The sequence below is a fragment of the Streptomyces sp. CA189 genome (assembly GCF_056428985.1).
Map to the genome: position 1 here is coordinate 1 of NZ_JBWJVM010000068.1, position 49,356 is coordinate 49,356.

General features: G+C 72.3%; 44 protein-coding genes. 31 read left to right on the forward strand and 13 right to left on the reverse strand.

Annotation, left to right across the window (positions count from 1 at the left end; all coding sequences use genetic code 11):
* The first annotated feature begins 332 nt into the window (after nt 1-332).
* The 4 genes from AC061S_RS34245 to AC061S_RS34260 all read left to right on the forward strand — a co-directional run bounded on the left by AC061S_RS34245 (nt 333) and on the right by AC061S_RS34260 (nt 3,420).
* The gene (locus tag AC061S_RS34245; protein ID WP_422521985.1) at nt 333-698 is read left to right on the forward strand and encodes an Rv2175c family DNA-binding protein; all 366 of its coding nucleotides are present in this window, start codon (nt 333-335) and stop codon (nt 696-698) included.
* Nucleotides 699-786: 88 nt separating this feature from the next.
* Complete coding sequence (gene thiE, locus AC061S_RS34250; RefSeq protein WP_478689779.1) at nt 787-1,437, forward strand: thiamine phosphate synthase; 651 nt, start codon at nt 787-789, stop codon at nt 1,435-1,437.
* A 112-nt stretch (nt 1,438-1,549) separates the two neighbouring features.
* Nucleotides 1,550-2,464 (forward strand): methylenetetrahydrofolate reductase [NAD(P)H], encoded by a 915-nt coding sequence (gene metF, locus AC061S_RS34255; RefSeq protein WP_478689780.1) that lies wholly within the window; start codon nt 1,550-1,552, stop codon nt 2,462-2,464.
* A gap of 50 nt (nt 2,465-2,514) precedes the next feature.
* Complete coding sequence (locus tag AC061S_RS34260) at nt 2,515-3,420, forward strand: hypothetical protein (RefSeq protein ID WP_478689781.1); 906 nt, start codon at nt 2,515-2,517, stop codon at nt 3,418-3,420.
* Between the two features lie 5 nt (nt 3,421-3,425).
* On the opposite strand, the gene AC061S_RS34265 is transcribed toward AC061S_RS34260, so the two are convergent.
* From AC061S_RS34265 to AC061S_RS34285, 5 genes are all read right to left on the reverse strand, one after another.
* Nucleotides 3,426-4,826: a phytoene desaturase family protein gene (locus AC061S_RS34265; RefSeq protein ID WP_478689782.1), complete on the reverse strand. Its 1,401-nt coding sequence runs from the start codon at nt 4,824-4,826 to the stop codon at nt 3,426-3,428.
* A gap of 10 nt (nt 4,827-4,836) precedes the next feature.
* Nucleotides 4,837-5,451 (reverse strand): DUF4126 domain-containing protein, encoded by a 615-nt coding sequence (locus AC061S_RS34270; protein ID WP_478689783.1) that lies wholly within the window; start codon nt 5,449-5,451, stop codon nt 4,837-4,839.
* Nucleotides 5,452-5,550: 99 nt separating this feature from the next.
* The gene (locus tag AC061S_RS34275) at nt 5,551-5,952 is read right to left on the reverse strand and encodes a DUF3040 domain-containing protein (protein ID WP_478689784.1); all 402 of its coding nucleotides are present in this window, start codon (nt 5,950-5,952) and stop codon (nt 5,551-5,553) included.
* 286 nt (nt 5,953-6,238) lie between these two features.
* Nucleotides 6,239-6,997, reverse strand: a complete 759-nt coding sequence (locus AC061S_RS34280) for a class I SAM-dependent methyltransferase (protein ID WP_478689785.1) — start codon at nt 6,995-6,997, stop codon at nt 6,239-6,241.
* 69 nt (nt 6,998-7,066) lie between these two features.
* Nucleotides 7,067-7,564, reverse strand: coding sequence for an SAV_6107 family HEPN domain-containing protein (locus AC061S_RS34285; RefSeq protein ID WP_478689786.1), 498 nt, complete (start codon nt 7,562-7,564; stop codon nt 7,067-7,069).
* Nucleotides 7,565-7,825: 261 nt separating this feature from the next.
* On the opposite strand from AC061S_RS34285, the gene AC061S_RS34290 reads away from it, so the two are divergent.
* Genes AC061S_RS34290 through AC061S_RS34300 form a run of 3 tightly spaced genes read left to right on the forward strand, consistent with a single transcriptional unit; the run spans nt 7,826 to nt 11,636 of the window.
* On the forward strand, nt 7,826-8,908 hold the full coding sequence (locus AC061S_RS34290) for an ATP-binding cassette domain-containing protein (RefSeq protein WP_478689787.1): 1,083 nt from the start codon (nt 7,826-7,828) through the stop codon (nt 8,906-8,908).
* Entirely contained in the window at nt 8,880-10,964 is a 2,085-nt protein-coding gene (locus AC061S_RS34295; RefSeq protein WP_478689788.1) for a YhgE/Pip family protein, read from the forward strand. The genes AC061S_RS34290 and AC061S_RS34295 overlap by 29 nt, the downstream gene beginning before the upstream one ends.
* 36 nt (nt 10,965-11,000) lie before the next feature.
* Nucleotides 11,001-11,636, forward strand: coding sequence for a TetR/AcrR family transcriptional regulator (locus AC061S_RS34300; RefSeq protein WP_478689789.1), 636 nt, complete (start codon nt 11,001-11,003; stop codon nt 11,634-11,636).
* A 523-nt stretch (nt 11,637-12,159) separates the two neighbouring features.
* Here the strand turns inward: AC061S_RS34300 and AC061S_RS34305 are convergent.
* From AC061S_RS34305 to AC061S_RS34320, 4 genes are all read right to left on the reverse strand, one after another.
* Nucleotides 12,160-14,595, reverse strand: a complete 2,436-nt coding sequence (locus AC061S_RS34305; protein ID WP_478689790.1) for a transglutaminase TgpA family protein — start codon at nt 14,593-14,595, stop codon at nt 12,160-12,162.
* The gene (locus AC061S_RS34310; RefSeq protein ID WP_478689791.1) at nt 14,592-16,001 is read right to left on the reverse strand and encodes a DUF58 domain-containing protein; all 1,410 of its coding nucleotides are present in this window, start codon (nt 15,999-16,001) and stop codon (nt 14,592-14,594) included. Before AC061S_RS34310 ends, AC061S_RS34305 begins: the two co-directional genes overlap by 4 nt.
* Complete coding sequence (locus AC061S_RS34315; RefSeq protein ID WP_478689792.1) at nt 16,001-17,011, reverse strand: AAA family ATPase; 1,011 nt, start codon at nt 17,009-17,011, stop codon at nt 16,001-16,003. Before AC061S_RS34315 ends, AC061S_RS34310 begins: the two co-directional genes overlap by 1 nt.
* 174 nt (nt 17,012-17,185) lie before the next feature.
* The gene (locus tag AC061S_RS34320; protein WP_327307164.1) at nt 17,186-17,737 is read right to left on the reverse strand and encodes a beta-class carbonic anhydrase; all 552 of its coding nucleotides are present in this window, start codon (nt 17,735-17,737) and stop codon (nt 17,186-17,188) included.
* A gap of 342 nt (nt 17,738-18,079) precedes the next feature.
* Between AC061S_RS34320 and rsmH the strand changes: the two genes are divergently transcribed.
* From rsmH to AC061S_RS34400, 16 genes are all read left to right on the forward strand, one after another.
* Nucleotides 18,080-19,009 carry a 16S rRNA (cytosine(1402)-N(4))-methyltransferase RsmH gene (gene rsmH / locus AC061S_RS34325; protein ID WP_478689816.1) on the forward strand — a complete coding sequence of 310 codons (930 nt, stop codon included), beginning with the start codon at nt 18,080-18,082 and terminating at the stop codon, nt 19,007-19,009.
* Entirely contained in the window at nt 19,006-19,521 is a 516-nt protein-coding gene (gene ftsL, locus AC061S_RS34330; RefSeq protein ID WP_478689793.1) for a cell division protein FtsL, read from the forward strand. The genes rsmH and ftsL overlap by 4 nt, the downstream gene beginning before the upstream one ends.
* 309 nt (nt 19,522-19,830) lie before the next feature.
* A complete protein-coding gene (locus tag AC061S_RS34335; RefSeq protein ID WP_478689794.1) occupies nt 19,831-21,843 on the forward strand; it encodes a peptidoglycan D,D-transpeptidase FtsI family protein in 2,013 nt (670 codons plus the stop codon).
* Between the two features lie 46 nt (nt 21,844-21,889).
* Nucleotides 21,890-23,590: a UDP-N-acetylmuramoyl-L-alanyl-D-glutamate--2,6-diaminopimelate ligase gene (locus AC061S_RS34340; RefSeq protein WP_478689795.1), complete on the forward strand. Its 1,701-nt coding sequence runs from the start codon at nt 21,890-21,892 to the stop codon at nt 23,588-23,590.
* Nucleotides 23,587-25,005: a UDP-N-acetylmuramoyl-tripeptide--D-alanyl-D-alanine ligase gene (locus AC061S_RS34345; protein ID WP_478689796.1), complete on the forward strand. Its 1,419-nt coding sequence runs from the start codon at nt 23,587-23,589 to the stop codon at nt 25,003-25,005. The genes AC061S_RS34340 and AC061S_RS34345 overlap by 4 nt, the downstream gene beginning before the upstream one ends.
* Nucleotides 25,002-26,072, forward strand: coding sequence for a phospho-N-acetylmuramoyl-pentapeptide-transferase (mraY, locus tag AC061S_RS34350; protein ID WP_478689797.1), 1,071 nt, complete (start codon nt 25,002-25,004; stop codon nt 26,070-26,072). The genes AC061S_RS34345 and mraY overlap by 4 nt, the downstream gene beginning before the upstream one ends.
* Nucleotides 26,054-27,544, forward strand: a complete 1,491-nt coding sequence (gene murD / locus AC061S_RS34355; protein WP_478689798.1) for a UDP-N-acetylmuramoyl-L-alanine--D-glutamate ligase — start codon at nt 26,054-26,056, stop codon at nt 27,542-27,544. Before mraY ends, murD begins: the two co-directional genes overlap by 19 nt.
* 90 nt (nt 27,545-27,634) lie before the next feature.
* Nucleotides 27,635-29,074, forward strand: a complete 1,440-nt coding sequence (gene ftsW / locus AC061S_RS34360) for a putative lipid II flippase FtsW (protein WP_478689799.1) — start codon at nt 27,635-27,637, stop codon at nt 29,072-29,074.
* A 6-nt stretch (nt 29,075-29,080) separates the two neighbouring features.
* On the forward strand, nt 29,081-30,175 hold the full coding sequence (gene murG, locus AC061S_RS34365; RefSeq protein WP_478689800.1) for an undecaprenyldiphospho-muramoylpentapeptide beta-N-acetylglucosaminyltransferase: 1,095 nt from the start codon (nt 29,081-29,083) through the stop codon (nt 30,173-30,175).
* Between the two features lie 31 nt (nt 30,176-30,206).
* Entirely contained in the window at nt 30,207-31,073 is an 867-nt protein-coding gene (locus tag AC061S_RS34370; protein WP_478689801.1) for a cell division protein FtsQ/DivIB, read from the forward strand.
* 280 nt (nt 31,074-31,353) lie between these two features.
* Complete coding sequence (gene ftsZ, locus AC061S_RS34375) at nt 31,354-32,553, forward strand: cell division protein FtsZ (protein WP_243330151.1); 1,200 nt, start codon at nt 31,354-31,356, stop codon at nt 32,551-32,553.
* Nucleotides 32,550-33,281: a peptidoglycan editing factor PgeF gene (gene pgeF, locus AC061S_RS34380; RefSeq protein WP_478689802.1), complete on the forward strand. Its 732-nt coding sequence runs from the start codon at nt 32,550-32,552 to the stop codon at nt 33,279-33,281. The genes ftsZ and pgeF overlap by 4 nt, the downstream gene beginning before the upstream one ends.
* A 3-nt stretch (nt 33,282-33,284) precedes the next feature.
* Nucleotides 33,285-34,004, forward strand: a complete 720-nt coding sequence (locus tag AC061S_RS34385; RefSeq protein ID WP_478689803.1) for a YggS family pyridoxal phosphate-dependent enzyme — start codon at nt 33,285-33,287, stop codon at nt 34,002-34,004.
* A gap of 151 nt (nt 34,005-34,155) precedes the next feature.
* Nucleotides 34,156-34,776: a cell division protein SepF gene (locus AC061S_RS34390; RefSeq protein ID WP_243330182.1), complete on the forward strand. Its 621-nt coding sequence runs from the start codon at nt 34,156-34,158 to the stop codon at nt 34,774-34,776.
* Nucleotides 34,777-34,836: 60 nt separating this feature from the next.
* Complete coding sequence (locus tag AC061S_RS34395) at nt 34,837-35,133, forward strand: YggT family protein (RefSeq protein ID WP_112450285.1); 297 nt, start codon at nt 34,837-34,839, stop codon at nt 35,131-35,133.
* Between the two features lie 82 nt (nt 35,134-35,215).
* Nucleotides 35,216-36,484 carry a DivIVA domain-containing protein gene (locus AC061S_RS34400; RefSeq protein WP_478689804.1) on the forward strand — a complete coding sequence of 423 codons (1,269 nt, stop codon included), beginning with the start codon at nt 35,216-35,218 and terminating at the stop codon, nt 36,482-36,484.
* Between the two features lie 321 nt (nt 36,485-36,805).
* Here the strand turns inward: AC061S_RS34400 and ileS are convergent, their stop codons facing one another.
* Nucleotides 36,806-39,952, reverse strand: coding sequence for an isoleucine--tRNA ligase (gene ileS, locus AC061S_RS34405; RefSeq protein ID WP_478689805.1), 3,147 nt, complete (start codon nt 39,950-39,952; stop codon nt 36,806-36,808).
* A gap of 597 nt (nt 39,953-40,549) precedes the next feature.
* On the opposite strand from ileS, the gene AC061S_RS34410 reads away from it, so the two are divergent.
* The 5 genes from AC061S_RS34410 (at nt 40,550) to AC061S_RS34430 (ending at nt 45,388) form a co-directional block, all read left to right on the forward strand.
* Nucleotides 40,550-41,320 carry a TraR/DksA family transcriptional regulator gene (locus AC061S_RS34410; RefSeq protein ID WP_478689806.1) on the forward strand — a complete coding sequence of 257 codons (771 nt, stop codon included), beginning with the start codon at nt 40,550-40,552 and terminating at the stop codon, nt 41,318-41,320.
* Between the two features lie 219 nt (nt 41,321-41,539).
* Nucleotides 41,540-42,103, forward strand: coding sequence for a signal peptidase II (gene lspA / locus AC061S_RS34415; protein WP_478689807.1), 564 nt, complete (start codon nt 41,540-41,542; stop codon nt 42,101-42,103).
* Between the two features lie 65 nt (nt 42,104-42,168).
* Nucleotides 42,169-43,110 (forward strand): RluA family pseudouridine synthase, encoded by a 942-nt coding sequence (locus AC061S_RS34420; RefSeq protein ID WP_478689808.1) that lies wholly within the window; start codon nt 42,169-42,171, stop codon nt 43,108-43,110.
* Nucleotides 43,107-43,580 (forward strand): GNAT family N-acetyltransferase, encoded by a 474-nt coding sequence (locus AC061S_RS34425; protein WP_478689809.1) that lies wholly within the window; start codon nt 43,107-43,109, stop codon nt 43,578-43,580. Before AC061S_RS34420 ends, AC061S_RS34425 begins: the two co-directional genes overlap by 4 nt.
* A gap of 215 nt (nt 43,581-43,795) precedes the next feature.
* Nucleotides 43,796-45,388: a Na+/H+ antiporter gene (locus tag AC061S_RS34430; protein ID WP_478689810.1), complete on the forward strand. Its 1,593-nt coding sequence runs from the start codon at nt 43,796-43,798 to the stop codon at nt 45,386-45,388.
* Nucleotides 45,389-45,530: 142 nt separating this feature from the next.
* Here the strand turns inward: AC061S_RS34430 and AC061S_RS34435 are convergent, their stop codons facing one another.
* Entirely contained in the window at nt 45,531-45,977 is a 447-nt protein-coding gene (locus tag AC061S_RS34435) for a hypothetical protein (RefSeq protein WP_478689811.1), read from the reverse strand.
* Nucleotides 45,978-45,983: 6 nt separating this feature from the next.
* Between AC061S_RS34435 and AC061S_RS34440 the strand changes: the two genes are divergently transcribed.
* Nucleotides 45,984-46,130 (forward strand): hypothetical protein, encoded by a 147-nt coding sequence (locus AC061S_RS34440; protein ID WP_478689812.1) that lies wholly within the window; start codon nt 45,984-45,986, stop codon nt 46,128-46,130.
* A gap of 49 nt (nt 46,131-46,179) precedes the next feature.
* On the opposite strand, the gene AC061S_RS34445 is transcribed toward AC061S_RS34440, so the two are convergent.
* Both AC061S_RS34445 and AC061S_RS34450 read right to left on the reverse strand, forming a co-directional pair.
* Nucleotides 46,180-47,220, reverse strand: a complete 1,041-nt coding sequence (locus AC061S_RS34445) for an SDR family NAD(P)-dependent oxidoreductase (RefSeq protein ID WP_478689813.1) — start codon at nt 47,218-47,220, stop codon at nt 46,180-46,182.
* Entirely contained in the window at nt 47,217-48,419 is a 1,203-nt protein-coding gene (locus tag AC061S_RS34450) for a UDP-N-acetylglucosamine--N-acetylmuramyl-(pentapeptide) pyrophosphoryl-undecaprenol N-acetylglucosamine transferase (protein ID WP_478689814.1), read from the reverse strand. The genes AC061S_RS34445 and AC061S_RS34450 overlap by 4 nt, the downstream gene beginning before the upstream one ends.
* Before the next feature lie 72 nt (nt 48,420-48,491).
* Here AC061S_RS34450 and AC061S_RS34455 point away from each other — a divergent pair, with 72 nt between their 5' ends.
* Together AC061S_RS34455 and AC061S_RS34460 are read left to right on the forward strand one after the other, a co-directional pair.
* Nucleotides 48,492-49,175, forward strand: coding sequence for a response regulator transcription factor (locus AC061S_RS34455; protein WP_243330199.1), 684 nt, complete (start codon nt 48,492-48,494; stop codon nt 49,173-49,175).
* Nucleotides 49,172-49,356: ATP-binding protein (locus AC061S_RS34460; RefSeq protein ID WP_478689815.1), on the forward strand; the 185-nt coding region annotated here is incomplete at its 3' end. The genes AC061S_RS34455 and AC061S_RS34460, both read left to right, overlap by 4 nt.

Here is a 49,356-nt window from a genome sequence, read left to right on the forward strand (position 1 = left end):
GGGCTGCGCCCCGGACCTCGCCCGGGGCTGCGCCCCGGACCTCGCCCGGGGCTGCGCCCCGGACCTCGCCCGGGGCTGCGCCCCGGACCTCGCCCGGGGCTGCGCCCCGGACCTCGCCCGGGGCTGCGCCCCGGACCTCGTTTGCCCGGCCTTCGGTCTGGGTCTGTCCTGGGGCTTCGCCCCGGACCCCGCGCCCAGGCCGAAGGCCGGCCGATACCGGGCTCGTTTGGGCCCCGCCCGCCCCCGTCTCCGGCCCCGCCTACGGGGCCCCCGCGCCCCGGACGGGGCCGCTCGGGTACCGGCAGTCAGTCCGAGATGGCAGGCTTGTGCTCGTGACCGAGATTGACGCAAAGATCGATGCCCTTGTTCCCGCCTGGCTGTACCTCCCCGACATCGCGGAGATGCTCGACATCGAAGTGACCAAGGTTCGCCAGTTGGTCAAGGAGGGTCAGCTGCTCGCGGTGCGCCGCGGCGAGAACCGCTCCCTCCAGGTCCCCGCGGCCTTCATCGACGGGGACAAGATCGTCAAGGGGCTGGTCGGCCTGCTGACCGTGCTCCGCGACGACCGCTTCACCGACGTGGAGATCCTGGAGTGGCTCTTCACCGCCGACGAGACCCTGCCCGGCACCCCCGTGCAGGCGCTGAGCGAGAATCGCGGCACGGAGGTGAAGCGCCGCGCTCAGGCGCTCGCCCTCTGACCTGACTCCGCCTCACGCGCGGTGTGCGGGCCCCGGCCGGGGCCCGCGCACCGCGTACGTACGTACGACACACCACCCGGGGGTACCCATGTCCGCCATCGCCGCCCAGCTGTCCGATGCCCGGCTCTACCTGTGCACGGACGCCCGCAAGCGGCAGGGCGACCTCCCCGAGTTCCTGGACTCCGTCCTCGCCAACGGGGTGGACATCGTCCAGCTCCGCGACAAGGGCATGGAGGCGGGCGAGGAGCTGGAGCACCTCCAGGTCTTCGCCGAAGCGGCCCGCCGCCACGGCAAGCTGCTCGCCGTCAACGACCGGGCCGACGTCGCGCACGCCATCGGCTCGGACGTGCTGCACCTCGGGCAGGGCGACATCCCGGTGCCCGCCGCCCGCGCCATCCTCGGCCGGGAGGTCCTCATCGGCCGCTCCTGCCACTCCGAGGCGGAGGTCGACGCGGCCGTCGCCGAGCCCGGCGTGGACTACTTCTGCACCGGCCCCTGCTGGCCCACTCCCACCAAGCCCGGCCGGTTCGCCCCCGGGCTCGGCCTCGTCCGGCACGCGGCCTCGCTCGCCCAGGACCGGCCGTGGTTCGCCATCGGCGGGATCGACGCGGCGAATCTGGACGAAGTGCTGGACGCCGGCGCCTCCCGCGTCGTGGTCGTACGGGCCCTCACCGAGGCCTCCGACCCCGGCGCCGCCGCGGCTGACCTGGCCAAGCGGGTCCGCGCCCGGCTCGGCTAGAGCATCTCGGCCGGCCCCGGCCGCCCGCACCGCACCCAACCGCCGTCTCATTTCCGCGTCCAATCCGTGGACACCGCTTCGATGTCCACCGGACCACGTCTAACCTCCCGGTATGGCCCTTGGTACCTCTTCCACCTGGTCGGACCGTGCACATACGGTCCGCGACCTCCTCGCGTCCGGGCACTCGTACTCCTTCGAGTTCTGGGCGCCCAAGAGCGAGAAGGGCGAGCGCAACCTCTGGAACGCGCTGCGCCGGGTCGAGGCCGTGGCCCCGAGCTTCGTCTCCGTCACCTACGGGGCCGGCGGCTCCACCCGCGGCGGCACCGTACGGGCCACCGAGCAGATCGCCGCGAACACCACGCTGACCCCGGTCGCGCACCTCACCGCGGTCGACCACTCGATCGCCGAGCTGCGCAATGTGATCGGCCAGTTCGCCGACGCCGGCATCCGCAACATGCTCGCCCTGCGCGGCGACCCGCCGGGCGACCCGATGGGCCCGTGGGTGGCCCACCCCGAGGGCGTGCACTTCGCCGCGGACCTGGTCCGGCTACTCAAGGAGTCCGGCGACTTCTGCGTCGGCGTCGCCGCCTTCCCCGAGATGCACCCGCGCTCGGACGACTGGGACTCGGACATCCGGTACTTCGTGGACAAGTGCCGCGCGGGCGCCGACTACGCGATCACGCAGATGTTCTTCGATCCGGAGCACTACCTCCGGCTGCGCGACAGCGTCGAGAAGGCGGGCTGCGACACCCCGATCATCCCCGAGGTCATGCCTGTTGTGGGCATCAAGCAGCTCGACCGGCTTCCGCAACTCAGCAACGCAATCTTCCCCGCGGCCGTGAAAGAGCGCATGCTCGCGGTCAAGGACGACGCAGCCGCTGTACGCTCCATTGGCATCGAGTTCGCCACGGAGTTCTGCGCGCGGCTGCTGTCCGAGGGTGTCCCGGGGCTGCACTTCATCACGCTGAACAATTCCACGGCGACGCTGGAGATCTACGAGAACTTGGGCCTGCACCAGCGGGCCTGATCGGCCGGCCCCGTTCCCCGGGCGGGCGGCCGTACCGAGAGGTGCCCCGCATGGGAATGACGGTCCTCTACATCGCGTTCGGCTTCGTCGCGCTGTGGCTGCTTGCCGAGGTCCTGATGCAGTACAAGGCCCGGTTGCGCTGGCGCCTGCTCGCCTTCGCCGGTTTCGTCGGCGTGGTCGCCGGTGTCGTGCTGCCGTCGGTGCTCGTCATCGGGGCCGGAGCCGTCGCGTTCGCGATCGGCCAGACGCTGGTGACCCTCTCCTTCCGCAAGGGCTTCGTGTCCGGCTGGGCGCTGCGCCGCGGCAAGGACCCCGAGCCCGAGATCCCGCAGAGCCGGCGCCGCCGGGCCGCGGGCGGACCGCGCCCGGAGCCGGCCCTGGAGGTGACGGCCCTGGAGTACGGGTCCGGCCCGGCCGGCGGCGAGAACTTCGACGAGGAGCCCGGCGCGTTCACCGCGGGGGCCGCGCGCGAACAGGGCCGGGAGTTCCACCCCCCGCAGCCGGCGACCGGTGCGGCCGCTCCGTACGGGGTCCCCGGCGAGACCGGCGCCTTCGCCTCGCCGTTCGCCTCGCCCGTCGCTCCGGCCGCGCAGGACGCCCACCAGTACGCGGCGTACTACGACCCGCAGACCCAGGGCGGCTACGACTACACCACCGGCTATCCGGCCCCCGGCGAGCAGCAGGTCTACGCCGCCTACTCGGACCCGTACATCGGCACCGGCGGCGCCGTCGCCCCGCAGCAGCCGTTCGGCTACGAGAGCCAGTACGGCGGCGGGTACGCCCAGGACCCGTACGCGACCGGGCAGCACGGGCAGTACTCCATGGACACCCCGCCCGGCGGGGTCTGGGTCCCGCAGCAGCGCGACGCGAACCAGTCCTACCCGGCGGAGGACCAGCAGCCGCCGCAGCCGTACCCGTACCAGGGCACGGGCGAGTACGAGCAGTACCGCTACTAGTTCGGCTAGCGGGAGCCGCGGAAGTCCGCGCCCTCGACGATCAGCCCGGCCACCAGGGCCCCCGTCATCCCCGCGTGCGCCAGCCCGCCGCCCGGGTGCGCCCAGCCGCCGGCCAGGTACAGCCCGGGTACGCCGGTGGTGTTCGCCGGGTGCAGCATCCGGCCCCCGGCACCGGCCAGCGAGGGCGCGGGCACCCGGCCGTCCACGGAGCACGTGGCCGAGCGGACATCGGCCGGGGTGCGCAGCTCGTGCCACAGCAGTCGCTCCCGCAGCCCGGGGACGACGCGGGCGGCCGCCGTCAGCAGGTCCTCGGCGGACGGAGCGGCCGCCGTCCCCGCCGTCACCACGGCGTGCACGGTGACCGCCTCGTGCTCCGCGTCCGGCCGGGTGGCGGGGTCGTCGGGGCGCAGCACGGTGACGTGGCCGGCCAGCGTGCGGTGCGCGGCCCCGTCCTCGCGGGCCCCGCGCAGCGCGGCGAACAGGGTGTACCACTGCGCGGGTTCCGTACGGGCGGGCGCGGAGTCCAGGGCGGGCGGCATCTTCACCAGCTGCGGGTCGGCCGCGCAGACCACGTGGTCGGCCGTCACCTCGGTGCCGTCGGCCAGACGCAGCCCGGCAGCCCGGCCGCTCCGCACGAGCACCTCCCGCACCGCCACGCCGAACTCGAAGGCGACCTTCCGCTCCAGGCACCGCTCGTACACGGCGGTGGCCAGCTCCCGGACCCCGCCGCGCACGTACCAGCTGCCGAAGGTCTGCTCCATGTAGGGCAGCACCGCCGCCGAGGCGGGTGCGGTCGCGGGATCGACCCCGTACGCCCGTACGCGCGCGGTGAGCAGCTCGTCGAAGCCGCTGCCGCCGAGCTCGCGGGCGGCGACCTCGGCCAGGGTCGGCGGCCGGCGGCGCAGCAGTCCGCTCCCGCGCAGCGCGGGGTACGGATCGCGGCCCAGCGCCTCCCGGTCCGGGTGCAGCGGCTCCTCCAGGAGCGGCCGGCGGGTGGCGTCCCAGGCGTCCCGGGCGCGGCCCAGGACCGCGCTCCAGCGATCCCCGGAGCCGGGCCCGAAGGCCGCGTCGACCGCGGCGGCGGCGCCACCGTGCGAGCCGCCCGGGAAGGTGACGGTGCGGCCGTCCGGGAGGACGTAGCGGACGGCGGGGTCGATCTGGACCAGCTCCGCGCACTCCTCCAGCGGGCGCTTGCCGGTCTTGACGAACAGATCGCGGTAGACGGCGGGCAGGTGCACCAGCCCGGGGCCGGTGTCGAAGGCGAAGCCGTCGCGGGCGTACCGGCCGACGGCTCCGCCGTAGGTCGTCCCGCGCTCGTACACCGTCACTTGATGTCCGGCCACGGCCAGCCGTGCTGCCGTCGCCATCGCGCCCATCCCGGCGCCGATCACCGCAATTCGTGCCATGCCGCTGAGCCTATCGAGCGACGCGGGCGATCTCGGCGGCGAGTCTCTTCTCCTCGCGGCGCTGGGCCCGGCGGCGCAGGAAGCGGCGGATCCGGGCCCAGAGGTAGATCAGCAGGGCGAGTCCGATGATCAGCAGGACGGCGCAGATGATCGCCGCGGCCTCCGGATTGAACATCGCGAAGGTGACGATCCCGCCCACGCCGAGGTCCTCGGCGGTGCTCACGATGACGTTGCTGAACGGCTCGGGCGAGGTGTTGATCGCCATGCGCGTGCCGGCCTTGACGAAATGGCTGGCCAGGGCGGTGGTGCCGCCGACCGCGCCGGCGGTGATGTCGGAGAGCGAGCCGCTCTGCCCGGCCAGGAGTGCGCCGACCACCGCACCGGACACCGGGCGGATCACGGTGTGGACGGTGTCCCAGAGGGAGTCCACGTACGGGATCTTGTCGGCGACCGCCTCGCAGAGGAAGAGGGCTGCCGCCACGATCAGCACGTCGGTGCGTTGCAGGGACGCGGGGACCTCGTCGGTCAGGCCGGTCCTGCCGAAGATGCCGAGCAGCAGGACCACGGCGTATGCGTTGATCCCACTGGCCCAGCCGCTGGTGAAGACCAGGGGGAGCACACTCATCTGATCATCATGTCCCAGATGTCGTGATCCGGCGCGGAATCAGCGAAGGGACGGCCGCCTTCCGGCGGCCGTCCCTTCACCCGAGTCTGTCGGTGGGGCCTACTGCCCCTGTTCGTCACGGCGGCGCTGCCACCGATCCTCGATACGGCCCATCATCGACCGACGCTGCCGGTTCTGCCCTTGGGGCGAACCGCCTGCACTACCGGAGGCGGGCTGCTCACCAGGCTTGGGTGCCTTGCGCCAACCGGTGACCACGAGCACCGTACAGCCCAGCATGACGAGGAATCCCACCACGCTGATCCACAGTACGTTCGGCACGATCACACCGGTCATGAGGAGCGCGATACCCACCACAATGCCTGCGACTGCCTGGTAGACCCGTCGCCGGGTGTACGTGCGCAGTCCGCTTCCCTCAAGCGCTGTAGCGAATTTGGGATCTTCGGCGTACAGCGCTCGCTCCATCTGCTCGAGCATTCGCTGCTCGTGCTCCGAGAGCGGCACGGGAGTCCTCCTCATCCGTCGGTCGCGGGGGGTAGCGACCAGGGGTCCCCTTCAGGATAGGCGGGGAATCGCCCCCGTGATACCCGCCCTCTACGCCACGTTCTAAAAAAACACTGCCCGTAAAAAGTACCGGTTGGGGAATGCTCAGCGCCGTCTTGAACGGCCCACTGAGGGCGTTATTCCCCAGAGGTCCGCTCGGCATGCCGGGCGCTGACCCCGATCATACGGGTCACGACGCCGGTTCGGAGGGTGAGTGGCGCACCGCGTTCCCGTCAAGCTCCGCAGATCAGGCGGGCTTCTCGCCGAGGACGTGGAGCTGCGTGGCGACCGCGTGGAACGCGGGGAGCTCGGCGACGGCCTCCTCCAGCCGCAGCAGGGCCTCGGCGGCGCCCGGCTCGGTGTCGACCAGAACGCCCGGGACGAGGTCGGCGAACACCCGGACCCCGTGCACGGCGCCCACGGCCAGACCGGCCTCGGAAACCAGGGCGGAGAGCTGCTCGGCGGTGAAGCGCCGCGGTACCGGATCGCCCGCGCCCCAGCGGCCGGCCGGGTCGGTCAGGGCCGTACGGGCCTCCGTGAAGTGCCCGGCCAGGGCGCGGGCCAGGACGGCCCCGCCGAGTCCGGCGCCGAGCAGGCTGAGGATGCCGCCGGGGCGCAGGGCGGCCACGGCGTTGGCCACGCCCTCGGCCGGGTCGTCCACGTACTCCAGCACGCCGTGGCAGATCACCACGTCATAGGAATCGCGCTCGACGACGTCGAGCAGGCCCTGGGCGTCGCCCTGTACTCCGCGGACCAGGTCGGCCACGCCGGCTTCGGCGACCCGACGCTCCAGGCCGAACAGCGCGTTGGGGCTCGGGTCGACCACCGTGACCCGGTGGCCGAGGTGGGCCACCGGCACGGCGAACTTGCCCGTACCGCCACCCGTGTCGAGCACGTCCAGCACGTCCCGCCCGGTCGCCTTCACCCGGCGGTCGAGCGCCTCCTTGAGGACCTCCCACACCACGGCGGTGCGGAGGGAGGTGCGGGGGCGGGAAGTGTCCGACACGGCTGATGGCTCCTCGGCACGTTGGTGAGCGGTCGTTGCCCACCCTATGGCCTCTCGCTGCCGGGCAGGTCATCCCACGTCCGGACGCTCCGCACGCGGCAGCGGCAGGCCCTGCGCCGGGACGGCCGGCGCCGGCGGGCGGAGCGAGAGCATCCGCTCCACCAGGCGCAGGAACATCGCGACGGCACGCACCAGATCGTCCGCGTCCCGGCCGGTGGCCGCGCCCGCTATGCCCGCCTCCGCCCGCGCCCGGCGGGCCGCGCCGGAGGCGAAGAGCGCGCTCCACTCGGCCAGTTCGGGCGCTATCTCCGGGAGCACCTCCCACGCGCTGCGGATCCGCGGCCTGCGCCGGGGGTGCACCGGCTCGGGCCGCCCGCGCGCGGCGAGCACGGCCGCGGCGGCGCGCAGCGCGGCGAGGTGGGCGGTGGCGTACCGCTCGTTGGGCCGGGTCAGCCGGGCGGCTTCGGCCAGGCCCTCGTGGGCCTTGGCGAGCAGGTCGAGGGCGGCGGGGGGTGCCGCCGACTTCCGGGGGACGGGGTGGACAGGGGACGGGGACGGTGTGGCCATGACGAACCTCCTGTCGATGCGCGCGGTGCTCGTCGCGTGCGCTGCGCGCTTCCTGTTGTCGCTCTGGTCTCACTTCTTGCGGATTGCGCTGTTCTTGTCTGTCGTCATGGTGACGGCCCCCACTGACAATCGTGCTGACCTGCGGTTTCGTCCCCGAGCCCGAGCTTGGTACCGGGCAACTGCCGCCCGGCGGGCAGCGGATGCCGACGAGGAGGTGCTAGTTTTTGAACTGACCAGTCAGTTCAAAAGAAGGGGGAGGGCGTGGACAGCCCGCACGGCGCGGCCGTCAAAGCCGAGGACTTCGGAGTCAAGGGCCCGCGCGGCTGGGTGTTCCGGGGTATCGGGATCGACGCGGCGCCCGGCTCACTCATCGCGGTCGAAGGCCCCTCCGGCAGCGGGCGGACCTGCCTGCTCCTCGCCCTCACCGGGCGGATGAAGCCCACCGAGGGCCACGCCGAGATCGGCCGCCACCGGCTGCCGAAGAAGATGGCCGCCGTCCGCCGCATCGCCGCCCTCGGCCCGGTACCCGGCGTCAACGACCTCGACCAGGCCCTCACCGTCGCCGAGCAACTGCGCGAGGGCGCCCTCCTCCAGCGCCGCTACGACGGCCCCGTCCGCGCCCTGCTCCGCCCGCGCGACGAGCGGCGCGCCGCCACCGCGGCCCGGATCGACGCGGCGCTGGCCGCCGCCGGACTGGACGTCGAGGCCCTGCCGAAGGGGCTGCGCACCTCCGTACGCGACCTGGAACGGCTGGAATCCGTACGCCTGTCGGTGGCCATCGCGCTGCTCGGCTCGCCTCGCCTGCTGGCCCTGGACGACCTGGACATCAAACTGTCGGCCGCCGAGCGCGCCGAGGCCTGGGACCTGCTCCGCTCCCTCGCCGCCCGCGGGACCACGGTCCTCGCGGTGTGCAGCGAGGCCCCGGCCGACGCGACGGTCCTGCGCACCGGCCCGGCCGTGGAACCCGCCGCGGACCCGGCGGGCGAACCGGCCGGGGATCCGGCCGTGGAACAGGCCGTGGAACAGGCCGTGGAACAGGCCGTGGAACAGGCCGGGGAACAGGCCGGGGAACCGGCCGAGGATTCCGCCGCCACCGGCCGGGCAACGGAACCGACCCCGGACTCCGCCGCCGGCCCGGCCGCGGCACCGGCCGCGGGATCCGCCGTGCTGCCCCGGCCCATGGACTCCAAGGTCACCTGGGGCGTCCGGGCCACCGCCCCGCACGGCTCCGACGGCACCGCCGACGCCGACATCACGGCCACCGCGCACGACACGGACGCCGCGCACGCCGCTCACGACACGAAGGGGGACGACGATGCGCTCGCCGAAGCTGGCCGCGCTTGAGCTGAAGCGGTTCGGGCGGGGGAAGCTGCCCCGGGCCGCCCTCGTCTCACTGCTCCTGCTGCCGCTGCTCTACGGAGCCCTGTACCTGTGGTCCTTCTGGGACCCGTACAGCCGCCTCGACAAGGTGCCGGTCGCCCTCGTCAACTCCGACCGGGGCGCCACCGTCGACGGGAAGCAGATCGACGCCGGCGGGGAGATCACCCGCAAACTGCACGACAGCAAGACCTTCGACTGGCGCGAGGTGAGCGCCGAGGAGGCGGCCGAGGGGCTGGAGAACGGCACGTACTACCTCTCCCTCACCATGCCCGCCGACTTCAGCGCGAAGATCGCCTCCAGCTCGGGCGAGGACCCCGCCACCGGAGCCCTCCAGGTCCGCACCAACGACGCGAACAACTACATCGTCGGCTCGATCTCGCGCACCGTCTTCTCCGAGGTCCGCTCGGCGGCGTCCACCAACGCCTCCCGCGGCTTCCTCGACAAGATCTTCGTGAACTTCTCCGACCTCCACGGCAAGACCGCCGAGGCCGCCGACGGGGCCGACAAGCTCACGGACGGTGCGGGCAAGGCACAGAAGGGCGCCAAGGACCTCGCCGACGGCCTGGACACGGCGAAGGAGAAGAACGGCGAGCTCACCGGCGGACTGAAGAAGCTGAACGGCGCCGCCGGACAGCTGGAAACGGGTACGAAGGACATCGCGGCCGGCACGCAGAAGCTCGCCGACAAGGTCGGCGGCGCCGCGGACAAGGCCCGTCCCTTCCTCAAGGACCCCAAGAGCCTCGCGGACAGCGCCGAACTCGTCGCCGACACCGCCCAGGTCGTCAACAAGCACCTCGAAGCCTTCGCCAAGGCGGCCCCGGCCGCCGCCACCGTCACCCAGCGCGTCTCCACCGGAGCCGCCGAGGTCTACGCGAAGACCTGCACCACCGGCGCCAAGCCGCTCCCCGACACCTGCCCGCAGCTGAAGAAGCTCAAGGACGACGCCGCCGAAGCCGCCGAACTCGCCGGTGACGTGGACACCCTCATCAAGAACGCCAACGGTGACCTCGGCACGCTCCGCAAGCAGCTCACCGACCTGGAGCGGGAAGCCCGCCTCCTCGTCACGAAGGCCCCCGGCCTCTCCGCAGACCTCGAAGCGGCGGTCACCCAGGTGAACGCCCTCAACGACGGCGCCCACAAGGTCTCCGACGGCATGGCCCGGCTGCACACCGGCATCGGCTCCGCCACCGCGGGCTCCGGCGAACTCGGCGCGGGCGTCGGCAAGCTCGGCGCCGGCGCGCACGACCTCGACGGCGGCCTGGTCAAGCTCGTCGACGGCAACGGCGAACTGGCCGGCGGCCTGCACGACGGCGCGGGCAAGATCCCCGCCTACGACCAGCAGCAGCGCGACGCCCGCACCGAGGTCATGGCCGACCCGGTACGGCTCGCCAACGAGTCCTTGCACAAGGCGCCCAACTACGGCACCGGCTTCGCCCCGTACTTCATCCCGCTGTCCCTCTGGGTCGGCGCGATGGTCGCCTACATGCTGATCGCCCCGCTGAACCGGCGGGCGCTCGCGGCCGGCGCCTCGCCCTGGCGGATCGCCCTCGCGGGCTGGCTGCCCGTGGCCGGGATCGGCGCGGCCCAGGTGGGCGCACTGATGTCCGTACTGCACTGGGGACTCGGCCTGGAGATGGCCCGGCCGGCGCTCACCGTCGGCTTCCTGATGCTGGTCACCGGCTGCTTCGCCGCGATCGTCCAGTGGCTCAACGCCAAGTTCGGCGCCGCCGGCCGGATCCTGGTCCTGGCCGTCCTGATGCTCCAGCTCACCTCGGCGGGCGGCACCTACCCCGTCCAGACCAGCCCGGGCTTCTTCAACGCCGTCCACCCCTACCTGCCGATGTCCTACGTGGTCGAGAGCCTGCGCCGGCTCATCACCGGCGGCGACCTCGCCCCGGTCTGGGAGGGCTGCCTGGTCCTCACCGCCTTCACGGCGGGCGCCCTCGCCCTGACCGCCCTCGCCGCCCGCGGCAAGCAGGTGTGGACGATGGACCGGCTGCGCCCGGAACTGAGCCTGTAGCCCGAAGGGACAGGTTGACCTGTGAGAATCATCGCCATGGAAAGCAGCAGCACCGGTACGGCCGCGGGCGGCGGCAGCCGCCGCCAGGCCACACGGCAGAAGCTCTACGAAGCGGCCGTCACCCTCATAGCGGAGCAGGGATTCTCCGCGACGACGGTCGACGAGATCGCCGAGCGGGCGGGCGTGGCGAAGGGCACCGTCTACTACAACTTCGCCAGCAAGAACGACCTCTTCGAGGAGCTGCTGCGGCACGGGGTCGGACTCCTGACCGAGTCCCTGCGGACGGCGGCGGAATCGACCGAGGCCAGGGGCGGGACCCGGGTCGAGGCGCTCGACGAGATGATCCGGGCCGGCCTGGTCTTCATCGACCGGTACCCCGCCTTCACCCAGCTCTACGTCGCCGAGCTGTGGCGCACCAACCGGACCTGGCAGTCCACGCTGATGGTCGTCCGGCGGGAGGCCGTCGCCGTCGTCGAGACGGTGCTCCGGGAAGGCGTGGACCGGGGTGAGCTCAGCGCGGAGATCGACGTGCCGCTGACGGCCGCGGCGCTGGTGGGGATGGTGCTGGTGGCGGCGCTGGACTGGCAGTCCTTCCAGAGCGAGCGGTCGCTGGACGACGTGCACTCGGCGCTGTCGCTGCTGTTGCGGGGCCGGGTGAGCGGGAACCGCTGACGGTTTCCGTCGACCGGTGCCCCCCGATCGGCGGTGCCGCGGGGGCGGCGGGGCCGCGTAGAACTGGTGGGGCGGGTGAGTATCCGTACCTAGACGCGGAAATGAGTACCTGCGCGGATGGGCGCGGGGCGATTTTTCGCCAGACTGGGGGCTACGGACAGGGACCCGGGCCGCACCGCCGACACGGGGCGGCAGGTGCGGACCGGGTCTCTCTGGCCGACGGGGCGGGAAACACGGCCGAGGCCGGGGCTCGGGGGGATCGAGCCCCGGCCGCGGCCGTTTCCGTGTTCCGGGTGCAAAGCCCGAGCCCGGCTGCGGGTTCCCGCTGCGCGGTGCTGAGGTCCCCGACCCGCCCTTCCACCGTTCCCTGGGGCTCCGCCCCAGACCCCGCGCCTCAAACGCCGGCGAGGCTGGATGTATTCAGCCCGTCCGGCGTTTGAGGACCGGGTCCGGGCGGAGCCCGGGGAACGGGGGAAGGGCGGGTAGGGGACAGCCCCGCAGGGCAGCGGCCCCCGCCCCGCCGTCAGCCGCGGCCGCGCAGGGGGAGCCGGGTCCGGAGGCGGGCCGTGGCCGTGGCCGTGCGGCCGGCCAGCGCCGACCACCGGGCCGAGACCGCCCAGCCGACCCGCGCCGCCGAGCGGGGGAAGAGCAGCGCGCGCAGCCGGGCCTGGCGGGACACACCGGCAAGGAGCCCCGCGCGGGCCAGCAGGACGTCCTGCGCCAGCTCCCCGTACGAGGGCTCCGCACCGGGCGGAGCGTAGAGCGCGTGCTCCACCGCGCCCGCGATCCGGCCCACGGCATCGGCCGCCGCCGGATCCAGCCGGCCCAGCGACACCACCCGGTCCGCCGCCCCCCGGGGGGACAGCGCCTCGTCCGGGACGATCCCGACGTCCCACGCCGCGTCGCCCAGCTCCCGCCAGGCGGCCAGGACCTGCCCCGAGCCGAGCCGCCGCGCCCGCAGCCGCCGGCGCCACAGGAACGGGAGCAGCGGCAGGGCCAGGAGCAGGATGCCGACGGCCGTCCATGCCAGGACGGTGCCCGCCGAGGGGCCGTCGCCGCCCGCGCCCGCGGTGCCCTGCGCCGCGGCCGGACCGCACTCGCCCAGCTTCTTCTGGTCCGCGGGGCAGTCCTCCGCCTTCGAGGGCCCGGCCGAAGGCTGCGCCGCGCTCGCGGACGGGGCCGTCGCCGGAGCGCTCGGCCGGGTGTCCGGGACGGCGGGCCGGCTGTAGTCCGGCACCGTGATCCCCGACCGGGGCGTCGGCTCGAAGCGGGTCCAGCCCACGCCCTCGAAGTACAGCTCGGGCCAGGCGTGCGCGTCCTGCATCGAGACGTCGACGACGCCGTCGGACTGCTTCACCCCGGGGGTGAACCCGACCGCGACCCGCGCCGGGATCCCGAGCGTGCGCGCCATCGAGGCCATCGAGAAGGCGAAGTGGACGCAGAAGCCCTCCTTGTCGGCGAGGAACTTGGCGATGGCCTGCGAACCCGTACCCGAGGACACCTTCGTGTCGTAGCGGAACCCGCCGCTCACCGCGAAGTAGTCCTGGAGTTTGACCGCCGCCGAGTAGTCGTCCTTCGTGCCGCGCGTCACCTCGCGGGCCGTCTGGACGACGACCGCCGGCAGGTTGTCCGGCACCTTCGTGTACTCGGCCGCGATCTCGGGATTCGCCGGCGGCGCGCTCCGCAACTGCTCGGCCGTCGGGTTCAGCAGCAGGCTCCGCACCGAGTACTGCACGCCCTGGGCGTTCTGGAACTTGTCCTTGCCCAGCTGGTCCCCGACGAGCGTCCGCCCGGCCGGCTCGAACCGCCACTTCCCGGCGATGTCCACCCCCGTCGCCGGATACGGCATCGGCAGGTAGCGCTGCGCGTACGTCTGCGCCGAGGAGATGAAGGTCTGCACCTCGGTCGCGCCGTTCAGCACGCTCTCGCTCACCCCCGGCGGGTTCGGCATCCGTTTCGGGACGTCCGTCAGGGCCCGCCCCGAGGCCTCCCACTTGATGCCGTTGAACTCGTCGAGCGCCAGGATCCGCAGGTACTGCTCGCTGAGCTGGGGGCTGTCCGTGCGGTACCGCAGCACCACCCGGTTGTCCTGGGTGTTCAGGCTGCTCTGCAGGGAGACCAGCGGGTTGACCGCCTGGATCGAGGGGCCGAGGCCGTTGCCCTCGCCCTCGCCCGCGCCGCCGCCCGGGCCCAGTACTCCGGTGCCCAGCGAGGGCAGCACCGCCGGCACCGCCAGCGCCAGACCCAGCGCGACCGCGCCGATCCGCCGCCCGGTGCGCACCGGGGCGAGCGCCTGTCCGCCGCCGGAGTATCCGGCCGCCACCTTCCCGCGAGGGGCGGCGCCGAAGACCCGGCCCCACTGTGCGAGCCGGTCGCGGCCCTCGGCGAGCAGCAGCAAGAGGTAGCCGCAGCCCGCCAGCAGGAAGGGGACCACCGAAGAAGCAGAGGCGCTGCCGGAGCCGGTGGCCGCGCCCGACAGGCCGGCCGCCACCGAGTACAGCGCGAGCAGCGGCAGCCCGGCCGCGGCGGCCGTCCGCACGGTCACCGCCAGCAGGTCCACCAGCAGCCCGATCAGCAGCACCCCGGTCACCAGCAGCAGCCGGATCCCGTCCGTCAGCGGCGCCGGCATCGAGAACTCGTTCACGTCCTGCACGCCCTGGCGGAACAGCGCGCCGAAGTCCGTCACGAGATAGCCCAGCAGCCCGTCGCCGACGGCGGACTGCATCTTCCCGCCGAACAGCAGCATCAGCGCCAGCAGCGATACGAGGAGCTGCGCCGCCACGGTCAGCGTCCGGGCCAGCGGCACCCGCCGCGCCCCCGCGCCCACCGCGCTCTGCAGCGCCAGCAGCAGCGCCGCCTGCGGCAGCCAGCCGCCCGATTCCACCAGCGGGTCCAGCGACCAGGCGGTGAACAGCGTCGCCAGAGCCGCGAAGACCGTCAGTCTCGCCTGCCCGCTCATCCCCAGCCCCCCGCCGAACCCGAACCGCCGGCCGTGCCGATCGGCGCGTTCCCCGCCTGTCGCCACAGCTCCCCGAAAGCCGCTCCGGGCGGGACGGCCAGCGCCGTCCAGCCCGCGTCGCGAAGCCCGCCCAGGCGCTCCTCCAACGGCGGCAGCCCTTGCGCCATCACCGAGGCCAGCCCGGGCGGACGCCCGGACCAGTCCGCGGAGTCCAGTACGAACGCCACGGCGCCGCCGCCGCGCCGGCACATCTTGGCCGCCAGTCCCGTCTGTACGTCGTCCATGTCTCCGAAGAAGGCGATGAGGAGCCCGTCCCCGCCCGCTCCGCCGAAGCCACTGCCGGCGCCGTTGCTCCGTACCGCGTCACAGGCCCGCGAGAGCCCCGCGCCGTCGGAGTGGCCGACCACCGCGAGGGTGTCCATCATCAGCCCCGCCGCCTCGGCGGACTCCTGCCCGCCGGAGGTGAAGCCGCCGCCCTCGCGGGGCACGCAGTCCCCGGTGTCGGTCAGCAGCCGTACCGAGAAGCCCTGCTCCAGCAGGTGCACCAGGGCCGAAGCGGCGGCGGAGACGGCCCACTCGAAGGCCGAGTCGGGGCCGGCGCCCTCGTAGGCGAGGCGCCGGGTGTCCAGCAGCACGGTGGCCCGGCTGCGCTGCGGCTGCTCCTCGCGGCGCACCATCAGCTCGCCGTAGCGGGCGGTGGAGCGCCAGTGCACGCGGCGCAGGTCGTCGCCGCGCCGGTAGCCGCGCGGGATCACGTCGTCCTCGCCCGCCAGGGCCAGCGAGCGCCGGCTGCCGTCGCCGTAGCCGGAGGACTCGCCGGTGAAGCGGACCAGCGGCAGCGCCTCGGTGCGCGGGATGACGGTGAGGGTGTCGTAGGCGGAGAAGGAGCGGGTCAGCTCGACCAGCCCGAAGGGGTCGGTGAGGCGCAGCTGGAGCGGGCCCAGCGGGTAGCGGCCGCGCAGATCGGAGCGGACCCGGTACGACACCTCGCGGCGGCCGCCCGGCTCCACCCGGTCCAGAACGAAGCGCGGCCGGGGCCCCAGCACGTACGGCACCCGGTCCTGGAGCATGAGCAGCCCGGTCGGCATCCGGGAGGTGTTGTCCAGCCGGAGCTGCACCCGGGCCTCGGAGCCGGCGGGCACCCGCATCGGGGTCAGCCGGCGGGTGCCGGAGACCCGGTGGCGGGTGCGGTGCAGGGCCAGGACGCAGAGCAGCGGCAGCACGGCGAGCAGCAGTCCGACCCGGAGCAGCTCGGACTGGCCGAGGACGTACGCGCACAGCCCGGCGGCGATGCCGGCGGCCAGGAAGGACCGGCCGCGCGTGGTCAGCCCGGCCAGCGACGCACGCAGCCCGCCACCGTCCTGCGGACCCCGGCCGCCCGCGTCGTGCGGGGCGCCGGCGCTCATCAGAAGCCCCGGATGCCCGCGCCGGGCGGGATCTCGCCGCGCGCGGGCGCGGCCGGTACGGGGGTGCGCTGGAGGATGTCCGCGACGACCTGCTCGGCGGTGCGCCGGCTCAGCTGGGCCTGTGCGGTGGGCAGCAGCCGGTGCGCGAGCACCGGTCCGGCCAGGGCCTGGACGTCGTCGGGCAGTACGTAGTCCCGCCCGGCCAGGGCGGCGGAGGCCTTCACGGCCCGCAGCAGGTGCAGGGTGGCGCGGGGCGAGGCGCCCAGGCGCAGGTCCGGGTGGCTGCGCGTGGCGGAGACCAGGTCGACGACGTAGCGCCGGACGGGCGCGGCCACGTACACCTCGCGCACGGCCTCGATGAGCTTGCCGATGTCGTGGGCGTGCGCGACGGCCGTCAGATCGTCGAGCGGGGAGAGCCCGCCGTGCACGTCGAGCATCCGCAGCTCGGCCTCGGGGCTGGGGTAGCCCACCGAGACCCGGGCCATGAAGCGGTCGCGCTGGGCCTCGGGGAGGGGGTAGGTGCCCTCCATCTCCACCGGGTTCTGGGTGGCGACCACCATGAAGGGGCTCGGCAGCGTGTAGGTGGTGCCGTCGATGGTGACCTGGCGCTCCTCCATCGACTCCAGCAGCGCGGACTGCGTCTTGGGGGAGGCGCGGTTGATCTCGTCGCCGATGACGATCTGCGCGAAGATCGCGCCCGGCTTGAACTCGAACTCCCGGCGCTGCTGGTCGTAGATGCTCACGCCGGTGATGTCCGAGGGCAGCAGGTCCGGGGTGAACTGGATCCGCTGGACCGAGCAGTCGATGGACTTGGCGAGCGCCTTGGCCAGCATCGTCTTGCCGACACCGGGAACGTCCTCGATCAGCAGGTGGCCCTCGGCGAGCAGGACGGTCAGCGCGAGGCGGACCACTTCCGGCTTGCCCTCGATCACGCTTTCGATCGATTCCCGCACCTGCTGCGCCGTGCTGGTCAGATCCGCGAGGCTTGCTCGGTCGTCATACGTGGTCACCTGGTTCTCCTCGACCCTTTCCCAGGGCCGGCGCCCCATGGCGCATGACCGGCCCACCCCGAAACACCTCAGAAACCGCGAGCAATCAAGACAGTCGCGACACGGACACCGGCCCGGAAGCGATTCCGGGTGACGTCTCCCCGCATTCTTGACGGCGCTTGGCCCTGGTGTCACTCAAGAGGTGGGATCGATCTCCCGCAGGAGTCCGGTGTGCACGTCGAACACGAAGCCTCGCACATCGTCCTTGTGGGGCAGGAAGGGGTTCGTACGGACCCGCTGCATGGACTGGCGGACGTCCTGGTCCACGTCCCGGAAGGCCTCGACGGCCCAGGCGGGGCGCTGGCCGACCTCGTCCTCCAGCTCGTGCCGGAAGTCCTCGGTCAGGCTTTCGAGACCGCAGCCGGTGTGGTGGATGAGTATGACCGTGCGGGTGCCGAGCGCCCGCTGGCTGATGGTGAGGGAGCGGATGGTGTCGTCGGTGACCACCCCGCCGGCATTGCGGATCGTGTGACAGTCGCCCAGCTCCAGGCCGAGGGCGGCGTGCAGGTCGAGGCGGGCGTCCATACAGGCCACGACGGCCACCTGGAGGACCGGGCGGGCGTCCATGCCGGGGTCGGCGAACTTCGCGGCGTAGGCGCGGTTCGAGTCGACCAGGCGGTCGGTGACGGAGAGCTCCTCGGCAGCCTTGGGCGCGGAGGCGGCGGGCAGGGGTACGGAAGTCGTCATGGATACGACGTTAGTGGTCACAGGGCGTATGAGCATTGAGTGAGGGTGGACAAAGAAGGTCACCCGGTCCTGTTGTGAGCTAACCCACAGGGGTGAGGCGCGCGCGGCCGACCGGGTGATTCACGGCTTTTGCCGCTTCGGTCACAGCGGGCCGCACGGCGCGCGGGGCGGTTCGTTGACCGCGGCGACCGTTGCACTAAAGTGACGCGAACCGGCCGGAGCCCGGCCCTGACCGGCCGCCCGGCCCCTTTGGTAAGACTCCGCGTGCGCGGCGCGGCGTATGCCTGCCGCGCCGTTATCTGAGAGGGCGCTTTGACTAGCGAGTCCCGACACGTCCCGGTGATGCTCCAGCGGTGCCTGGACCTGTTGGCCCCGGCACTGGAGAGGCCCGGGGCCGTCGTCGTCGACTGCACCCTGGGCCTCGGCGGCCACAGCGAGGCCCTGCTCACCCGGTTCCCCGAGGCCCACCTGATCGGCCTCGACCGCGACAAGGAGGCCCTGCGCCTCTCCGGGGAGCGCCTCGCGCCCTTCGGAGACCGGGCCACCCTCGTCCACGCCATCTACGCCGACCTGGAAGACGTACTGGACGGCCTGCGCATCCCCGCCGTCCAGGGCATCCTCTTCGACCTCGGCGTCTCCTCCATGCAGCTGGACGAGGCCGACCGCGGCTTCGCCTACGCGCAGGACGCGCCGCTCGACATGCGGATGGACCAGACGACGGGCATCAGCGCGGCCGAGGTCCTCAACACCTACGCGCCCGGCGAGCTGGTCCGGATCCTGCGCCAGTACGGCGAGGAGAAGCAGGCCAAGCGGATCGTGTCCGCGGTGGTGCGCGAGCGGGTCAAGGAGCCCTTCACCAACAGCGCCCGCCTCGTCGAACTGATCCGCGACTCCCTGCCGCAGGCGGCGAAGCGGACCGGCGGCAACCCGGCCAAGCGCACCTTCCAGGCGCTGCGCATCGAGGTCAACGGCGAGCTGTCCGGACTGGAGCGGGCGATCCCCGCCGCCGTGGACCGGATCGCGGTCGGCGGCCGGATCGTGGTGCTCTCGTACCAGTCGCTGGAGGACCGCCTCGTCAAGCAGGTCTTCGCGGCCGGCGCGACCTCGACGGCCCCGCCCGGGCTGCCGGTCGTACCGGAGAAGTACCAGCCGAAGCTGAAGCTGCTGACGCGCGGTGCGGAGCTGCCGACCGAGGAGGAGATCGCGCAGAACCGGCGTGCGGCGCCGGCCCGCTGCCGCGGGGTGGAACGCATCCGGGAGGCGCGGCTGTGAAACGGCTGGGGCGGGTGCTGGGGGGACCGGTCGCCGGACAGGCGGCGCGGACTCCGTTCGTCCTGCTGGTCGTGGCGCTGCTCGGCGGCGGGCTGATCAGCCTGCTGCTGCTGAACTCGGCGCTGAACCAGGGCTCCTTCCAGCTCAGCAAGCTGAAGCGGGAGACCACCGCGCTCACGGACGAGGAACAGGCGCTGCAGCGGGACGTGGACGGCTATTCGGCGCCGGACGCTCTGCAGCGGCGGGCGCACGAGCTGGGCCTGGTGCCGGGTGGCAGCCCGGTCTTCATCGGGCCCGACGGCAAGGTCGCCGGTACCGCGTCTCCCGCCGCCGAGCCGCCGCCCCCGCCCCCGCCGCCGGTCTCCGCGCCGCCGGTCTCGCCCTCCCCGGGCGGAGCCGTGCCGAGCCCGGCCGGCTCCCCGGCCCCGGCCCCCTCGGGCGCGGCCGCTCCGGCCCCCTCCACCGCGCCGTCGGGCGGCGCCCCCCAGTCCTCCCAGACCCCTGGACGGTGACGTCGTGACGCGTACCCCTGCGGGGCATGTCCCCTACCCGCCCTTCCACCGTTCCCCGGAGCTTCGCCCCGGACCCGATGCCGCGTGCGGCGCCGTCGCCGGGGGCCAGCCCCCGGACCCCCGCGCCTCAAACGCCGACGGGGCTGGATTTCGGCCGGCATCGGCTTGCAGGTGCACGCAGCTCAATGTGCGCCGGGTGATCCGGCGGGGCGAAATCCAGCCCCTCCGGCGTTTGAGGAGCGGGGTCTGGGGCGGCGCCCCAGGGGCCCCGGCGCAGCCCGGCTTCGCGCACGCCCGGGGGGCCGCCGCATGAGCCCCCAGGAGCCGCCGCGGCGGCGGGTGCCGGGGCCCGGGCGGCCCCGGCCCGCAGGGGACCGGACGCGGGCCACGGCCCGGCCCGCCACGCGCAGGCCCGCCACCCGCAGGCCCGCCCCCGCGCGGAAACCGCACACGATCCGGCTCGGCGCCCCCAAGCCCCGGCTGCGCCTGGTCAGCGTCGGGCTGACGCTGGTGATGCTGGCGTTCGTCGTACGGCTGCTCCAGGTGCAGGCCGTCGACGCGTCGGCCTACTCCGCCAAGGCCTCCGAGAACCGCTTCGCCAGCTACACCCTGGCCGCCGAGCGCGGGGAGATCACCGACCGCAAGGGCGTGGCGCTCGCCACCAGCGTGGACGCGTACGACATCACCGCGGACCCGCACATGTTCACGGTGCAGGAGAGCAAGGCCCCCGACGCCCCCGAGCAGGCGGCCGCCCTCCTCGCGCCGATCCTCGGCAAGGACGCCAAGGAGCTCGCCGAGCGCCTGAAGACGAAGAACACCCGCTACGTCGTCCTCGCCCGCCGCCAGACCCCCCAGGTCTGGAACCAGATCAAGGACCTCAAGAAGGTCTTCGCCGAGAAGGCGACCGCGGACAGGAAGAACAACGGCCCCGGCGCCAACGTGCTGGCCGGGGTGTTCAACGAGAACAGCAGCAAGCGCGTGTACCCGAACGGCGACCTCGCCGCCGGGATACTGGGTTACGTCAACGCCGAGGGCAAGGGCGGCGGCGGCCTGGAGTCCTCCCTGGACAAGAAGCTGGCCGGCAAGGACGGCGAGCTCACGTACGCCCAGTCGGGCGGCCGCCGCGTGCCGACCGCCGGATCCAGCGAGAAGCCCGCCGTGCCCGGCGAGGACATCGAGCTGACCATCGACCGCGACATCCAGTGGGCCGCGCAGAGCGCCATCACCGAGCAGGTCGCCAAGTCGGAGGCCGACCGCGGGTACGTCATCGTCCAGGACACCCGGACGGGCGAGGTCCTCGCCATGGCCAACGCCCCCGGCTTCGACCCCAACGACCTCTCCAAGGCCAGTTCCGCCGCGATGGGCAACGCCGCCCTCCAGGACGTGTACGAGCCCGGCTCCACCTCCAAGGTGATGTCGATGGCGGCCGTGCTGGAGGAGAAGAAGGCCGCGCCCGACACCCACGTCGAGGTCCCCAACCGGCTGCACCGCGGCGACCGGCTCTTCAAGGACGACATCGACCACCCGACCTGGTACCTGACCCTCAACGGGGTCCTGGCCAAGTCCTCCAACATCGGCACCATCCTGGCCACCGGCCAGCTCGGCCCGACGCAGCCCGAGGCCAACAAGGTCCTGTACTCGTACCTGGACAAGTTCGGCATCGGCCGGCCCACCGGGCTCAACTACCCCGGCGAGTCCCGCGGCATCCTCGCCCCGCCCGAGAAGTGGTCCACTTCCCAGCAGTACACGATCCCCTTCGGCCAGGGCCTGTCCCTCAACGCCATGCAGGCGGCCTCCGTGTACTCGACCATCGCCAACGGCGGGGTCCGCATCGCCCCGACCCTGGTCCGCGGAACCAAGGGCCCCGACGGCCGCTTCACCCCGGCCCCGGCGCCCGAGAAGAACCAGGTGGTCAGCAAGGAGACCGCCAAGACCCTCGCGGAAATGCTGGAGTCGGTGGTCGACGACCAGGAGGGCACCGGCACCAAGGCCCGCATCCCCGGCTACCGGGTCGGCGGCAAGACCGGCACCTCCAACCGGGTGGATCCGGCCACCGGCCGCTACAAGGGCTACACCGCCTCCTTCGCGGGCTTCGCACCCGCGGACAACCCCCGCATCACCGTCTACTGCGCCATCCAGAACCCCACCAAGGGCAGTTACTTCGGTGGCCAGATCTGCGGGCCCATCTACAAGAAGGTCATGGAGTTCGCCCTCAAAACCCTCCAGGTCGCTCCCACCGGAACCGCCCCCGCCGGACTCCCGGTCACCTACGAACCCGGCGCGCAGCCCGGGCAGCAGCCCGGCCCGCAGCCGAGCCAGTGACCGCCCTCCCCGCCGGCCCGCCCCAGAAAAGCGTGAGGCACCACCAGTGACAACGATCACCCCCGAATCCGGGAACCACGCGTCCGCCGCCCCCGAGGCCGGGCCCTCGCTTCGCGAGCGGCCCGCCGGGCCCGGTACGCTCACCGCCGTGCCCCACGCTGATCAGCCCAGAACCACCCAGAACGACGCACCGGCAGCGCCGCCGGGAGCGCCACGCCCCCTGTCCGTGCGCCCGACCCCCCTCGGCGAGCTGGCGGAGCTGCTCGGAGTGGAAGTCCCCGGCGCGCAGACCCGGATCACCGGCATCACGCACGATTCCCGTGCCGTGCGCCCCGGAGACCTCTACGCGGCCCTGCCGGGCGCCAAGCTGCACGGCGCGGACTTCGCCGCGCAGGCGGCCGCCCTCGGCGCCGCCGCCGTGCTGACCGACCCGGCCGGCGCGGAGCGCGCCGCGGCCACCGGACTCCCGGTCCTCGCCGTCGCCGACCCGCGCGGCCGGATGGGAGAACTGGCCGCCGCGGTCTACGGAGGGCCGGGCGAGGCCCTGCTCCAGATCGGCATCACCGGCACCTCCGGCAAGACCACCACGGCGTACCTCGTCGAGGGCGGCCTGCGCGGCGCCGGACGCCGGACGGGGCTCATCGGCACCGTCGAGATGCGCGTCGGCGACGAGCGGATCAAGTCCGAGCGCACCACCCCCGAGGCCACCGACCTGCAGGCGCTCTTCGCGGTCATGCGCGAACGCGGCGTCGAGGCCGTCGCCATGGAGGTCTCCAGCCACGCCCTGGTGCTCGGCCGGGTCGACGGCTGCGTCTTCGACGTGGCCGTCTTCAACAACCTGAGCCCGGAGCACATGGAGTTCCACTCCGACATGGAGGACTACTTCCAGGCCAAGGCGCAGCTCTTCACCGAGCGCCGCGCCCGCCTCGGCGTGGTCAACATCGACGACGAATACGGCCGCCGCCTCGCCAAGGAGTCGCCGATCCCGGTCGTCACCTTCTCCGCCGCGGGCGACCCGGCCGCCGACTGGCGGGCCGAGGACGTGGTCTCGCACCACATGGACTCGACCCTGACCCTGGTGGGTCCCGCGGGCGAGCGGGTACGGGCCACCGCCCCGCTGCCCGGCCCGTTCAACGTGGCCAACACCGTCGCCGCCGTCGTCACCCTCGCCGCCGCCGGCCTCGACCCGCAGACCGCCGCCGACGGCGTCGCCGCGGTCCCGGGGGTGCCCGGCCGGCTGGAGCGGGTCGACGCGGGACAGCCGTACCTGGCCGTCGTGGACTACGCGCACAAGACGGACGCCGTCGAATCGGTGCTGCGGGCCCTGCGCGAGGTCACCACCGGCAAGCTGCACGTCGTACTCGGCTGCGGCGGCGACCGCGACACCACCAAGCGGGCCCCGATGGGCGCCGCGGCCGCCCGGTTCGCCGACACCGCCGTACTGACCTCCGACAACCCGCGCTCCGAGGACCCCCTCGCGATCCTCGCCGCGATGTTCCGCGGTGCCGTGTCCGTGCCGCCCGCCGAGCGGGGCACCGTCCTGGTCGACGCCGACCGGGCGGCGGCCATCGCCGCCGTCGTCGCGCGCGCCGAGGCGGGGGACACCGTGCTGGTGGCCGGCAAGGGCCACGAGCAGGGCCAGGACACCGCGGGCGTCGTACGCCCCTTCGACGACCGCGCGGTCCTGCGCGCGGCCATCGAGACCCAAGCACGCCAGCGTCCCCGACAGGCCGAGGTGAACCAGTGATCGCCCTCTCCCTCGCCGAGATCGCCGACATCACCGGCGGGCAGCCCCACGACATACCGGATCCGTCCGCCGTGGTCACCGGCCCCGTGGTCTACGACTCCCGCGAGGTCGAGGCCGGCAGCCTGTTCGCCGCCTTCGTCGGGGAGCGGGTGGACGGCCACGACTATGCCGAACGCGCCCTGGCCGCCGGCGCCGTGGCCGTCCTCGCGACCCGGCCCGTCGGTGTCCCGGCCATCGTCGTCCCCGACGTGGTGGCCGCCCTCGGAGCGCTCGCCCGAGCCGTCGTCGAACGGCTGGGCACCGACGTCGTGGCCCTCACCGGCTCCGCCGGCAAGACCTCGACCAAGGACCTGATCGCCCAGGTCCTGCAGCACCACGCGCCGACCGTGTGGACCCCCGGGAACCTCAACAACGAGATCGGCCTGCCGATCACGACGCTGCGGGTCACCGAGGACACGCAGCACCTGGTCCTGGAGATGGGCGCCCGCGGCATCGGCCACATCAGCTACCTCACCGGACTGACGCCCCCGCGGATCGGCCTGGTCCTCAACGTCGGCACCGCACACATCGGGGAGTTCGGCGGCCGGGAACAGATCGCGCAGGCCAAGGGCGAGCTCGTCGAGGCCCTGCCGTCCGAGGCGGAGGGCGGCATCGCCGTCCTCAACGCCGATGACCTGCTGGTACGTGCCATGGCCGGGCGCACGAAGGCCCGTACGGTGCTGTTCGGCGAGGCCGAGGACGCCGAAATCCGGGCCACCGAAGTCCGGATGACGGACAGAGGACAGGCTTCCTTCACATTGCGAACACCGACCGGGTGCAGCGACGTGACCTTGCGGCTGTACGGTGAGCACCACGTGTCGAACGCGCTCGCCGCGGCCGCCGTCGCCCACGTGCTGGGCATGACCGTCGAGGAGATCGCCACCGCGCTCTCCGGGGCGGGCAGCCTGTCCCGGTGGCGGATGGAGGTCACCGAGCGGGCGGACGGTGTGACGATCGTCAACGACGCCTACAACGCAAACCCCGAGTCCATGCGGGCCGCACTGCGCGCACTCGCCGCGATGGGCGGCGCCGGCAAGGCGCACGGGGGCCGCACGTGGGCGGTGCTCGGCCCGATGGCCGAGCTCGGAGACGACGCGCTCGCCGAGCACGACGCGGTCGGACGGCTTGTCGTCCGGCTCAACGTGAGCAAGCTGGTCGCGGTCGGGGGCAGGGAAGCCTCCTGGCTGCAACTGGGCGCATATAACGAGGGTTCGTGGGGTGAGGAGTCGGTGCTCGTGTCCGACGCGCAGGCGGCGGTCGACCTGTTGCGCAGTGAACTGCGCCCGGGAGACGTCGTGCTGGTGAAGGCTTCCAGGTCAGCCGGTCTGGAGCGGGTGGCCCAGGCCCTGCTCGACGGCGAGGTCGCCGGCCGATGAGGCAGATCCTGTTCTCCGGAGTCATCGGACTCTTCCTCACGCTCATCGGCACCCCGCTGCTGATCAAGGGTCTGGCCCGCAAGGGCTACGGCCAGTTCATCCGGGACGACGGGCCGCGCGGCCACGCCGGGAAGAAGGGCACGCCCACCATGGGCGGCATCTCCTTCATCCTGGCCACGCTGATCGCGTACGCCCTCACCAAGGTGATCACCGGAAGCCAGCCGACCTTCTCGGGCCTCCTCGTCCTCATGCTGATGGCGGGCATGGGCGTGGTGGGCTTCCTCGACGACTACATCAAGATCGTCAAGCAGCGTTCGCTCGGTCTCCGGGCCAAGGCCAAGATGTCCGGCCAGCTGATCGTCGGCATCGCCTTCGCCGTGCTCGCGCTGCAGTTCAAGGACGCGCGCGGACTCGCCCCGGCCTCCACCAAGCTGTCGTTCGTCACGGACTTCGGCTGGTCGATCGGCCCGGTGCTGTTCGTGGTCTGGGCGCTGTTCATGATCCTGGCGATGTCCAACGGCGTGAACCTGACCGACGGCCTCGACGGCCTGGCCACCGGCGCCGCCGTGATGGTCTTCGGCGCGTACACCTTCATCGGCGTCTGGCAGTACCAGGAGTCCTGCGCCAACGCGCAGACCCTGACCAACCCGGGCGCCTGTTTCGAGGTGCGCGACCCACTGGACCTCGCGGTCGTCGCCGCCGCCCTGATGGGCGCCTGCTTCGGCTTCCTGTGGTGGAACACCTCGCCCGCCAAGATCTTCATGGGCGACACCGGTTCGCTGGCCCTCGGCGGCGCGCTCGCCGGCCTCGCGATCTGCTCCCGCACGGAGTTCCTGATGGCGCTCCTCGGCGGCCTCTTCGTCCTGATCACCATGTCGGTCGTCATCCAGGTCGGCTCCTTCAAGCTGACCGGCAAGCGCGTCTTCCGGATGGCGCCGCTCCAGCACCACTTCGAACTCAAGGGGTGGTCCGAAGTCCTGGTCGTCGTCCGGTTCTGGATCATCCAGGGCATGTGCGTGATCGTGGGCCTCGGAGTCTTCTACGCGGGATGGGCAGCCGACAAGTGACCGCCTGGCAGGGCAAGAACATCACCGTCGCCGGCCTCGGCGTGAGCGGCATCAGCGCCGCGCGTGCCCTGGCCGGGCTGGGTGCGCGGGTGACCGTCGTCGACAACGGGGACGGCGACGCGCAGCGTGCGCGGGCCGCCGAGCTCGCGGAGCTGGGCATCGAGGTCCGCCTCGGCAGCCTGGACGGCGGCGCCCGGGCGGGAGAGGTCCTGCCCGAGGGGACGCACCTCGTGGTCACCTCGCCCGGCTGGAAGCCCGACAGCCCGCTGTTCGCGGCCGCGGCCGCAGCCGGTGTGGACGTCGTGGGCGACGTCGAGATCGCCTGGCTGCTTCGCGAGGCCGCCGAGGACCAGCGTGCCGCCCGGACCGGCGAGCCCCGCAGGGAGCCGGCTCCCTGGCTCGCCATCACGGGCACCAACGGCAAGACCACCACCACCCAGATGCTCGCCTCGATCCTCAAGGCGGCCGGGCTCCGGACGGTGGCCGTCGGCAACATCGGCACCCCGATCATCGACGTGGTGCTCGGCGAGGAGCGGTACGACGTACTCGCCGTCGAGCTCTCCAGCTACCAGCTGCACTGGGCGCCCTCGGTGCGCCCGCACTCCGCGGCCGTCCTGAACCTGGCCCCCGACCACCTCGACTGGCACGGCTCCATGGAGGCGTACGCCGCCGACAAGGGCCGGATCTACGAGGGCAACACGGTCGCCTGCGTCTACAACGCCGCGGACAAGGCCACCGAGGACCTGGTCGTGGGGGCGGACGTGGAAGAGGGCTGCCGGGCCATCGGCTTCACCCTCGGAGCTCCCGGCCCCTCCATGTTCGGCGTCGTCGACGGCATCCTCGTCGACCGGGCCTTCGTGGAGAACCGGCAGAAGAACGCCCAGGAACTCGCCGAGGTCGCGGACGTCAACCCGCCGGCCCCGCACAACATCGCCAACGCCCTCGCCGCCGCGGCCCTGGCCCGCGCCTTCGGCGTGGAACCGCGCGCCGTCCGCGACGGACTGCGCGACTTCCGGCCGGACGCCCATCGGGTCAGCCACGTGGAGGAGGTGGGCGGGGTCACGTACGTGAACGACTCCAAGGCCACCAACACCCACGCCGCGGAAGCCTCCCTGGCGGCCTTCGAGCCGGTCGTCTGGATCGCCGGCGGCCTCGCCAAGGGCGCGACCTTCGACGAGCTCGTACAGAAGGCGGCGAAGCGGCTGCGCGGCGTCGTACTGATCGGCGCCGACCGTGCCCTGATCGCCGAGGCACTGGCGCGACACGCCCCGGAGGTCCCGGTCGTGGACCTCGCACGGACCGACACTGGGGCGATGCTCGCGGCGGTCCGGGAAGCGGCCCGGCTCGCGGAGCCCGGCGACACGGTTCTGCTGGCACCTGCCTGCGCCTCGATGGACATGTTCGCGAACTACGGCAAGCGTGGGGACGCGTTCGCCGACGCGGTGCGCGAACTGGCCGCCGAGCAGGCCTAGGAACACCCCCGGGGTCCGGTCCGATCCAGGGCAGGTTCCCTCCGGCCGACCGGCTGCTCGCCTCGTACGAGTTGGAGGGGAAGATCACAGATGCCGGCCAAGCAAGTGCTGCCGGGGCGGCGGCCGTCAGCCGACAAGTCCGCCAAGGCTGCCCAGACCGCCAAAGAGGGCAAGGGCGCCAAACCCGGCGTACCCAGGGGGCCCAGGGCCGGCAGGGCGCTGGGCCGGGGGCGCCCGGCGGCGCGTCCCGGTCGGCCCGCCGGGGGCGGCCCGCTGACCCGGCTGCGGCGTACGCAACGGCAGTTGCGCCAGGCCTGGGACCGGCCCCTCACGGCGTATTACCTGATCTTCGGCAGCTCGCTGCTCATCACCGTGCTCGGCCTGGTGATGGTCTACTCGGCCTCCATGATCAAGGCGCTCCAGCTCGGCCTGGGCGACGCGTACTTCTTCAAGAAGCAGTTCCTGGCGGCCCTGATCGGCACCGGACTGCTGCTGCTCGCCTCCCGGATGCCCGTCAAACTCCACCGGGCCCTGTCCTATCCGGTGCTCACCGGCACCCTCTTCCTGATGGTCCTGGTCCAGGTGCCCGGGATAGGGGTGTCGATCAACGGCAACCAGAATTGGATCTCCCTTGGCGGTCCGTTCATGCTCCAGCCCAGTGAGTTCGGCAAACTCGCCCTCATCCTCTGGGGCGCCGACCTGCTGGCGCGCAAGGGCGACAAGGACCTGCTGAGCCAGTGGAAACACCTGCTGGTGCCGCTGGTCCCGGTCACCTTCCTGCTGCTCGGGCTCATCATGCTGGGCGGGGACATGGGCACCGCGATGATCCTCGGAGCCATCCTGTTCGGCCTGCTGTGGCTGGCCGGGGCCCCGACGCGGATGTTCGCGGCGGTACTGGCCTTCGTGGGCGTGCTCGTCGCGCTGCTCATCAAGACCAGCCCGCACCGCATGGACCGGCTCCAGTGCATCGGGGTGACCGAGCTGCCCGAAAACGGGCTGTGCTGGCAGGCCGTCCACGGAATCTACGCCCTCGCATCGGGCGGATGGTTCGGTTCCGGGCTGGGTGCCAGTGTGGAAAAATGGGGGCAACTGCCAGAGGCCCACACCGACTTCATCTTCGCCATCACCGGCGAGGAGCTGGGTCTGGCGGGGACGCTGTCGGTGCTCGCCCTGTTCGCGGCCCTAGGCTATGCGGGTATCCGCGTGGCCGGACGCACGGAGGACCCCTTCGTACGGTTTGCCGCGGGAGGCGTGACCACCTGGATCACGGCGCAAGCCGTGATCAACATCGGTGCGGTGCTCGGTCTGCTGCCGATCGCCGGGGTCCCGCTCCCGCTGTTCTCCTACGGCGGGTCGGCCTTGCTGCCGACCATGTTCGCGGTCGGACTGCTCATCGCCTTCGCGCGTGAGGAGCCGGCGGCACGGGCGGCGCTCGCGATGCGGAGGCCCAAGAACGGCCGGCCGCGGACCGGGCAGAGATGGAAGTCGATGAGACGGCGCGTCAAGACGCGTCCGTCCGGAGAGCGGTGATTTTCCGTGCATGTCGTACTCGCCGGTGGGGGGACCGCCGGCCACATCGAGCCGGCGCTCGCCCTCGCGGACGCCCTGCGCAGGCAGGACCCTTCCGTGGGCATCACCGCCCTCGGCACGGAACGCGGACTCGAAACCCGCCTGGTGCCCGAGCGCGGCTACGAGCTGGGACTGATCCCGGCCGTTCCGCTGCCCCGTAGGCCCACGCCCGAGCTGATCACCGTCCCAGGACGGCTGCGCGGCACCATCAAGGCCGCGGAGGAGATCCTCCTGCGCACCAAGGCCGACTGCGTCGTCGGCTTCGGCGGCTACGTGGCCCTGCCCGGCTACCTCGCGGCCAAGCGCCTCGGGGTGCCGATCATCGTCCACGAGGCCAACGCGCGGCCCGGACTGGCCAACAAGATCGGCTCCCGGTACGCGTTCGCCGTCGCGGTCTCCACCCCGGACAGCAAGCTGCGCGGCGCCCGCTACGTGGGCATCCCGCTGCGCCGTTCCATCTCCACCCTCGACCGGGCGCTGGTCCGCCCGGAGGCGCGCGCCGCCTTCGGCCTGGACCCCAACCTGCCCACGCTGCTGGTCTCCGGCGGTTCGCAGGGCGCCCGCCGCCTCAACGAGGTGATCGAGCAGGTCGCGCCGACCCTCCAGCGCTCCGGGGTCCAGATCCTGCACGCGGTCGGCCCGAAGAACGAACTGCCGCGTGTCGACAACATGCCCGGGATGCCGCCTTATGTGCCGGTACCGTACGTGGACCGGATGGATCTCGCGTACGCCGCCGCGGACATGATGCTCTGCCGCGCGGGCGCGATGACCGTCGCCGAACTGTCCGCCGTCGGGCTGCCCGCCGCCTACGTCCCGCTGCCGATCGGCAACGGCGAACAGCGGCTCAACGCCCAGCCGGTGGTCAAGGCCGGCGGCGGCCTGCTCGTGGACGACGCGGAACTGACACCCCAGTGGGTGCTCAGCCAGGTCCTCCCGGTCCTGTCCGACCCGCACCGCCTGTACGAGATGTCCCGCGCGGCCGCCGAGTTCGGCCGCCGCGACGCCGACGAGCTGCTCGTCGGCATGGTGTACGAGGCGATCGCAGCCAACAGAGCCCGCTGACGCGGGAAGCACCGACGCAGGAGGCACAGGAGTGGCCGGAGCGAGCACCGCGCAGCGTGGCGGTCCGGGAGCCGCCGGGAAGGGCTCCGGCCCCCTCAAGCGGCTGGGGTCCCCGAAGGCCCCGAAGCCGCCCAAGGGATCCGGCCCCGGGGGACCCCGCGGGCCGCGCCCCGGCGGGCGGCTTCCGGGAAGGCTGAGCCGGGGACCCCTCGTGGTCGCCGGCCTGGTCCTCGCGCTGCTCCTGGCCGCCGGCTGCACGTGGGTGCTCTACGGGTCCTCCTGGCTCCGGGTCGAGAAGGTCACCGCGGCCGGCACCGAGGTCCTGACCCGGGAACAGGTGCTGGCGGCGGCGGCCGTTCCCGTCGGCGCACCCCTGGTGTCCGTGGACACCGACGAGATCGAAGCCCGGCTCCGCGGCCGCCTGCCCCGTATCGATTCGGTCGATGTGGTGCGGGCCTGGCCGCACGGAATCGGGCTGAAGGTGACGGAACGCAAGCCCGTTCTGCTCATCAAGAAGGACGTGCAGTTCGTGGAAGTGGACGCTTCCGGTGTGCGATTCGACACGGTCGGACAAGCGCCGAAGGGTGTTCCGCTCCTCGAACTGAGCTCCCAGCAGTCTCCGAGCGGCCGCCGTTTCGACGAGGAACGGCTGCTGCGCGAGGCCGTCGTCATCGCCGGCGTCCTCCCGGAATCCGTCCGCAAGGAGACCGTGCAGGTCACGGTCCGGTCCTACGACTCGGTGGTACTGGAGTTGACCGGCGGCCGGTCGGTGGTCTGGGGGAGCGGGGAACAGGGCGAGGCGAAGGGCCGCGCGCTGACGGCACTCCTCAAGGCCTCGCCCAAGGCCGGACGATTCGACGTGAGCGTCCCCACCGCCCCGGCGGTGTCCGGTAGTTGACGTCTGGTCGAACAGCGTCGCACCCTGGTTGGCCACCGATACGGGTGATCACATAGGGTGAAAAGAAAAACGGGAGGTTCGGCGTGTTCGTTGAACACGCGCTACTTGTCGACTTAGTGTCCTGTTCGGAAGAGTCCAAGGAACAGACACACTCATAACCCTAAACTTCAGGGTTAGGGTTCGGGTCGGCGTGTACGGACCGTCCCAATTTCGGCATCAGTCGTCGCACCGCAGGCCCGCGAGGCGAACGACACGTAACTCGAGGCGAGAGGCCTTCGACGTGGCAGCACCGCAGAACTACCTCGCAGTCATCAAGGTCATCGGTGTCGGCGGCGGTGGTGTCAATGCCATCAACCGAATGATCGAGGTCGGTCTCAAGGGCGTCGAGTTCATCGCCATCAACACAGACGCCCAGGCGCTGTTGATGAGCGACGCCGACGTCAAGCTCGACGTCGGCCGGGAACTCACCCGGGGTCTCGGCGCCGGGGCCAACCCGGATGTCGGTCGCAAGGCGGCAGAGGACCACCGCGAGGAGATCGAGGAGGTCCTCAAGGGGGCCGACATGGTCTTCGTCACCGCCGGTGAAGGCGGCGGCACCGGAACGGGCGGCGCACCTGTCGTCGCCAACATCGCGCGCTCGCTGGGCGCCCTGACGATCGGTGTGGTCACCCGGCCGTTCACCTTCGAGGGCCGGCGCCGCGCGAACCAGGCCGAGGACGGCATCGCCCAGCTCCGCGAGCAGGTCGACACCCTCATCGTCATCCCCAACGACCGCCTGCTGTCCATCTCGGACCGCCAGGTCAGCGTCCTCGACGCCTTCAAGTCGGCGGACCAGGTCCTGCTGTCCGGCGTCCAGGGCATCACCGACCTCATCACCACCCCGGGTCTGATCAACCTCGACTTCGCGGACGTCAAGTCCGTGATGTCCGAGGCGGGCTCGGCCCTGATGGGCATCGGCTCGGCCCGCGGCGACGACCGCGCGGTGGCCGCCGCCGAGATGGCGATCTCCTCGCCTCTGCTGGAGGCGTCCATCGACGGAGCACGCGGCGTCCTCCTCTCCATCTCCGGTGGCTCGGACCTCGGTCTCTTCGAGATCAACGAGGCCGCGCAGCTGGTGAGCGAGGCCGCGCACCCCGAGGCGAACATCATCTTCGGAGCCGTCATCGACGACGCGCTCGGCGACGAGGTACGGGTCACCGTCATCGCGGCCGGGTTCGACGGCGGACAGCCCCCGGCCCGCCGCGACAACGTCATCGGCGCGGCCTCCACCAAGCGCGAGGAGCCGGCTCCGGCTCCGGTCCGTGCCGCCGAACCGGCCCGCCCGGCCTTCGGCGGACTCGGCTCGGTCACCCCGCGCGAGGAGCCGGTCCGCAGCGAGCCGGTCCCGGTCGCCGAGGCTCCGGCCCCGCAGGTCCCGACGGCCCGGCCGTACCAGGACAGCCCGGCCGAGGAACTGGACGTTCCGGACTTCTTGAAGTGACCCTGGAGCAGTACAGCGAGAGCGGCGCCCACTTCGCCTTCACCGACCGGTGGGGCGGGGTGAGCGCCGTTCCGTACGAGGAGCTCAATCTCGGCGGCGCGGTCGGAGACGACCCGGCCGCCGTTCGCGCGAACCGGGCCGCCGCGGCGAAGGCGCTGGGCATCGCGCCGGACCTGGTGGTCTGGATGAACCAGGTGCACGGCCGGGACGTGGCGGTGGTCGACGGCCCGTGGCACAGCACCGATGGAATTCCACCGGTGGACGCGGTGGTGACCGCCCGTCGGGGGCTCCCCCTCGCGGTCCTCACCGCCGACTGCACGCCCGTCCTGCTGGCCGACCCCGTCGCCGGCATCGCGGGAGCCGCCCACGCCGGGCGGCCCGGGCTGGTCGCCGGAGTCGTGGGCGCCGCCGTCGAGGCGATGGTCTCGCTCGGAGCCGACCCCGCGCGCATGGTGGCCCGTACCGGACCGGCGGTGTGCGGGCGCTGTTACGAGGTTCCCGCCGAGATGCGGGCGGCGGTCGCCGAGGTGGTGCCGGCCGCGTACGCCGAGACGAGCTGGGGAACACCGGCCGTCGACGTGGTGGCCGGAGTGCACGCGCAGCTCGCGGAGGCGGGGGTGGCCGACCTCGGCCGGTCCCCGGTCTGCACACTGGAGTCGCGGGACCACTTCTCGTACCGCCGCGACCGGATGACCGGGCGGCTTGCCGGATATGTCTGGTTGGACTGAAGAATGACGGATCGTAAGTCCGAGCTCGCCGAGAACCTCGCGCGGGTGGAGGAGCGGATCGGGGCCGCCTGCGCGGCCGCCGACCGCAAGCGGGAGGAGGTGACCCTCATCGTGGTCACCAAGACCTACCCGGCGAGCGACGTACGACTGCTGGCGGACCTGGGTATCCGTCACGTGGCGGAAAACCGGGACCAGGACGCGGCCCCCAAGGCCGAGGCCTGTGCGGATCTGCCGCTCAGCTGGCACTTCGTCGGCCAGTTGCAGACGAACAAAGTCCGTTCCGTGGCCGGATACGCGCACCTCGTGCAGTCCGTCGACCGGCCCAAGCTCGTCACGGCCCTCTCGGCGGCCGCGGAAGGAGCCGGACGGGAACTGGGCTGCCTGGTGCAGATCGCCCTCGACGCCGAGTCGGGCGAACGGGGGGCCCGCGGCGGTGCGGCGCCCGAGCAGCTCGCCGAGTTGGCGGACCTCGTGGCGGCGGCTCCCGGACTGCGCATCGACGGGCTCATGACGGTCGCTCCGCTGGCCGGGCGCTACGCGGGACGCGAACAAGCGGCCTTCGAGCGGCTGGTGGAATTGTCATCCCGCCTGCGCGCGGACCATCCGGCTGCCACGATGGTGTCGGCCGGGATGAGCGCAGACCTGGAACAGGCCGTTGCGGCCGGTGCGACACATGTACGCGTCGGCACTGCGGTACTCGGCGCGAGACCCCGGCTCGGGTAACGTCGCGAAGAAAGTCGGACCACAGCAGAAAATATGGTCATTTCCGCTGATGAGCGGACAGGCCACGTGGATCGCGGGCAGTTGGTGACATTCGTGACACGGCGATACACCTGCGACAGGGCGATCCACCACAGAGCGGAGGACTCAGAGAATGGCCGGCGCGATGCGCAAGATGGCGGTCTACCTCGGCCTCGTGGAGGACGACCGGTACGACAACCCGGGGTACGACCCCGACGACGAGTTCGAACCCGAGCCGGAGCCGGAACGGTCGCGCGACCGGGACCGCCGACAGCAACCCGTTTCGCATCAAACGCCCGTATCGGACGAACCGGTACGAGTTGCCCAGCCCCCGGCACCAAGGGAACCCATCCCAATGCCGGTTGAAAACGGACGTCCTGCGCGAATCGCCCCCGTGGCGTCCATCACACCCGAACGCTCGAATCTGGAGAAGAACGCCCCCGTGATCATGCCCAAGGTCGTCTCCGAGCGGGAGCCGTACCGCATCACGACGCTGCACCCCCGGACCTACAACGAGGCCCGTACCATCGGGGAACACTTCCGTGAGGGCACTCCGGTGATCATGAATCTCACGGAGATGGACGACACGGACGCGAAGCGTCTGGTCGACTTCGCCGCAGGCCTCGTCTTCGGTCTGCACGGCAGCATTGAACGCGTGACACAGAAGGTGTTCCTGCTGTCTCCTGCTAACGTCGATGTCACGGCGGAGGACAAGGCCCGCATCGCGGAGGGCGGGTTCTTCAACCAAAGCTAGACCGATCCGTCAGATACGGGACCGGGTACAGAGCGGAAGCAGGGGAGAGGGAAGCGCGGGATGGGCGTAGCACTGCAAGTGGTTTACATCGCGCTGATGTGCTTCCTCATCGTGCTGATCTTCCGACTGGTCATGGACTACGTGTTCCAGTTCGCACGTTCATGGACACCCGGCAAGGCGATGGTGGTCGTTCTGGAGGCCACCTACACTGTCACCGATCCACCGCTCAAGCTTCTTCGGCGGCTCATCCCGCCGTTGCGTCTCGGGGGCGTGGCACTCGACCTGTCCTTCTTCGTTCTGATGATCATCGTTTACATCCTCATCAGTTTCGTGAGCACCGCTGCGAGAAGCGTGTGAACGATGAGCTTCCCCGCAGGCGCGGGGACAGTCCCGATACGGTCCTGCCGACTGCCGACGACTACGTAGAGGTGAAGAAGACATGCCGCTGACTCCCGAGGACGTGCGGAACAAGCAGTTCACGACCGTCCGCCTGCGAGAAGGCTATGACGAGGACGAGGTCGACGCCTTCCTCGACGAGGTCGAGTCCGAACTGACGCGCCTGCTGCGCGAGAACGAGGACCTGCGCGCCAAGCTGGCGGCCGCCACGCGTGCCGCCGCGCAGAACCAGCAGCAGGGCATGCGCAAGCCCGAGCCCCAGGACCAGCGTGGCCCCGGCGCCCCCGTGCCCGCGGCCATATCCGGCCCCCCGCAGCAGCAGCCCCAGATGGGTCCGCCGCAGCTTCCGGGTGGCCCGCCCCAGCTTCCGGCCGGCCCCGGCGGGCACGGCCAGCAGGGTCCCGGCCCGATGGGCGGCCCCATGCAGCAGCACACCATGGGTGGGCAGCAGCAGATGGGTCAGCAGGGCATGGGCCAGCAGGGTATGGGCCAGCAGGGTATGGGCCAGCAGGGTATGGGCCAGCAGGGTCCCGGCCCGATGGGCAACCCCATGCAGCAGCAGTCCATGGGTGGCCAGAACCCGCTCGGCCAGCAGATGGGCCAGCCCATGGGGCAGCAGATGCAGCCGATGGGTCAGCAGATGCAGCCCATGGGTCAGCAGATGCACCAGCAGCCGCAGCAGCTTCCGCAGCAGGGTCCCGGTGGCGACAGCGCCGCCCGCGTCCTGTCGCTCGCGCAGCAGACCGCCGACCAGGCGATCGCAGAGGCCCGCTCCGAGGCCAACAAGATCGTCGGCGAGGCCCGGTCGCGCGCCGAGGGCCTGGAGCGGGACGCCCGCGCCAAGGCCGACGCGCTGGAGCGGGACGCGCAGGAGAAGCACCGCGTCGCGATGGGCTCCCTGGAGTCCGCCCGCGCCACGCTGGAGCGCAAGGTCGAGGACCTGCGGGGCTTCGAGCGTGAGTACCGCACCCGTCTGAAGTCCTACCTGGAGTCGCAGCTGCGCCAGCTGGAGACGCAGGCCGACGACTCGCTGGCTCCGCCGCGGAACCCCGCCGGTCCCGCGCTGCCGCCGTCGCCGACCCCGTCGATGGCTCCGGCCGGTGCGATGCACTCCATGGGTGGTCCGTCGATGGGCGGCCCGTCGCCGATGGGTGGTCCGTCCCCGATGGCCCCCTCCTACGGTGGCGGCCAGCAGCAGATGTCCCCGGCGATGACGCAGCCGATGGCTCCGGTGCGGCCGGCTGCTCCGCAGCCGATGCAGCAGGCGCCGTCTCCCATGCGGGGCTTCCTGATCGACGAGGACGACAACTAAGCGGTAGCCCGTCGGCAGACGGTCGGGCCGGGCCCGGTTCCCCTTCGGGGGCACCGGGCCCGGCCCGTTTTCGTGCCCCGGCCCGTTTTCGTGCCCCGGCCCGGTGGCGGGCGCCGCTGCGCGGGGCTGGGTCCCCTACCCGCCCTTTGCCCGTTCCCTGGGGCTCCGCCCCAGACCCCGCGCCTCAAACGCCGGCGAGGCTGGATTTGCCTCAGCGCCGGGTCCGGGCAGCGCCCGGGGAACGGTGGAAGGGCGGGTAGGGGAAACGCGAAGCGGCCCGCACTCCCCGGCAGGGGGATACGGGCCGCTTCAGCCCGGGGGCTACGCCTTGCGGAGGCGGAAGGTCAGGCCCAGGGGCTCGTCCTCGAACGGGTCGCCGTACGACGCGTCCGCCTCGCCCGAGGCGTAGTCCGTGGCCAGGACCTCGTCGGCGATGAGGGACGCGTGGTCCGTCAGGGCCGTCACCAGCTCCGGGTCCGACGTGGACCAGCGCAGGGCGATCCGGTCCGCGACGTCCAGACCGGAGTTCTTCCGGGCCTCCTGGATCAGGCGGATCGCGTCACGGGCCAGGCCCGCCAGACGGAGCTCCGGGGTGATCTCCAGGTCCAGGGCGACCGTCGCGCCGGAGTCGGACGCCACCGACCAGCCCTCGCGGGGGGTCTCCGTGATGATGACCTCCTCCGGGGTGAGGGTGACGGGCGCGCCGTCCACCTCGACCTCGGCGGAGCCGGAGCGCAGGGCCAGGGACAGCGCCGCCGCGTCGGCCGCGGCCACCGCCTTCGCCACGTCCTGCACGCCCTTGCCGAAGCGCTTGCCCAGCGCACGGAAGTTCGCCTTGGCCGTGGTGTCGACCAGGGAGCCGCCGACCTCCGAGAGGGAGGCCAGCGAGGAGACGTTCAGCTCCTCCGTGATCTGGGAGTGCAGCTCGGGGGAGAGGGTCTCGAAGCCCGATACGGCGACCAGCGCGCGGGACAGCGGCTGGCGGGTCTTCACGCCCGACTCGGCCCGCGTCGCGCGGCCCAGCTCCACGAGGCGGCGTACCAGCAGCATCTGCCGGGACAGCTCCGGGTCGATCGCCGAGGCGTCCGGGACCGGCCACGTGGTCAGGTGCACCGACTCCGGGGCGTCCGGGGTGACCGGGACGATCATGTCCTGCCAGACCCGCTCCGTGATGAAGGGGGTGAGGGGGGCGAGGAGGCGGGTGACCGTCTCCACCACCTCGTGCAGGGTGCGCAGCGCGGCCGCGTCGCCCTGCCAGAAGCGGCGCCGCGAGCGGCGGACGTACCAGTTGGAGAGGTCGTCGACGAAGGAGGAGAGGAGCTTGCCGGCGCGCTGGGTGTCGTAGGACTCCATCGCCTCCGTGACCTCGGTCGTCAGGGTGTGGAGCTCCGAGAGCAGCCAGCGGTCGAGGACCGTGCGGTCCGCGGGCGCCGGGTCGGAGGCCGACGGGGCCCAGTTCGACGTCCGGGCGTACAGGGCCTGGAAGGCGACCGTGTTCCAGTACGTGAGGAGCGTCTTGCGGACGACCTCCTGGATCGTGCCGTGGCCGACGCGGCGCGCCGCCCACGGGGAGCCGCCGGCCGCCATGAACCAGCGGACGGCGTCCGCCCCGTGCTGGTCCATCAGCTGGATCGGTTCGAGGGTGTTGCCCAGGTGCTTGGACATCTTGCGGCCGTCCTCGGCGAGGATGTGGCCCAGGCAGACCACGTTCTCGTAGGAGGACTTGTCGAAGACGAGGGTGCCGACCGCCATCAGCGTATAGAACCACCCGCGCGTCTGGTCGATGGCCTCCGAGATGAACTGCGCCGGATAGCGCTTCTCGAAGATCTCCTTGTTCTTGTGCGGGTAGCCCCACTGCGCGAACGGCATCGAACCCGAGTCGTACCAGGCGTCGATGACCTCCGGCACGCGGACGGAGGTGAGGGTGCAGCCATCGGCCGTGCAGGGGAAGGTGACCTCGTCGATGTACGGGCGGTGCGGGTCCAGACCCGACTGGTCCGTGCCCGTCAGCTCGCTCAGCTCCTTGAGGGAGCCGACGCAGGTGAGGTGGTTCTCCTCGCAGCGCCAGATGGGCAGCGGGGTGCCCCAGTAGCGGTTGCGGGAGAGCGCCCAGTCGATGTTGTTGTTCAGCCAGTCGCCGAAGCGGCCCTGCTTGACGGAGTCCGGGAACCAGTTGGTCTTCTCGTTCTCCCGCAGCATCGCGTCCTTGACGGCGGTGGTGCGGACGTACCAGGACGGCTGCGCGTAGTAGAGCAGCGCGGTGTGGCAGCGCCAGCAGTGCGGGTAGCTGTGCTCGTAGGCGATGTGCTTGAAGAGCAGGCCGCGCGCGTCGAGGTCGGCGGTCAGCTTCTCGTCGGCCTTCTTGAAGAAGACGCCGCCGACCAGCGGGACCTCCTCCTCGAAGGTGCCGTCGGCGCGGACCGGGTTCACGACGGGCAGGCCGTACGAGCGGCAGACCGCGAGGTCGTCGGCGCCGAAGGCGGGGGACTGGTGGACCAGACCGGTGCCGTCCTCGGTCGTGACGTACTCGGCGTTCACGATGTAGTGGGCGGGGGCGGGGAACTCGACCAGGTCGAAGGGGCGCTGGTACGTCCAGCGCTCCATCTCCTTGCCCGTGAAGGTCTGGTCGGTGGCCTCCCAGCCCTCGCCGAGGGACTTCTCCAGCAGGGGCTGGGCGACGACGAGCTTCTCTTCGCCGTTCGTCGCCACGACGTAGGTGACGTCGGGGTGTGCGGCCACCGCGGTGTTGGAGACCAGGGTCCAGGGGGTGGTCGTCCAGACGACCAGCGCCGCCTCGCCCGCGAGGGGGCCGGAGGTCAGCGGGAAGCGGACGTAGACCGAGGGGTCGACGACCGTCTCGTAGCCCTGGGCCAGCTCGTGGTCCGAGAGGCCGGTGCCGCAGCGGGGGCACCAGGGGGCGACGCGGTGGTCCTGGGTGAGCAGGCCCTTGTTGAAGATCTCCTTCAGCGACCACCACACGGACTCGACGTACTCGGGGTCCATGGTGCGGTAGGCGTCGTCGAGGTCGACCCAGTAGCCCATCCGGTTCGTGAGCTCGGTGAACGCGTCGGTGTGGCGGGTCACGGACTCGCGGCACTTGGCGTTGAACTCGGCGATGCCGTACGCCTCGATGTCCTTCTTGCCGTTGAAGCCCAGCTCCTTCTCGACGGCGAGCTCGACGGGCAGGCCGTGACAGTCCCAGCCGGCCTTGCGGGCCACGTGGTAGCCGCGCATGGTGCGGAACCGGGGGAAGACGTCCTTGAAGACGCGGGCCTCGATGTGGTGCGCGCCGGGCATGCCGTTCGCGGTGGGCGGGCCCTCGTAGAAGACCCACTCGGGGCGTCCCTCGGACTGCTCCAGCGTCTTGGCGAAGGTCTTGCTCTCGCGCCAGAAGTCGAGGACCGCGTGCTCAAGGGCAGGCAGGTCGACCTGGGCGGGTACCGGGCGGTACTGCGGCGGTGTGGTCATGAGGCTGAACTCTTCCTCCGGCGGGGTGTCACTTCCGTCCGGAGGGACGAGAGCCGCCCTCGTTTCCAAGGACCTGCTGCTCCCGCGGTACCACCCTCCTTGGCCTCCGGACCTGTGGTCCGAGGGCCCCCTCATTGGGGTGCGAAGCCGGTTCTACTCGCCCTACGGGAATCCCCGTGGGCTTTCTTCCGGCGGCTCCGGGGTGATCCTTCGCATCGCGCTCGCCCCCGGGCTCTCACCGTCCCCGGGTCGCTCCTGGCTGCGTCCGACGCTACTCGTCCCCATCCATGCCTCTCGCTGGGCCCAGTGTACGGGCCGGGGGGCTGGTCGGCAGACCGGTTTGCGGGGCGTGGCGCGGGGGTGCGGACGGGGGTGCGGGCGGGGCGCGGACGGGGGTCTGGAATGACCCGAATGGGCCGACGGGCCGTTTCGGGGTGCGGTGGGGCGGGTGGGGCGGATTACCGGGCTCCCTGCTGGGCACAACGGATGCAGGTTGACCTCGATGGACGCGTGCCCCGTTGCCGCGGGGCCGGAGTCGATTTATCGTTCCGGCACGATTCGCGAGCAATGATCACAGTATGTGAAGGGGCCGCGGCCATGGTGGCGAAGAAGACCGCCGGGAGTACTGCCAAGAAGGCTGTCGGGAAGGCTGCGGAGAAGCCGGCGAAGGAGCCGGAGACGGAGGTGGCGGCCCCGGATCCGGAGGCCGGACCGGTGGACGGGGCCACCGCCGGGAAGAAGGCGGCGGCCGCGAAGAAGACGGCAGCTGCGAAGAAGGCGGCCGCCGTCAAGAAGACGGCCGCGAAGAAGGCCACGGCCAAGCCGGCCGGGGCCGAGGGGGCGGCGCAGGCCGCGCACGAGACGGGAGCCCGGAAAGTGGTTGCCAAGAAGAGCACCGGCACGGCCAGGAAGACGGCCACGGCCGCGACCAGCGGGCTGCCCAAGGCGCGGGGCGGGGCGGGCCTGGCGCCCGGCGAGCTCGCCGTACGGCCCGGCGAGGACCCCTGGACCCCGGCGGAGGTGGCGGATGCGCGGGCCGAGCTGGAGAGCGAGGTGCTGCGGCTGCGCGCCGAGCTCCAGGCCTCCGACGCGGCCATCTCCGGGCTGATGCGGGACTCCGGTGACGGCGCGGGTGACGACCAGGCCGATACCGGGACCAAGAACATCACCCGGGAGTCCGAGCTCGCCCTCGCCGCGAACGCCAACTCGATGCTGGAGCAGACCGAGCGCGCGCTGGAACGGCTGGAGTCGGGCACGTACGGCCTCTGCGAGAACTGCGGCCGGCCCATCGGCAAGGCGCGGATGCAGGCCTTCCCGCGGGCCACGCTGTGCGTGGACTGCAAGCAGAAGCAGGAGCGGCGGCACTGAGCGGCGGCTGAGCGGGCCCCGGGCGGGCGCCGGAGGGGCCGGGGCCGGCGCAGGCGGCCTCCGTCGGCCTCCACCCGGCCTCCACCTGGGCGGCGGCCGGGGCGGCGGCCGGAGGGTGCCCTGACGTACTCTCGTGTCTCGTCAGGGTCCAGGAACCTGGCGGGTCGGTCGGCGCCGTGCCGTCCAACAACCTGGTTCGAGCTAGTTCGAGGGACTCACGTGGCAGAGGCGGAGCGCATCATCGGTACGCCGGAGGTCGGGGACGACGGCGCCCAGCCGGAATCCGCCGCGCCCAAGGGGCAGCGGCGGATCGTCGCGCTGCTCGTCGTGGCGCTGATCGCCTATCTGGTCGACCTGGGCAGCAAGATGCTGGTCGTCGCGAAGCTGGAGCACCAGCCGTCGATCCAGGTCATCGGAGACCTGCTGAAGTTCGACGCGATCCGGAACCCCGGCGCCGCCTTCGGCTTCGGCGAGGCCTTCACGATCCTCTTCACCTGCATCGCCGCCACCGTCATCGTGGTCATCGTGCGGCTCGCGCGGAAGCTGTACAGCCTGCCCTGGGCGATCGCGCTGGGCCTGCTGCTGGGCGGGGCGCTGGGCAATCTGACCGACCGGATCTTCCGCTCGCCGGGCGTCTTCCGCGGAGCGGTCGTCGACTTCATCGCACCCGCCCACTTCGCGGTGTTCAACCTCGCGGACTCGGCGATCGTGTGCGGCGGGATCCTGATCGTGCTGCTGTCGTTCAAGGGCCTCGACCCGGACGGCACCGTCCACAAGGACTGATCCGGCAAGGCGTCCGAGGACTGATCGCGGGAATGGTCTCCTGTCGAGTCCTGCATACTCGACAGGTGAGTACGATTCCCGAGATCCGCACCCTGCCCGTTCCCGATGGCCTCGAGGGCGAGCGCGTCGACGCCGCCATCGCCCGTATGTTCGGTTTTTCCCGGACCAAGGCGGCCGAACTCGCGGCCGCGGGAAAGGTGCTGGTCGACGGCAGTGTCGTCGGGAAGTCCGAGCGTGTGCACGGCGGCGCCTGGCTCGAGGTCGAGATGCCCGAGCCGCCCCGGAAGGTCGAGCTCGTGGCCGAGCCCGTCCCCGGCATGGAGATCGTCCATGACGACGACGACATCGTCGTCATCATGAAGCCGGTCGGCGTCGCCGCCCACCCCAGCCCCGGCTGGACCGGTACCACCGTCATCGGCGGCCTCGCCGCGGCCGGCTACCGCATCTCCACCTCCGGCGCCTCCGAGCGCCAGGGCATCGTGCACCGGCTCGACGTCGGCACGTCCGGCCTGATGGCCGTCGCGAAGTCGGAGCGCGCGTACACCTCGCTGAAGAACCAGTTCCGCGAGCGGATCGTCGACAAGCGCTACCATGCGCTGGTGCAGGGCCACCCGGACCCGATGAGCGGCACGATCGACGCGCCGATCGGGCGGCACCCCAGCGCCGACTACAAGTGGGCCGTGACCCAGGAGGGCAAGCCCTCCGTCACGCACTACGACCTGATCGAGGCCTTCCGCGCCGCCTCGCTGCTGGACATCAAGCTGGAGACGGGGCGCACGCACCAGATCCGCGTGCACATGGCCGCGCACAAGCACCCCTGCGTCGGCGACCTGACCTACGGCGCCGACCCGACCGTCGCGAAGCGCCTCGGGCTCACCCGGCAGTGGCTGCACGCGGTGCGGCTCGGGTTCGAGCACCCGTCGGACGGGCAGTGGGTCGAGTTCGCGAGCACCTACCCGGACGACCTGCAGAACGCGCTGGACGTGATCCGCAAGGAGAGCGAGTGACCTCGGACGGCGTCTCGGTACGGGTCGCCGTCACCGAGGCGGACCTGAAGGCCTGTTTCGCCGTGCGGACCGAGGTCTTCGTGGTCGAGCAGTCGGTGCCGGAGTCGATCGAGTACGACGCGTACGACGAGATCGCGGTGCACGTGCTGGCCGAGGGGCCGGACGGGGTGCCGCTGGGCACCGGCCGGCTGCTGTACGGGCCGGGGGCCCTGAGTAAGACGGGCTCCCCGGAGGTCGGCTCGCTCGGACGGCTGGCCGTCGCCAAGTCCGCGCGCGGGCTCGGTGTGGGGGTTGCGCTGGTGCGGGCGATCGAGGTCGAGGCGGTGCGGCTCGGTCTTTCCGCTGTTGACCTGGGCGCGCAGACCCATGCGATGGGGTTCTACGAGCGGCTGGGGTACGAGGCCTACGGGCCGGAGTTCCAGGACGCGGGGATTCCGCACCGGTCGATGCGGCGCGCGCTGCTGCCGTAGCCCGGCCGGGGGTGGGCGCGGCCCTGCGGGGCTGTCCCCTACCCTCCCCTCCACCGTTCCCCGGGCTGCGCCCGGACCCCCCTGGGGCTCCGCCCCAGACCCCGCGCCTCAAACGCCGGCGAGGCTGGATGTGGGCCGGCGGGGCTGGGTTCGGTGGGGGCCGACACGCAGTTCGGTCTGCGGTGCCGAGCGCGGCGGGCTGGCAGTGTGTGGGAGTGGATCAGCTCCTGCTGTTGTTCGTGTTGTTGCTCGGGGCCGTGGTGACGGTGCCGCTCGGGGACCGGTTGGGGCTGCCCTCGCCGGTGTTGATGACGCTCGGCGGGGTGGTGCTCGCCCTGGTGCCCGTGGTGCCCAACGTCGACATCCCGCCCGAGTACATCCTGCCGCTCGTGCTGCCCCCGCTGCTGTACGCCTCCGTGCAGCGGACCTCCTGGCGGCAGTTCGCCGCCAATGTGCGGCCCATCCTGCTGTTGGCCGTCGCGCTCGTCTTCGTGACCACCGTGGCCGTCGCCTTCACCGCGCACGCCCTCGTACCGGGGCTCTCGATCGCCGCGGCCGTCGCGCTCGGCGCGCTCGTCGCCCCGCCCGACCCCGTCGCCGCCACCGCCGTGGCCGGGTCGCTCGGGCTGCCCCGGCGCATGGTGTCGATCCTGGAGGGCGAGGGGCTCTTCAACGACGTCACCGCCATCGTGCTCTACCACGTGGCCATCGCCGCCGCCGTCAGCGGCAGCTTCTCGTGGCCCGAGGCGCTCGGGGAGTTCGTCCTGTCGGCCGTGGTGGCCGTCGCGGTGGGGCTCGCGCTCGGCTGGGCGGCCAACCGGCTCATGGGGCGGCTCGGCGATGCCACGCTCCAGATCGGGCTGACGCTGCTCGTGCCGTTCGTGTCCTACGTGGTGGCCGAGGAGTTCAGCGGCTCCGGCGTGCTGGCCGTGCTGACCACGGCCCTGTTCCTCGCCGAGTACGCGAACGACGCCGACGACGTGCTGGGCCGGCTCGCCGGGCACACGTTCTGGGAGGTCGTCGACATGCTGGTCACCGGTGTCGCCTTCGGGCTGATCGGGCTGGAGCTGCACAACGTCTTCGGGGCGGCCGCCGGCCGGGGCTGGGAGATGGCCGGGTGGGCGGCGGCCGTGGTCGCGGTGGTGGTCGGCGTACGGCTGGTGTGGCTGCTGCCGGCCGGCTGGCTCGCGAAACGGCTCCACTCTCGCCGCGACTACGACGAGGAGATCCCGCTGAGCTGGCGGGAGTCCGTGGTCATGTGGTGGGCGGGGATGCGGGGCGTGGCCTCCGTGGCGCTGGCGCTCGCCATTCCCTTCGAGACGGACGCGGGGGATCCCTTCCCGGCCCGCCAGGAGATCGTCTTCATCGCCTTCGCCGTGATCATGGCCACCCTCGTGCTCCAGGGGCTGACCCTGCCGTGGCTGGTCCGCCGGCTCGGCGTGGAGGCCGACTCGGACGCGGAGGCGGAGATCGCCCGGGCGCTGGCGATCCGCGCCGCCAAGGCCGCGAAGCGGCGGCTGAAGGAGATCGAGGAGGTGGAGGACCTGCCCGAGGACCTGGTGGAGATCCTCTACCGGAGGGCGTACGACGTGGGTGCCAGGATCAGCCCCGACATGGTCGACGAGGAGCGGCGGGAGGCGTACGCGAAGCGGGTGGAGCGGATCCGCGACGTCCAGCGCATCCAGCGGGAGATGATGTCCGCCGCCCGGCACGAGGTGCTGGCCGCGCGCAGCGAACCCGGCGCCGATCCGGAGATCGTCGACCGGGTGCTCCGGCATCTGGACGTCCGCAGCCTGCGCAGTCCGTAGGTCCGTAGGTCCGCAGGCCCGCTCCGGGGGCCGGGCGCGGGCCATCCGGGCGGGGCGCGGGGCCCGTACGGCATGGCGCCCGGGGCCGCGGAGCGGACCGGCGGATGCTGATGGCTCCCCCGCAGGAGAGTCCCGTGAGTGATCACAGCCCCCGAGTGACCCCGAAAAGGCCTGCGTCCGCCCCGGTGGGCGGTGACCTTCCGGCTCCCGGGGTCATCGGCATCGGGCTCGCCGCCGTGCTGACCTTCGCGCTCGCCCAGGGGTCGTGGCAGTGGTTCGCCACCTTCATCGGGGTGACGCTCCTCGCCGTGCTGCTCGCCTTCCAGCGGCGGGCGGAGTGGACGCCCGACCTCCGCTCGGCGTACCTGCGGGGCCTGGTCGCGTACGCGCTGATCGTCGGCCTGTGCGTGGCGATCGCGCTCGCCCCGCTGCTCCAGCGCCGGGCCTGGCTGTTCCCGATGCCGGGGACCCGTGGCGAGTGCGGACTGCTGGGCAGGGCCCCCGTACGCCGGCCCTCCAGGCGGAGGCCGCGCTCGGGAACCTCGCGGACCGTGACGGCGCGGCCCTGGCGTTCGGGCAGGAGACCCACGCCCGTATGGCGGTCGCCGAGTGCCTGGCGGCCACGACGACCCTGTGGCTGCCCCTGTACGGGGTGGGGGTGGCGGTCCTGGTGGGAACGGTCGCCTGGTTCCGCGACCGGGCCCGGTCGCGGGCCCGCTCCTCCCTTCCGGATCAAGCCTGACCCGGAAGGGAGGAGCGGCCTGCACCGGAGCGGCCTACACCGGAGCGGCCTACACCTGGTAGCGGTCCGGGGCGAAGAGGTGGAGGTGGGCGGCTATCCACTCCGAGGTGCGGGTCAGCCCCTCCTGGAGGGAGACCTCGGGCTTCCAGCCGGCCCAGTCGCGGGCCCGGGTGTTGTCCGACAGCAGGCGCTGGACCTCGCTGCCCGAGGGACGCAGCCGGGCCGGGTCGACGACCACCTCAGCGTCCCGGCCCGAGGCCGTGATCAGGGCGCCGGCCAGGTCGCCGATGGAGATCTCCTCGCCGCTGCCGAGGTTGACCACCTCGCCCAGGGCCCGGTCGCATTCCGCGACCGCGAGGAAGCCAGCCGCGGTGTCGGTCACGTAGGTGAAGTCCCGGGTGGGGGTCAGGGAGCCCAGGCGGACCTCCCGGGCGCCCGAGTGGAGCTGGGCGAGGATGGTGGGGATGACCGCGCGGGCCGACTGGCGGGGGCCGTAGGTGTTGAACGGCCGGACCACCGTCACCGGCAGCTCGAAGGCGTGGTGGAAGGAGAGCGCCATCATGTCGGCGCCGATCTTCGAAGCGGAGTACGGGGACTGCGGCTGGAGCGGGTGGCTCTCGGAGATCGGGGCCGTCAGGGCCGTCCCGTAGACCTCGCTGGTGGAGGTGTGGACGAGGCGGCGCACGCCGTGGCGGCGGCAGGCCTCGGCCATGTTCTCGGTACCGGTGACGTTGGTCTGCACGTAGGCGCCGGGCGAGGCGTAGCTGTACGGGATCCCGATCAGCGCCGCCAGGTGGAAGACCGTGTCGCAGCCGGCCACCGCGTCGCTGACTCGGCCCGCGTCCCGGACGTCGCCGGCCCACATCTCCACCGGGCCGTCCGGGTCGGCCAGGTACCGGGCCAGGTGGCCCTTCTCGGCGTACGGCTTGTAGTGCACGAAGGCGCGCACCTTCGCGCCCCGCGCGACCAGCAGGTCGACGAGGGTGGAGCCGATGAAGCCCTCGGCGCCCGTGACGAGGACGGTCCGGCCGCTCCAGTCGGCGGGAGCGCGCGTCGGGGCGGGCGTGGGCGTGTGTGCGTGCGTGGTCATACGAGCTCCAGGGGAGTGGGGGAGAAGGAGGGGAAGCCGGCCACCCGCAGGACCTGCGAGGCCAGCAGTTCGGCGGCCCGCGCGTGCGGGCCCGGGTCGGCCGCGCCGGCCATCGCCGCCAGCCGCGCCGGGTCGGCCAGGAGCGGGGCGAGCAGTTCCGCGAGGCGGCCGGCCGTCGCCTCGGCGTCGGCCAGCAGCAGGCCGGCGCCGGCGTCGGAGAGCACCCGGGCGTTGTGGGTCTGGTGGTCGCCCGGGGCGTACGGGTAGGGGACCAGCACCGCGGGGACCCCGGTCGCCGCGAGCTCCGCCACCGTCGCCGAGCCGGCCCGGCACACCACCAGGTCGGCGGCCGCGTAGACGAGGTCCATCCGGTCCAGGTACGGCACGGCCCGTGCGATCCGCCGCCCGCCCGAGGAGGACAGCCCGGCCACGGTGTCGGCGAGCGCCGCCGGCCCCGTCTTGATCAGGAGCTGTACGTCCTCCCGCGCCTGCCACGCGGCCGCCAGCCCGGCCGCGGCCGTGGTCAGGCGTACGGCGCCCAGGCTGCCGCCGTTGAACACCACCAGCCGCCGTCCGTCCGGCACCCCGAGCTCCCGCCGGGCCCGCGCACGCAAGGCCGCCCGCGCGGGGCGGGACAGTTCGGCGAGGCCCGACAGGGCCGCGGAGATGGGCATTCCGGTGGTCAGCGCCCGGGCCCCGCCCGCCAGGTGCTCCCGGCTGCGGTCGAAGGCCACTGCCATGTGCGGGGTGAGGCGGGCCGCGAACTGGTTGGCCCGGCCCGGTACCGCGTTGGACTCGTGGATCACCGCCGGCAGTCCGGCCAGCCGGGCCCCGAGCACGGCGGGCGCGCTCGGGTAGCCGCCCATGCCGACGGCCACCTGCGCGCCCTGCGCCCGGATCACGGCCCGCGCCTGCCCGGCCGAGCGCAGCAGCGCCGCCGGGAGGAGGTAGCGCTTGGCGCCCAGCGCCGGGTCGAAGGGGATCATGTCCACGGTGTGCAGCCGGTAGCCGGCGGCCGGGATCAGCTCGGTCTCCAGGCCGCGTTCGGTGCCGATGAACGAGACCACGGCGTCCGGGACGGCGGCGCGCAGCGCCTCCGCCAGGGCGAGGCCGGGATAGATGTGGCCGCCGGTGCCGCCCGCGCCGATCACGACGGAAAGCGGCCGGTGTGAGCGGGAGGGCGAGGGGGAGGAGGTCATGGACGCAGACTTCCGGTGCGCCCTAAGAAGGTTCTAAGAGGTTCTCCCGGAGCATTTGGGAGGCTTTGCCGCATGCAGCGGATTCTGGTGGTGGACGACGAGCCCGAGGTGCGGGCCGCCGTCGAGGACGGCCTCGCCGTCGAGGGGTACGAGGTGCGCGGCGCGGCCGACGGGCTGGCCGCGCTGTCCGAGGTGGCGCTCTGGCAGCCGGACGCCGTGGTCCTCGACGTGATGATGCCGGTGCTGGACGGGCTCGCCGTGTGCCGGCAACTGCGCGCGGTGGGCGACCGTACGCCCGTCCTCGTCCTCACGGCGCTGGACGCGGTGAGCGACCGCGTCGACGGGCTGGAGGCGGGCGCCGACGACTACCTGGTCAAACCCTTCGCGCTCGACGAGCTCGTGGCCCGGGTACGGGCCCTCCTGCGGCGGGCCGCCCCCGAACCGGCCGGGGGCGCGCCCGTGCTCGCGTACGGGGACCTCGTTCTCGACCCGGCCACCCGCACCGGGCGGCGCGGCGAGCGGCCGCTGGAGTTCAGCCGCACCGAGTCGGCGCTGCTCGAACTGCTCCTGCGCCACCCCGGGCAGGTGCTGCCGCGCGAGCTGGTCCTGGAACTGGTGTGGGGCCGGGACTTCGGGCCGGACTCCAACTCCCTGGCCGTCTACGTCGGCTACCTGCGCCGGAAGCTGGAAGCCGGCGGCGAGCCCCGGCTGGTCCACACCGTGCACGGGGTCGGCTACCGGCTGGACGCCGCGTGAGCGGGCGTGGGCTCGGAGCGCGGTGGCGGCGCAGGCGGCCGCTGCGGACCCGGCTGGCGCTGGCCGTTCGGGGGGACGGCGGGGCGGAGGTGACCGTACGGGATCACGGGCCGGGGATCTCGGACGCGGATCTGCCGTACGTCTTCGACCGGTTCTACCGGGCCGGGGCGGCTCGGGCGTT

Excerpts from the sequence above, each read along its gene's own strand:
- thiE (WP_478689779.1), top strand. The coding sequence starts at position 787 with ATGTCCGCCATCGCCGCCCAGCTGTCCGATGCCCGGCTCTACCTGTGC.
- AC061S_RS34335 (WP_478689794.1), top strand. The coding sequence starts at position 19,831 with ATGAGCCCCCAGGAGCCGCCGCGGCGGCGGGTGCCGGGGCCCGGGCGG.
- mraY (WP_478689797.1), top strand. The coding sequence starts at position 25,002 with ATGAGGCAGATCCTGTTCTCCGGAGTCATCGGACTCTTCCTCACGCTC.
- AC061S_RS34260 (WP_478689781.1), top strand. The coding sequence starts at position 2,515 with ATGGGAATGACGGTCCTCTACATCGCGTTCGGCTTCGTCGCGCTGTGG.
- murD (WP_478689798.1), top strand. The coding sequence starts at position 26,054 with ATGGGCAGCCGACAAGTGACCGCCTGGCAGGGCAAGAACATCACCGTC.
- metF (WP_478689780.1), top strand. The coding sequence starts at position 1,550 with ATGGCCCTTGGTACCTCTTCCACCTGGTCGGACCGTGCACATACGGTC.
- AC061S_RS34455 (WP_243330199.1), top strand. The coding sequence starts at position 48,492 with ATGCAGCGGATTCTGGTGGTGGACGACGAGCCCGAGGTGCGGGCCGCC.
- AC061S_RS34395 (WP_112450285.1), top strand. The coding sequence starts at position 34,837 with ATGGGCGTAGCACTGCAAGTGGTTTACATCGCGCTGATGTGCTTCCTC.
- ileS (WP_478689805.1), bottom strand. The coding sequence starts at position 39,952 with ATGACCACACCGCCGCAGTACCGCCCGGTACCCGCCCAGGTCGACCTG.
- AC061S_RS34385 (WP_478689803.1), top strand. The coding sequence starts at position 33,285 with ATGACGGATCGTAAGTCCGAGCTCGCCGAGAACCTCGCGCGGGTGGAG.
- AC061S_RS34265 (WP_478689782.1), bottom strand. The coding sequence starts at position 4,826 with ATGGCACGAATTGCGGTGATCGGCGCCGGGATGGGCGCGATGGCGACG.
- AC061S_RS34400 (WP_478689804.1), top strand. The coding sequence starts at position 35,216 with ATGCCGCTGACTCCCGAGGACGTGCGGAACAAGCAGTTCACGACCGTC.
- AC061S_RS34440 (WP_478689812.1), top strand. The coding sequence starts at position 45,984 with ATGGCGGTCGCCGAGTGCCTGGCGGCCACGACGACCCTGTGGCTGCCC.
- AC061S_RS34285 (WP_478689786.1), bottom strand. The coding sequence starts at position 7,564 with ATGGCCACACCGTCCCCGTCCCCTGTCCACCCCGTCCCCCGGAAGTCG.
- AC061S_RS34445 (WP_478689813.1), bottom strand. The coding sequence starts at position 47,220 with ATGACCACGCACGCACACACGCCCACGCCCGCCCCGACGCGCGCTCCC.
- AC061S_RS34305 (WP_478689790.1), bottom strand. The coding sequence starts at position 14,595 with ATGAGCGGGCAGGCGAGACTGACGGTCTTCGCGGCTCTGGCGACGCTG.
- AC061S_RS34320 (WP_327307164.1), bottom strand. The coding sequence starts at position 17,737 with ATGACGACTTCCGTACCCCTGCCCGCCGCCTCCGCGCCCAAGGCTGCC.
- AC061S_RS34310 (WP_478689791.1), bottom strand. The coding sequence starts at position 16,001 with ATGAGCGCCGGCGCCCCGCACGACGCGGGCGGCCGGGGTCCGCAGGAC.
- rsmH (WP_478689816.1), top strand. The coding sequence starts at position 18,080 with ATGCTCCAGCGGTGCCTGGACCTGTTGGCCCCGGCACTGGAGAGGCCC.
- AC061S_RS34410 (WP_478689806.1), top strand. The coding sequence starts at position 40,550 with ATGGTGGCGAAGAAGACCGCCGGGAGTACTGCCAAGAAGGCTGTCGGG.
- AC061S_RS34270 (WP_478689783.1), bottom strand. The coding sequence starts at position 5,451 with ATGAGTGTGCTCCCCCTGGTCTTCACCAGCGGCTGGGCCAGTGGGATC.
- AC061S_RS34390 (WP_243330182.1), top strand. The coding sequence starts at position 34,156 with ATGGCCGGCGCGATGCGCAAGATGGCGGTCTACCTCGGCCTCGTGGAG.
- ftsW (WP_478689799.1), top strand. The coding sequence starts at position 27,635 with ATGCCGGCCAAGCAAGTGCTGCCGGGGCGGCGGCCGTCAGCCGACAAG.
- AC061S_RS34295 (WP_478689788.1), top strand. The coding sequence starts at position 8,880 with ATGCGCTCGCCGAAGCTGGCCGCGCTTGAGCTGAAGCGGTTCGGGCGG.
- AC061S_RS34300 (WP_478689789.1), top strand. The coding sequence starts at position 11,001 with ATGGAAAGCAGCAGCACCGGTACGGCCGCGGGCGGCGGCAGCCGCCGC.
- AC061S_RS34450 (WP_478689814.1), bottom strand. The coding sequence starts at position 48,419 with ATGACCTCCTCCCCCTCGCCCTCCCGCTCACACCGGCCGCTTTCCGTC.